At 72.8% G+C, this 57,671-nt stretch carries 44 protein-coding genes and 2 pseudogenes (2 of these 46 cut by a window edge); 28 read left to right on the top strand and 18 right to left on the bottom strand.

All coding sequences use genetic code 11. The features are described 5' to 3' along the window. Window positions 1–974: the 3' portion of an FAD-dependent oxidoreductase gene (locus ACFWXC_RS36140; protein ID WP_384485463.1), read on the top strand. The gene continues 373 nt to the left of window position 1, outside the view; only the last 974 of its 1,347 coding nucleotides appear in the window; its start codon lies off the left edge, out of view; its stop codon occupies window positions 972–974. 126 nt (window positions 975–1,100) lie between these two features. Beyond that, window positions 1,101–2,453: a nucleobase:cation symporter-2 family protein gene (locus tag ACFWXC_RS36145; protein WP_384485465.1), complete on the top strand. Its 1,353-nt coding sequence runs from the start codon at window positions 1,101–1,103 to the stop codon at window positions 2,451–2,453. Between the two features lie 149 nt (window positions 2,454–2,602). On the opposite strand, the gene ACFWXC_RS36150 is transcribed toward ACFWXC_RS36145, so the two are convergent. The 3 genes and pseudogenes from ACFWXC_RS36150 to ACFWXC_RS36160 all read right to left on the bottom strand — a co-directional run bounded on the left by ACFWXC_RS36150 (window position 2,603) and on the right by ACFWXC_RS36160 (window position 4,493). Continuing rightward, complete coding sequence (locus ACFWXC_RS36150; protein ID WP_384485467.1) at window positions 2,603–3,070, bottom strand: MarR family winged helix-turn-helix transcriptional regulator; 468 nt, start codon at window positions 3,068–3,070, stop codon at window positions 2,603–2,605. Between the two features lie 248 nt (window positions 3,071–3,318). Further along, window positions 3,319–3,429 (bottom strand): annotated as a pseudogene (locus ACFWXC_RS36155) (tetratricopeptide repeat protein); the annotation flags it as partial. A gap of 74 nt (window positions 3,430–3,503) precedes the next feature. After that, a complete protein-coding gene (locus ACFWXC_RS36160) occupies window positions 3,504–4,493 on the bottom strand; it encodes a pirin family protein (protein ID WP_384485469.1) in 990 nt (329 codons plus the stop codon). A gap of 236 nt (window positions 4,494–4,729) precedes the next feature. On the opposite strand from ACFWXC_RS36160, the gene ACFWXC_RS36165 reads away from it, so the two are divergent. Continuing rightward, on the top strand, window positions 4,730–5,761 hold the full coding sequence (locus ACFWXC_RS36165; RefSeq protein ID WP_384485471.1) for an LLM class flavin-dependent oxidoreductase: 1,032 nt from the start codon (window positions 4,730–4,732) through the stop codon (window positions 5,759–5,761). 19 nt (window positions 5,762–5,780) lie between these two features. Further along, on the top strand, window positions 5,781–6,497 hold the full coding sequence (locus ACFWXC_RS36170) for an NADPH-dependent F420 reductase (RefSeq protein WP_384485473.1): 717 nt from the start codon (window positions 5,781–5,783) through the stop codon (window positions 6,495–6,497). 94 nt (window positions 6,498–6,591) lie between these two features. On the opposite strand, the gene ACFWXC_RS36175 is transcribed toward ACFWXC_RS36170, so the two are convergent. Both ACFWXC_RS36175 and ACFWXC_RS36180 read right to left on the bottom strand, forming a co-directional pair. Continuing rightward, a complete protein-coding gene (locus ACFWXC_RS36175) occupies window positions 6,592–7,914 on the bottom strand; it encodes an SGNH/GDSL hydrolase family protein (RefSeq protein WP_384485475.1) in 1,323 nt (440 codons plus the stop codon). Window positions 7,915–7,968: 54 nt separating this feature from the next. Further along, window positions 7,969–8,295 (bottom strand): annotated as a pseudogene (locus tag ACFWXC_RS36180) (cellulose binding domain-containing protein); the annotation flags it as partial. Between the two features lie 353 nt (window positions 8,296–8,648). On the opposite strand from ACFWXC_RS36180, the gene ACFWXC_RS36185 reads away from it, so the two are divergent. Together ACFWXC_RS36185 and ACFWXC_RS36190 are read left to right on the top strand one after the other, a co-directional pair. Beyond that, on the top strand, window positions 8,649–9,443 hold the full coding sequence (locus ACFWXC_RS36185) for a pectate lyase (RefSeq protein WP_384485477.1): 795 nt from the start codon (window positions 8,649–8,651) through the stop codon (window positions 9,441–9,443). A gap of 169 nt (window positions 9,444–9,612) precedes the next feature. Then, window positions 9,613–10,398, top strand: a complete 786-nt coding sequence (locus ACFWXC_RS36190) for a DUF5995 family protein (RefSeq protein WP_384485479.1) — start codon at window positions 9,613–9,615, stop codon at window positions 10,396–10,398. 150 nt (window positions 10,399–10,548) lie between these two features. Here ACFWXC_RS36190 and ACFWXC_RS36195 read toward each other — a convergent pair whose 3' ends face one another. Next, the gene (locus tag ACFWXC_RS36195) at window positions 10,549–11,304 is read right to left on the bottom strand and encodes a PaaX family transcriptional regulator C-terminal domain-containing protein (RefSeq protein WP_384485481.1); all 756 of its coding nucleotides are present in this window, start codon (window positions 11,302–11,304) and stop codon (window positions 10,549–10,551) included. A gap of 71 nt (window positions 11,305–11,375) precedes the next feature. On the opposite strand from ACFWXC_RS36195, the gene ACFWXC_RS36200 reads away from it, so the two are divergent. Both ACFWXC_RS36200 and ACFWXC_RS36205 read left to right on the top strand, forming a co-directional pair. Continuing rightward, entirely contained in the window at window positions 11,376–13,037 is a 1,662-nt protein-coding gene (locus ACFWXC_RS36200) for an acyl-CoA dehydrogenase family protein (RefSeq protein WP_384485483.1), read from the top strand. A gap of 128 nt (window positions 13,038–13,165) precedes the next feature. Beyond that, on the top strand, window positions 13,166–15,145 hold the full coding sequence (locus tag ACFWXC_RS36205) for a HEAT repeat domain-containing protein (RefSeq protein WP_384485485.1): 1,980 nt from the start codon (window positions 13,166–13,168) through the stop codon (window positions 15,143–15,145). A 31-nt stretch (window positions 15,146–15,176) separates the two neighbouring features. On the opposite strand, the gene ACFWXC_RS36210 is transcribed toward ACFWXC_RS36205, so the two are convergent. From ACFWXC_RS36210 to ACFWXC_RS36220, 3 genes are all read right to left on the bottom strand, one after another. After that, on the bottom strand, window positions 15,177–15,770 hold the full coding sequence (locus ACFWXC_RS36210) for a hypothetical protein (RefSeq protein ID WP_384485487.1): 594 nt from the start codon (window positions 15,768–15,770) through the stop codon (window positions 15,177–15,179). Between the two features lie 398 nt (window positions 15,771–16,168). Continuing rightward, complete coding sequence (locus ACFWXC_RS36215; protein ID WP_384485489.1) at window positions 16,169–17,638, bottom strand: glycoside hydrolase family 76 protein; 1,470 nt, start codon at window positions 17,636–17,638, stop codon at window positions 16,169–16,171. A 109-nt stretch (window positions 17,639–17,747) separates the two neighbouring features. Next, entirely contained in the window at window positions 17,748–19,259 is a 1,512-nt protein-coding gene (locus tag ACFWXC_RS36220; protein WP_384485491.1) for a glycoside hydrolase family 3 protein, read from the bottom strand. Window positions 19,260–19,541: 282 nt separating this feature from the next. Here ACFWXC_RS36220 and ACFWXC_RS36225 point away from each other — a divergent pair, with 282 nt between their 5' ends. From ACFWXC_RS36225 to ACFWXC_RS36245, 5 genes are read left to right on the top strand one after another with little or no spacing between them, the layout of a single operon-like run. After that, entirely contained in the window at window positions 19,542–20,642 is a 1,101-nt protein-coding gene (locus tag ACFWXC_RS36225) for a phytanoyl-CoA dioxygenase family protein (protein ID WP_384485493.1), read from the top strand. Next, on the top strand, window positions 20,624–21,943 hold the full coding sequence (locus tag ACFWXC_RS36230) for a DUF6271 family protein (RefSeq protein ID WP_384485495.1): 1,320 nt from the start codon (window positions 20,624–20,626) through the stop codon (window positions 21,941–21,943). Before ACFWXC_RS36225 ends, ACFWXC_RS36230 begins: the two co-directional genes overlap by 19 nt. Before the next feature lie 8 nt (window positions 21,944–21,951). Further along, complete coding sequence (locus tag ACFWXC_RS36235) at window positions 21,952–23,109, top strand: type III PLP-dependent enzyme (RefSeq protein WP_384485497.1); 1,158 nt, start codon at window positions 21,952–21,954, stop codon at window positions 23,107–23,109. Next, window positions 23,106–23,642 carry a GNAT family N-acetyltransferase gene (locus tag ACFWXC_RS36240; RefSeq protein ID WP_384485499.1) on the top strand — a complete coding sequence of 179 codons (537 nt, stop codon included), beginning with the start codon at window positions 23,106–23,108 and terminating at the stop codon, window positions 23,640–23,642. Before ACFWXC_RS36235 ends, ACFWXC_RS36240 begins: the two co-directional genes overlap by 4 nt. After that, the gene (locus ACFWXC_RS36245) at window positions 23,642–24,907 is read left to right on the top strand and encodes an MFS transporter (RefSeq protein ID WP_384485501.1); all 1,266 of its coding nucleotides are present in this window, start codon (window positions 23,642–23,644) and stop codon (window positions 24,905–24,907) included. The genes ACFWXC_RS36240 and ACFWXC_RS36245 overlap by 1 nt, the downstream gene beginning before the upstream one ends. Before the next feature lie 195 nt (window positions 24,908–25,102). Here ACFWXC_RS36245 and ACFWXC_RS36250 read toward each other — a convergent pair whose 3' ends face one another. Then, window positions 25,103–25,480, bottom strand: a complete 378-nt coding sequence (locus tag ACFWXC_RS36250) for a MerR family transcriptional regulator (RefSeq protein WP_384485503.1) — start codon at window positions 25,478–25,480, stop codon at window positions 25,103–25,105. Between the two features lie 113 nt (window positions 25,481–25,593). On the opposite strand from ACFWXC_RS36250, the gene ACFWXC_RS36255 reads away from it, so the two are divergent. Further along, complete coding sequence (locus tag ACFWXC_RS36255; protein ID WP_384485505.1) at window positions 25,594–26,667, top strand: alkene reductase; 1,074 nt, start codon at window positions 25,594–25,596, stop codon at window positions 26,665–26,667. A gap of 39 nt (window positions 26,668–26,706) precedes the next feature. Here the strand turns inward: ACFWXC_RS36255 and ACFWXC_RS36260 are convergent, their stop codons facing one another. Further along, a complete protein-coding gene (locus tag ACFWXC_RS36260) occupies window positions 26,707–27,384 on the bottom strand; it encodes a uracil-DNA glycosylase (protein ID WP_384485507.1) in 678 nt (225 codons plus the stop codon). Between the two features lie 346 nt (window positions 27,385–27,730). On the opposite strand from ACFWXC_RS36260, the gene ACFWXC_RS36265 reads away from it, so the two are divergent. Continuing rightward, the gene (locus ACFWXC_RS36265) at window positions 27,731–28,780 is read left to right on the top strand and encodes an N-acetylglucosamine kinase (protein WP_384485509.1); all 1,050 of its coding nucleotides are present in this window, start codon (window positions 27,731–27,733) and stop codon (window positions 28,778–28,780) included. A 142-nt stretch (window positions 28,781–28,922) separates the two neighbouring features. Then, entirely contained in the window at window positions 28,923–29,849 is a 927-nt protein-coding gene (locus tag ACFWXC_RS36270) for a sirohydrochlorin chelatase (RefSeq protein WP_384485511.1), read from the top strand. A 160-nt stretch (window positions 29,850–30,009) separates the two neighbouring features. Here ACFWXC_RS36270 and ACFWXC_RS36275 read toward each other — a convergent pair whose 3' ends face one another. Next, the gene (locus tag ACFWXC_RS36275; RefSeq protein WP_384485513.1) at window positions 30,010–31,041 is read right to left on the bottom strand and encodes a lactonase family protein; all 1,032 of its coding nucleotides are present in this window, start codon (window positions 31,039–31,041) and stop codon (window positions 30,010–30,012) included. Between the two features lie 118 nt (window positions 31,042–31,159). After that, complete coding sequence (locus ACFWXC_RS36280; protein ID WP_384485515.1) at window positions 31,160–32,647, bottom strand: FUSC family protein; 1,488 nt, start codon at window positions 32,645–32,647, stop codon at window positions 31,160–31,162. A gap of 241 nt (window positions 32,648–32,888) precedes the next feature. Here ACFWXC_RS36280 and ACFWXC_RS36285 point away from each other — a divergent pair, with 241 nt between their 5' ends. The 3 genes from ACFWXC_RS36285 to ACFWXC_RS36295 all read left to right on the top strand — a co-directional run bounded on the left by ACFWXC_RS36285 (window position 32,889) and on the right by ACFWXC_RS36295 (window position 37,817). Then, window positions 32,889–33,365: an Lrp/AsnC family transcriptional regulator gene (locus ACFWXC_RS36285; RefSeq protein WP_384485517.1), complete on the top strand. Its 477-nt coding sequence runs from the start codon at window positions 32,889–32,891 to the stop codon at window positions 33,363–33,365. Between the two features lie 134 nt (window positions 33,366–33,499). After that, on the top strand, window positions 33,500–36,292 hold the full coding sequence (locus ACFWXC_RS36290; RefSeq protein WP_384485519.1) for a beta-L-arabinofuranosidase domain-containing protein: 2,793 nt from the start codon (window positions 33,500–33,502) through the stop codon (window positions 36,290–36,292). An 82-nt stretch (window positions 36,293–36,374) separates the two neighbouring features. Next, window positions 36,375–37,817, top strand: a complete 1,443-nt coding sequence (locus ACFWXC_RS36295; RefSeq protein ID WP_384485521.1) for an MFS transporter — start codon at window positions 36,375–36,377, stop codon at window positions 37,815–37,817. 27 nt (window positions 37,818–37,844) lie between these two features. Here ACFWXC_RS36295 and ACFWXC_RS36300 read toward each other — a convergent pair whose 3' ends face one another. Beyond that, window positions 37,845–38,876 carry a methyltransferase gene (locus tag ACFWXC_RS36300; protein WP_384485523.1) on the bottom strand — a complete coding sequence of 344 codons (1,032 nt, stop codon included), beginning with the start codon at window positions 38,874–38,876 and terminating at the stop codon, window positions 37,845–37,847. Between the two features lie 168 nt (window positions 38,877–39,044). Continuing rightward, window positions 39,045–39,818: a LysR family substrate-binding domain-containing protein gene (locus ACFWXC_RS36305; RefSeq protein WP_384485525.1), complete on the bottom strand. Its 774-nt coding sequence runs from the start codon at window positions 39,816–39,818 to the stop codon at window positions 39,045–39,047. Window positions 39,819–39,948: 130 nt separating this feature from the next. Here ACFWXC_RS36305 and ACFWXC_RS36310 point away from each other — a divergent pair, with 130 nt between their 5' ends. The 7 genes from ACFWXC_RS36310 to ACFWXC_RS36340 all read left to right on the top strand — a co-directional run bounded on the left by ACFWXC_RS36310 (window position 39,949) and on the right by ACFWXC_RS36340 (window position 53,928). After that, on the top strand, window positions 39,949–40,341 hold the full coding sequence (locus tag ACFWXC_RS36310; protein WP_384485527.1) for a DUF5997 family protein: 393 nt from the start codon (window positions 39,949–39,951) through the stop codon (window positions 40,339–40,341). Between the two features lie 236 nt (window positions 40,342–40,577). Continuing rightward, complete coding sequence (locus ACFWXC_RS36315) at window positions 40,578–41,432, top strand: DUF4132 domain-containing protein (protein ID WP_384485529.1); 855 nt, start codon at window positions 40,578–40,580, stop codon at window positions 41,430–41,432. Further along, window positions 41,429–46,378: a hypothetical protein gene (locus ACFWXC_RS36320; RefSeq protein WP_384485531.1), complete on the top strand. Its 4,950-nt coding sequence runs from the start codon at window positions 41,429–41,431 to the stop codon at window positions 46,376–46,378. The genes ACFWXC_RS36315 and ACFWXC_RS36320 overlap by 4 nt, the downstream gene beginning before the upstream one ends. A 76-nt stretch (window positions 46,379–46,454) precedes the next feature. After that, on the top strand, window positions 46,455–47,618 hold the full coding sequence (locus tag ACFWXC_RS36325) for an AAA family ATPase (protein WP_384485533.1): 1,164 nt from the start codon (window positions 46,455–46,457) through the stop codon (window positions 47,616–47,618). 4 nt (window positions 47,619–47,622) lie between these two features. Beyond that, on the top strand, window positions 47,623–51,105 hold the full coding sequence (locus ACFWXC_RS36330) for a DUF5682 family protein (RefSeq protein WP_384485535.1): 3,483 nt from the start codon (window positions 47,623–47,625) through the stop codon (window positions 51,103–51,105). Beyond that, complete coding sequence (locus tag ACFWXC_RS36335; RefSeq protein ID WP_384485537.1) at window positions 51,102–52,844, top strand: hypothetical protein; 1,743 nt, start codon at window positions 51,102–51,104, stop codon at window positions 52,842–52,844. The genes ACFWXC_RS36330 and ACFWXC_RS36335 overlap by 4 nt, the downstream gene beginning before the upstream one ends. 160 nt (window positions 52,845–53,004) lie before the next feature. Continuing rightward, window positions 53,005–53,928: a LuxR C-terminal-related transcriptional regulator gene (locus ACFWXC_RS36340; protein ID WP_384485539.1), complete on the top strand. Its 924-nt coding sequence runs from the start codon at window positions 53,005–53,007 to the stop codon at window positions 53,926–53,928. Here the strand turns inward: ACFWXC_RS36340 and ACFWXC_RS36345 are convergent. Continuing rightward, window positions 53,913–55,148 (bottom strand): DUF4241 domain-containing protein, encoded by a 1,236-nt coding sequence (locus ACFWXC_RS36345; RefSeq protein WP_384485541.1) that lies wholly within the window; start codon window positions 55,146–55,148, stop codon window positions 53,913–53,915. The two genes, ACFWXC_RS36340 and ACFWXC_RS36345, sit on opposite strands and share 16 nt — an antisense overlap. A gap of 169 nt (window positions 55,149–55,317) precedes the next feature. Between ACFWXC_RS36345 and ACFWXC_RS36350 the strand changes: the two genes are divergently transcribed. After that, complete coding sequence (locus ACFWXC_RS36350) at window positions 55,318–56,058, top strand: class I SAM-dependent DNA methyltransferase (protein WP_384485543.1); 741 nt, start codon at window positions 55,318–55,320, stop codon at window positions 56,056–56,058. Window positions 56,059–56,116: 58 nt separating this feature from the next. On the opposite strand, the gene ACFWXC_RS36355 is transcribed toward ACFWXC_RS36350, so the two are convergent. Next, window positions 56,117–56,380 (bottom strand): hypothetical protein, encoded by a 264-nt coding sequence (locus ACFWXC_RS36355; protein WP_384485545.1) that lies wholly within the window; start codon window positions 56,378–56,380, stop codon window positions 56,117–56,119. A gap of 44 nt (window positions 56,381–56,424) precedes the next feature. Continuing rightward, complete coding sequence (locus ACFWXC_RS36360; protein WP_384485547.1) at window positions 56,425–56,901, bottom strand: MarR family winged helix-turn-helix transcriptional regulator; 477 nt, start codon at window positions 56,899–56,901, stop codon at window positions 56,425–56,427. Between the two features lie 163 nt (window positions 56,902–57,064). On the opposite strand from ACFWXC_RS36360, the gene ACFWXC_RS36365 reads away from it, so the two are divergent. After that, on the top strand, window positions 57,065–57,671 hold the 5' portion of the coding sequence (locus tag ACFWXC_RS36365; protein ID WP_384485549.1) for an MFS transporter. The gene runs 614 nt beyond the window's last position; 607 of the gene's 1,221 nt are visible here — the first part of the coding sequence; it begins with the start codon at window positions 57,065–57,067; the stop codon falls past the right edge of the window.

A 57,671-nucleotide genomic window follows, 5' to 3' on the forward strand; every position in this document is an offset into this window, starting at 1 on the left:
TGTCCTGGTACAGCGCGCATCCGGACGCCGTCGACACCGGTTTCGTGCGCGACGCCCGCTCGGCGGTGGTCATCGGCGTCGGCAACGTCGCGGTGGACGTGGCCCGGATGCTGGCCCGGGGCGTGGCGGAGCTGAGCCCGACCGACATGCCGCAGGCGGCGCTGACCGCGCTGGCGGCGAGCCGGATAAGAGAGGTCCACGTGGTGGGCCGGCGCGGCCCGTCCCAGGCCCGCTTCACCACCAAGGAACTGCGCGAGCTGGGCGCCCTGCCGGACACCGAAGTCCGCGTGGATCCGGACGAGCTGGCGCTCGACCCGGCCTACGCCGACCCGTCCGCGCTGCCCGCCGCGCAGCGCCGCAACGTGGAGGTGCTGCGCGGCTGGGACGCGGCCGGCGCCCGGGGTGCGGGGCGCCGTATCTGGCTGCGGTTCTTCCTGCGTCCGGTCGAACTGCTCGCGGACGGCGGGCGGGTGGGCGCGGTGCGCTTCGAGCGGACGGAGCCGGACGAGCACGGCGGGGTGCGGGGCACCGGGCGGTACGAGACCGTCGACGCGCAGTTGGTGCTGCGCTCGGTGGGCTATCGCGGAGTACCGCTGGCCGGGCTCCCGTTCGACCCGGGGACCGGCACCGTGCCGCATGCGGCGGGCCGGGTCCTGCACGGTCCGGCCGGAGCGCCGGGCGACTACGTGGCCGGCTGGATCAAACGCGGCCCGACCGGTGTCATCGGCACCAACCGGCCCGACGCCAAGGAGACGGTGACCTCCCTCCTGGCGGACGCGCCCGTGCTGCTCGGCAGGGAGGTACCGGAGGATCCGGTCACGGCGCTGCGCGCGCTGGGCATCGAGCCGGTCGCATGGTCGGGCTGGCAGGCGATCGAGCGGGCCGAGGCGGCGCTCGGCGCCCGGCTCGGCCGCAGCGTGGTCAAACTGGCGGACTGGGACACGCTGCTGACGGCGGCGCGGTCGGGGGCGTAGCGGACTCGACCGCGACCAGGTGGGCAGGACACGTATCGGCAACACCGCGGAAATCAACAAACTGTTCAATCCGCTTACGGTCTGGTCCTGACCGGATGTCGTCCCCGCCGCCGCTCTGGAGTCCCCGTGTCCACCACCGCCGCTCCCGTCCCCTCCCCCGCCCATCCCGTCGACGAGGTCCCACCCGTACGGCAGTTGGCCGCCTTCGGCCTGCAGCATGTGCTCGCGATGTACGCGGGTGCCGTCGCCGTCCCGCTGATCGTGGGCGGTGCGATGAAGCTGTCGCCCGCCGACCTGGCGTATCTGATCACCGCCGACCTGCTGGTGTGCGGGGTCGCGACGCTCATCCAGTGCGTCGGCTTCTGGCGCTTCGGCGTCCGGCTGCCGATCATGCAGGGCTGCACGTTCGCGGCGGTGTCGCCGATGGTCCTCATCGGTACGACGGGCGGCGGACTGCCCGCGATCTACGGCTCGGTGATCGTCGCGGGTCTGGCGATCATGCTGCTGGCCCCGGTCTTCGGAAAGCTGCTGCGCTTCTTCCCGCCGCTGGTCACCGGCACGGTGATCCTGATCATCGGCGTCTCGCTGCTGCCGGTCGCGGGCAACTGGGCGGCGGGCGGCGCCGGTGCGAAGGACTTCGGGGAGCCGAAGAACCTGGCGCTGGCGGCCTTCGTGCTCGCGGTGGTGATAGGCGTGCAGCGGTTCGCCCCCGCCTACCTCGCCCGGATCGCGGTCCTGATCGGCATCGCGGTGGGCCTGGCCGTGGCGGTGCCCTTCGGGTTCACGGACTTCAGCGGGGTCGGCGACGCGGACTGGCTGGGCATCAGCACGCCGTTCCACTTCGGGACGCCGACGTTCAAGGCGTCCGCGATCGTCTCCATGCTGGTGGTGGCCCTGGTCACCATGACGGAGACGACGGGTGACCTGATCGCGGTGGGCGAGATGACCGGCCGCAAGGTCGAGCCGCGCCCCCTCTCCGACGGTCTGCGCGCCGACGGCCTCTCGACCGTCCTGGGCGGTGTCTTCAACACGTTCCCGTACACGGCGTTCGCCCAGAACGTGGGCCTGGTCGGGATGACCCGGGTGCGCAGCCGCTGGGTGGTCGCGGCGGCCGGCGGCATCCTGGTCCTGCTCGGCCTGCTGCCCAAGCTGGGCGCGGTGGTCGCGGCCGTACCGGCTCCGGTGCTCGGCGGCGCGGGCCTGGTGATGTTCGGGACGGTCGCGGCGAGCGGCCTGCGCACGCTCGCGGCCGTCGACTTCAACGGCAACAACAACCTGACCGTGGTGGCCGTCTCGGTGGCGGTCGGGGTACTGCCGGTGGGGGTGCCGACGGTCTACGAGAAGTTCCCCGACTGGTTCCAGACGGTGATGAACAGCGGTATCAGCGCGGGCTGCCTGACGGCGATCGTCCTGAACCTGCTCTTCAACCACCTTCCGGCGAAGGCGGGTGCGGACTCGCAGGCGGTGAAGGCCGCGTAGGAGATCGCCCGGGTCCGGGCCGACCACTCACCGCCGCGCGGACCGCCGGCGGTGATCTTCCTTGCAGTCATTTCGACAGTCCCCCTCCGAGAGGAGAACATTTTCTTGATGCGTCAACGATCCGATTCTGGTCGCCCCCCGGGCCGCGATCAGGTCGGGTCCTCGTCCAGCTTCTCCACCACGCGGTCGGAGAGCTGAGCCAGCATCCGCAGCTCCGCCGGCGTGACATGGTCGAGGAACAGTTCGCGCACCGCCTCCACATGCCGCGGTGCGGCCGCCTCGATCGCCTCGCACCCCTCCTCCGTGATCACCACGAAGGCGCCGCGGCCATCCTCGGCGCACTCGTCCCGAACCACCAGCCCGCGCTTCACCATGCGGGCGACGTGATGGGACATCCGGCTCTTCTCCCATTCCAGAGCCCGGGCGAGATCCAGGATCCTCCGTCGCCCGTCCGGTGCGTCCGTCAGCTCGACCAGCACCCCGAAGTCCGCGGCCGACACATTCGACTCCGTCGACATCAGGCGCGACAACCGGCCCCGCAGCCTGTCGTTCAGCCGGAGGAAGCTCCGCCACGCATGCTGCTCGTCCGCCGTCAACCAACGCACCCTCTCGCCCATGAGCCGAGTGTAAGCGTGGTTGACATTTCATCGAACCCTGCCGCGACGAGCTCGTCCCGTGGCTGACACCCTACATATGGTTGATGTGTCATCTTAATCGCACGGGCTTCCCGCCGCATGGCCGAGGAGGTCCCGTGAACACGTCACCAGCGAGCGGCGGCCCCATCGCACTGATCGACCACCGCCGCTCCCGTACGAGCGCCAAGCCCCCTACTGCCGTGACTGGACGACGCCCCACGGGTCTCCCGTTGTGCCGGGTCGCGCTCGACGATGGCGCGCAACTGGTCCTCGGGGCGCCGTAGTTGGGCGGAGTGGCAGGAGGCACGGGCCAACAGCGGTCGGGGGCCGGTCTGTTCCGGAGGTGATACGTCAGCCATGCCCGTCGTGGGCGCTCGCGCCCGCCCGTATTCCGCTCACCGTCCGCGCCGGGGTTTCAGCGGCGTGGCGGATTCCCGCGCGGGGTGATGACGGCGTTCGGCAAGGCGGGGGCGGGAAGGCGGCGTCCGGGGTAGCCGTCGACGGTCCCGAAGCGGTCGGAGGACGCCTCCCAGTCCGCTCGGGCCCGGACGATGTCGTCATGGCTCCGGCCGATGAAGTTCCACCACATGACGATCTCCTCCTCGAAAGGCGGTCCTCCGAGCAGGATCGTCCGCGCCGGGCCGTCCGACTCGTTCACCAGCGTCAGGGTGTCCGCACCACAGGGGACGTATCCCAGTTCGGCCGGCCGGATCACGGTGTCGACCAGGCGGACGTCCCCGCTGTCCACGAGGAGGCCGTGCTCGAAGTCGGGCGCCACGGTGAGGGTGACCGTCGCACGCGGTTCGAGAACGACCTCTGCTCCGAGGAGGGGGGTGAAGCTTCGTACCGGGGAAGCGCTGCCGGCTAGCGAGCCCAGGAAGACCCTGATCTCCGCCCCGTCGACTCGCGCGGGTTCCGGCACGTAGTGCTGGAAGTCCCGGTCGGCGGCACGGTGCCGCCCGGGCAGTGCCACCCACAGTTGCACCCCGTGGAGGACGGTGGTGCCCGGGGTGGAGACCTCCGAGTGGGCGATGCCGCGACCGCCGGTCATGAGGTTCATCTCTCCGGGACGGATCAGGGCATGGGTGCCGAGGCTGTCACGATGCTCGATCTCGCCGCTGAACAGCCAGCTCACCGTCTGCAGTCCGGTGTGCGGATGCGGGGCGACGTCCATGCCGCCCGCGGCGGCCACATCGACGGGGCCGTAGTGGTCGGCGAAGCACCAGGCCCCGATCAGCGTCCGGGCTCGCTGGGGCAGCGTCCGACGCACGAGCAGCGCACGCGGGCCGCCCAGGGGCACCTCTCGCGCCGACAGCACATCAACCTGGGGCGCTCCGGCCGGCCGGTTCCCGTCGACCGGGGCACCACACCGCAACTCCGCAGGCCGGGTTTCCACATTGCTCATGGGGAGCACCTCCCGCACACTTTGGTTGTCGTATCAACTATCATGCCATGAAGACAGCCCAGACGGCACACGGAGCCGTGATCGAGGCCGGACTCGACCGCGACCACCGGCCGGTGGGACATGCCGTGCACCGTGCCGCAGGCACGACAGCTCCGCTCTGGTCGACATATCAACTACATTCCCCGGGGTGAAAGTCACCCCGCGGGTGAACCGACCACTCACGAAGGGGTCCACCCATGTCTGATCTCGTCTTCGGCCTGGACACGTTCGGCGATGTGCCGGAAGACGACTCCGGCAACCCGGTCTCCGACGCCCGCGCCATCCGGCAGGTCCTCGACGAGGCCGTGCTCGCGGAGGAGACCGGTGTCGACGTCATCGCCCTCGGTGAACACCACCGCCCGGAGTTCGCGATCTCGACCCCGGAGACCGTCCTCGCCGGCATCGCGACCCGCACCAGCCGCATCCGCCTGTCCTCCGGCGTGACCGTGCTGAGTTCCGACGACCCGGTCCGGGTGTTCCAGCGGTTCGCGACCGTGGACGCCCTCTCGAACGGCCGGGCCGAGGTCATCCTGGGCCGCGGCTCCTTCACCGAGTCGTTCCCGCTCTTCGGCTACGACCTCGCCGACTACGACGTGCTGTTCGAGGAGAAGATCGAGCTCTTCGCCAAGCTGCTGGAGGAGAAGCCGGTCACCTGGAGCGGCACCAAGCGGGCATCGCTCAAGGACGCCGACGTCTTCCCCAAGACCGAGTCCGGGCACCTGAGCACCTGGGTCGGTGTCGGAGGTTCGCCCCAGTCGGTCATCCGCACCGCCCGCTACGGTTTCCCGCTGATGATCGCCATCATCGGCGGTGCCCCAGAGCGCTTCACGCCGTACATCGACCTCTACCAGCGCGCCACCGATCAGTTCGGCACGACCGCTCACCCGGTCGGCATGCACTCGCCCGGCTTCATCGCCGACACGGACGAGGAGGCCAAGGAAGCGCACTGGCGGCACTACAAGGTCATCCGGGACCGCATCGGCTCACTGCGGGGCTGGCCGCCGATCCGCAAGGAGGAGTACGAGGCGGAGATCGAGCGCGGCTCCCTCTACATAGGGTCGCCGGAGACGGTCGCCCGCAAGATGGCCCGTGCGATCAAAGCACTCGGTGTCGGCCGTTTCGACCTCATCTACACCACGGGCGCGCAGCCGATCAGCGCTCGCCTGCGCGCGGTCGAGTTGTACGGCACCAAGGTCATCCCGATGGTCCGCGACCTCCTCGCGGACTGACACCAGGAACGGAGAAGAGATGCCCGCCGCCACCGTCCGCACCGTCGGCATCCTGGGGGCCGGAAAGGTCGGCACCGTGCTGGCCCGCCTGGCCCTGGCCGCCGGCTACCGCGTGTTCGTCGCGGGATCGGGCGATCCCGCCGAAATCGCCCTCACCGTCGAAGTCCTCACCCCCGGCGCGGTCCCGGTGACCGCGGCGGAGGCCGCTGCGGGGGCGGATGCCGTCATCCTGGCCCTTCCGCTCGGCAAGTACCGCAGCGTGCCCGCCGACGCCCTGCACGGCAAGCTCGTCATCGACGCGATGAACTACTGGTGGGAGGTCGACGGCAGCCGCGAGGACCTCACCGACCCGCTCACCTCTTCGAGCGAGACCGTGCAGGCGTACCTGGCCCAAGCACGCGTGGTCAAGGCGTTCAACCACATGGGCTACCACGACCTGGAGGACGGGGCTCGGCCCGAGGGAGCACCGGATCGCAGGGCGATCGCGATCGCCGGCGACGATCCGGACGACCTCGCCACGGTGGCCGGCCTCGTCGACGCGTTCGGATTCACTCCCGTCGTCGCAGGCCCGCTCGCCGAAGGGGTACGACTCGAACCGGGCACCGAGCCCTTCGGCGCCGACGTCGGCGCCGAAGAACTGCGCGCGATGCTCGACCGCTTCTCGGCATCGGAGCGAGGACGGGCCGTGATCAGTGCGCGGACCGCGGCTTCGGCACGGGGTGAGGACGCGGCCTGACCACCGGCCGCCGTGGCCAGGAGGGCACCGGCCGTCGGGCCTCGGCGGTCCCTGGTGGCGCGGCCCGGCAGCGGTGCCGGACGTCCGCGAATCGTCAGCCACGGCGGAACAGCTCCGTCGGCACCGCTCCCGCCAGAACTCCGTACCCGGTCGGGTTGAGGTGCAGCCAGTCCCCCACCTGGAGGTCGGCCCGCAGCCGGCTCGGATCGGCCGGATCCCGTACCACCCGGTCGAAGTCGATCACCGCGTCGAAGTGGCCGTGGCCCCGGATCCAGGCGTTGACATGCCGCCGGGCCGTCTCGCGCACGCCCGCGCCGTCGTCGTACGCGTTGCCGCCGAAGGGCAGCAGGGTGGCGCCGTAGACGCGGATGCCCTGGGCGTGGGCGCGGACGACGATCTGCCGGTAGGCGGCGATCAGGTCGTCGGCGACGGCCCGTTGGGCCTCCGGGGTGGCGGCGGCGGTACCGATGTCGTTGATGCCCTCGAAGACGATCAGCCAGGAGACTCCGCTGCGGGAGAGGACGTCCCGGTCGAGGCGGGCCAGGACGTTGGGGCCGAGGCCGTCGTCAAGGACGCGGTTGCCGCCGGCCGCCTGGTTCAGGACGGCCAGGTCCGACCCGGCGGGGCGCGACCGGAGGCGGTCGAAGAACTGGTCGGGCCAGCGGTCGTTGCCGTTGGTGGTGGAACCCCGGCCGTCGGTGAGCGAGTCACCGAGCACGGCCACGGCCCGGGTCGCGGCCGGGGCCAGCACCTCGACGTCGCTCAGCAGATACCAGTGGTCGACCCGGGTGGCGCCCGTGAGGTCGGAGTCCTCGGTGTGGTCGCCGGTCAGGAGGTACGACGTGGTGCGCGACCCCGGGTGCGAGGTGAGCTTCAGATCGGGCTGGCCCTGCGCGGTGTATGCGGTGACGGTGACATTGGCGCCCGGAGTCAGCTCGAAGTCCACGGGATCGGAGACCACCTGGGCGCCGACCGGGACGACTGTGGCGGCCCGTCCGGAGAACGTCACCGGGTGCAGGCTGCCGGGGACGATCGCGCTGACCCCTGCCCGCCCGTCCTGCGGAAGGGCCACGGTCACCGCGGTGAGCGGGAGCGGGGTGTCGCCGTAGGCGTTGGAGAAGCGCAGCCGCAGGCGATGGCCGCCGGTGGTGACGCGCACGCTCTGGCGCAGGGTGGTGTCGGCCAGCACCGACCTCTCCCCCGTGAAGGGTGCGGGTGGCAGGTTGCCGGCCTCGGTGAGCTGGGGCATACCGGTCCAGGTGTTCACCCAGTGGCTGCCCCGGCCCGTGTGCGCGGTGACCTGCCGGGGACTGCGGACCAGGGCGGTGACGGCCGTGGCGGTCACGACCAGGGCGAGGGCGAGGACACAGGTGCTGAGGAGATTGGCGAGCGGCACTCTGCTGGGCTGCGGCTTCACGGGGGCCTTCCTGGCGAGGGGCGGGCGGAGGCGGGGACGGGCATCCCGCCGCCGTCAACTGACCGTGCAGGTGGTGCCGTTGAGCGTGCAGGCGGCGGGGGCCGCACTGTTGCCGGTGTGCGTGGCCTGGTAGCCGCTGCGCACGCCCGTGCCCGGCGCGATCGTGGCGTTGTACGACACGCTGGTCGCCGTCACCGCCCCGGACGCGGGGCTGCAGGTGGCGTTACAGCCGTTGGTGATGGTCCGGCCGGTGGGGAGGGTGAAACCAAGCTGCCAGCCGTCGACCGTCGTCGTACCGGTGTGGGTGACGGCCACGGAGGCGGTCAGGCCGGTGTTCCAGGCGTCGGTGGTGACAGTCACCCGGCAGGCGCCGGCGGGTGGTGCGTCGAGGGTCGCGCCGGGGGTGGGGGGCACGTCGGTCCCTTTCTGATCGCGGCTCGGTGCGGCGTCGTGCGGGATCCCCCGGCATCGTGGCATGGACATGGCCGCCGTGGAAGCGCTCCCACGCGACTTCTGGAGTCGAGGACCGGACAGGAACGGATGTCGCGCGAAGCGTTGACTAGAAAGCGCTTGCATCCTACGTTCCGTTCAGCACCGTGACCGCCGAACCCGCGAACGGGTTCCTTCGGGCAGGTGTCTGCATTTGTCGTTCCGCGATATGGACGTGATTCATGTATACGTCCATTCGCCGAACCCCCAGAAAGACCCCCCACTCGACAGAAGGCATACGGGACATGACTTCACGAGCACGAACCAGTGCGCGGGCACTGGCGGGCGGGCTGGCCGCCTTCGGACTCTCGCTTGGCATGGTCATGACTGACGGAACCCAGGCGAACGCGGCCACCTGGCCGACCGCGAGCGGCAGCCAGGCCGTTACCGCGACCATCAAGCTGTCGGGCACGAAGGACTACGGGATGCTGCGCCTGTACGGCAGCGGCGACCTGGGCAGCGGTGGCCAGAACGAGGACCAGGACCCGATCCTCGACCTGGCGGCCGGCACGGTCCTGAAGAACGTCATCATCGGCGCGCCCGCCGCGGACGGCATCCACTGCGAGGGCGGTTGCACGCTGCAGAACGTGTGGTGGGAGGACGTCGGCGAGGACGCGGCGACCTTCCGCGGCTCCTCCTCGTCCAACGTCTACACCGTCTCCGGCGGCGGCGCGAAGGAAGCCAGCGACAAGGTCTTCCAGTTCAACGGCGCCGGGACGCTCAACGTGTCGGGCTTCGCCGTGCAGAACTTCGGCAAGCTGGTCCGCTCGTGCGGCAACTGCTCCACGCAGTACAAGCGCACGATCAACCTCAACACCATCGAGGCGACCTACAAGGGCAGCGCGCTCGTCGGGATCAACACCAACTACGGCGACAGCGCGACGCTGAAGAACATCACGATCGTCGGGGACAGCAGCAAGAAGATCGTGCCGTGCCAGAAGTACATCGGCAACAACACGGGCGCGGAGCCTCCCACGAACGGAAGCGGGCCGGACGGGACGTACTGCAAGTACGCGAGTTCGGACATCACCTACAAGTGAGCCCGAGCGGTGGGGCCGTCGCCGGGCGGGGACGGCCCCACCGCGAAGGGTTCGCGTTTCCTCCAGGACGGGGACCTTCCCCGGTGTGCGGTGGTAGGACAAGGGCTGTGGTCGGCGCCGCGGACGACAGCCGGTGTCCGAACGAGGCAACCGGGAGAGGGAGTTGGGGATGGCGGCAGAGAACATCGACGACGTCGTGGACGGACTTGCCGGGATCGTGCGGGAGGCCGCCGGCGCCGGTGACCGGGTCGGGTACTTCGCGGCGCTGTACCGGCAGGTGACCGTCGAGATCCGGACGGCCATCCACGGCGGGCTGTTCGACGACGGCCCCCGCATGGACCGTTTCGACACCCACTTCGGCAACCGCTACTTCGAGGCGTACGACGCCTGGCGCCGTGACCGGAGCGGGCCGCGCTGCTGGCGCGAGACGTTCGGGCTGCTCGACGACGCCGACACCATCATCGTCCAGCACCTGGTACTCGGCGTGAACGCGCACATCAACCTCGACCTGGCCGTCGCCGCCGCGCGGACCGGCCCGGGTGCGGCCATCCAGGAGCTGCGGCACGACTTTCTGCTGATCAACGACATCCTTGCGCGGGTGGTGCTGGGGGTGCAGGACTCGGTCGACACCCTGTCGCCGTTCATGTCACTGCTGGACCGGGTCGGCGGCCGCACCGACGAGCGGATCCTCGACTTCAGCGTCCGTCAGTCCCGCGAGGAGGCCTGGTACAACGCCGTCCTGCTGGCCGGCCAGAGCGAAGCCGAGCGCGAGGCCACCATCGAACGGCTCGACGTCCGGGCCGCCGTGCTCGCCCGGCTGATCGCACGGCCGGGCGGCCTCGTCCGGCCGGCCCTGGAGCTGATCCGGCGCACCGAGAGCTCCGATGTCCCGGCCGTCATCACCCACCTGGACAACGCCATGGAGCAGGCCGCCGCCCGGCAGAAGACGGGGTGAGCCCCGGGGTATACGCAGACGGGTCGGTTCCGCGCAGCGGAGCGGCCCGATACACCGCGCGCGCTGCCGGACGAAGCTCCGCAGACCTGTCCCCTGTGCGGTGACGCTCGTCGGTGACGTCCTCCTCCCGAAAGCCGCACTCCGGTGACGTCAGCCGTCCAGGTGCCCCATGGACTCCCCCAGTTCCGTCCGGTAGGCCGCGTAGGCGGTGCGCAGTTCGTCGCCCGGCCAGTCGGCGGGCAGGAGTTCCGGGGGCAGCACAGGGTCGGCCAGCAGGTGGCGTACGGCCGCCGCGAAGAGCGTGAAGCGGTCGGGTGGGCGGGGGGAGTCGGCCGCGTGGGTCAGCAGGGTGCGGGCGGTGGCCGCCCAGGTGGTCAACGGCCAGAGGTGGGCGGCCAGTTCGGGGGCGGGGCGGGACGGGCGGGCCGTGCAGGGCTCGGCGATCTCCAGCACGTCGTCGGGGAGGGGTCTGACGAGGTTCGCCGGGCGCAGCCAGACGCCCTCGCGGAGTTCGGCCAGGCGGAGGGAGGTCAGGCGGGTGCGCAGGTCGGCGCGTTGGGCGGGGCCGCGGCCCGTGGTGGTGATGATCAGCATCTCCCAGTCGCCGTGCCACGCGCGCGTGCGGGGCCGTACCGCCTCGTCCTGGCGGCGCTGGCGGGCCAGGAGCCGGTCGCTGAGGCCGTAGACGGCGTCGTCGGTGCGGCGCAGGTCGCCGGCCGCCGTCATCCGGCTGAGCGCGGCCCGGAGCGCGGAGCCGCCGACCCCGAACGGCTCCACGAGGCGGATCAGGTCCTTCACCGGCAGCCGCGGCGGATGCGTGCCCAGCAGCAGGCTCAGCACGACCGACCGGGCGGACAGCGGCCGCAGGTCGACGCCGGCGGGCTCGGCGGACGCGTTCATGCGCATGGTCACGTACTGTACGTGCGGCTTGATGTTGCATCATTGCTACAGCCGTAGCGAGAGTGCAACATGGAGGCATGGACTCGACCGCCGCGCTTCCGCAGCCGCAGTACGCCACTCACGACGTCACCAATCAGCCGCCGCCGCTCGCCCCGTACGACGCCTCCGACGACCCGGCCCTCCTTGAAGGACTGCGCCGGGAGGGCGCCGAGTGGGCCGAGCAGGGGATCCGGCGGCTCGGGGCGCGGGCCGGCAGCGCGCAGGCGCAGGAGTGGGGCGAGCTGGCCAACCGGCACGAGCCGGAGCTGCGCACCCACGACCGGTACGGCAACCGGGTCGACGAGGTCGACTTCCACCCCAGCTGGCACCACCTGATGCGGACGGCGGTGGCCGAGGGGCTGGCGGGGGCGGCCTGGGCGGACGACCGGCCCGGCGCCCATGTGGCGCGGACGGCCGGCGGGCTGGTGTGGGGACACACCGAGTCCGGCCACGGCTGCCCCACCTCGATGACCTATGCGGCCGTCCCCGCGCTGCGCGCCACACCGGAGCTGGCCAAGGTGTACGAACCGCTGCTGACCAGCCGGGAGTACGACCCGGAGCTGCGGGTGCCGACCGAGAAGCCGGGTCTGCTCGCCGGGATGGGGATGACCGAGAAGCAGGGCGGCTCCGACGTACGGACCAACACCACGGCGGCCACGCCCACCGCCGAGCCGGGCGTCTACACCCTGCGCGGGCACAAGTGGTTCACGTCGGCCCCGATGTGCGACGTCTTCCTGGTGCTGGCGCAGGCGCCGGGCGGTCTTTCGTGCTTCCTCGTGCCGCGCGTGCTGCCGGACGGCAGCCGTAACACGTTCCGCATCCAGCGGCTCAAGGACAAGCTCGGCAACCGGTCGAACGCGTCCTCCGAGCCCGAGTTCGACGGGACGGTGGCCTGGCTCGTCGGGGCCGAGGGGCGGGGCGTGAAGACCATCATCGAGATGGTCAACTGCACCCGGCTGGACTGTGTGATGAACTCGGCGACCCTGATGCGCAAGACGCTCGTGGAGGCCGGTCATCATGTGCGCCACCGCAGCGCGTTCGGCGCGCGGCTCGTCGACCAGCCGCTGATGCGCAACGTTCTGGCCGATCTGGCGCTGGAGTCGGAGGCCGCGACCACGCTCACGCTGCGGCTGGCCGGAGCCGCCGACCGGGCGGTGCGCGGGGACGAACAGGAGCGGGCCTTCCGGCGGATCGCGACCGCCGTCGGCAAGTACTGGGTCACCAAGCGCGGCCCGGCCTTCACGGCCGAGGCCCTGGAGTGCCTGGGCGGCAACGGCTACGTCGAGGACTCCGGCATGCCCCGCCACTACCGCGAGGCGCCCCTGCTGTCGATCTGGGAGGGCTCCGGCAACGTCAACGCGCTCGACGTGCTGCGGGCGCTCGCCCGTGAACCCGGCGCCGCCGACGCCCTGTTCGGGGAACTCGCCCACGCGCGCGGAGCGGACGCCCGGCTGGACGCCACCGTGACCCGGCTGAAGACCGAATTGGCGGAAACCGATCAGGTGGGTGCCCGCCGGCTGGTCGAGCGGATGGCGCTCGCCCTCCAGGCCTCCCTGCTGGTCCGGTACGCCCCGACCGCCGTCGCGGACGCCTTCTGCGCGACCCGGCTCGGCGGCGACTGGGGGTACACGTTCGGCACGCTGCCCGCCACGGCCGGGCTCGACGCGATCCTGGAGCGGGCGCTGCCTGGCGGGAACTGATCCCTCCACGGGGTGTCGTCGGCCGGTGACCGTCGACGGATCGCACACAGTCGTCGTCCGATTCCGCATCGTTGTCAGTGCCGTGGTGCAGACTCCTGAACAGGTGGTACTCGCCTGGGGAGGACAACGTGTTCACGGGGATCGACGAGGTCGACTGGGCCTCGCTGCGGCACGCGTACGGCAGCGCCGAGGACGTGCCCGGTCTGCTGCGCGGACTGGCCTCGCCGGACGCGGCCGAACGGGAGGTCGCGCTCGACGGGATGTACGGCTCGGTGCACCACCAGGGAAACGTGTACGACTCGACGCTCGCCTGCGTCCCGTTCCTCTTCGCGCTCGCTTCCCGCGCGGAGGTGCCGGACCGGGGCGCCATAGTCGAACTGCTGGTCAGCATCGGGGCGGAGAGCGCCGGTCCGCCGGCCCAGGCCGCGGTGCGCGCGGGCGCCGAGGCCTTCGTGTCGCTGGCCGACGACCCGTGTCCCGGGGTGCGGCGGGCGGCCACGGGGGCGCTGGTGCGCTTCCTCGACGAACCCGCGCGGGTGCTGGAGCTGCTGCGCCGGCGGATCACGGTGGAGCGCGACGAGCAGGTGCTGCCGACCCTGGCCGCGGCCCTCGGCCTGTTCGTACGGCGCCATCCCGCCGACGCGGCCGGGGCGGTGGAGCTGCTGGCCGCGCAGAGCGGGCCGCCGTATTCCCCGGGGATGCGGCTCGCCGCGCTCGGCCAGCTGGCCCTCGGCGCGCCGGAGCGGCTGCCCGCCGATCTGGTGCCGACGGCGGTCCGGTTGCTCCGGGAGCGGTCCGAGCGGCGCGCCACGGGTCCCGACCGGGTGGACCCGGACACGCTCGTCGGCCGGATACGGCGGCTGCGGCCGTCGGACGAGGAGGGCTCGTATCTGCTGCGCACCCTCCACCGGGCGCTGGACGACCGGGTGGCCGACCGGATCGCCCTGCTCGTGGGCCAGTTGCGCAGTCCGGACGCGATGGACCGGTGCAACGCGGTACGGATGTCGGCCGGGCTGTTCCGGGAGTGGCGGGCGGACTTCAGCGTGCCCGTCTCGCTGATCGGCGCCCAACTGGAGCGGCTGGAGGACCAGTTGCGCGACGCGGCCGTCTCGGTACTCGCGGAGCTGTTCGGGCTGGCCGCACCCGCCGCCGACGAGCTGCACGCGCTGGTGACCGCGCGGCCCGACCTGTGGGTGCACACCTGGGAGCGCGGCAGACCCTCGCTGGGCGGCCCGCTCAAGGCGCTGGCCAGAAGCGGTGACCGGCGCGCGGTCCCGGTCCTGGGGCAGTTGCTGGCGGGCCCGGTGGTGCCCGCCGGCCTGGGCTTCGAGGTGGTCCATCTGGCCCCGGCGGCGGCTCCGCTCGCCCCCGCGCTGCGGCACCGGCTCGGCCAGGTCCCGCTGGACTCCCCCGAGGCCGCCGAGCTGGCCGCTCCGCTGCTGGCGGCGCTCACCGCCCTGAAGGACCCGGCGGCGGTACCGGAGGTGCTACGGCTGCTGCGCGGTGCACCGGACGGGCTCGGGGCGCGGGAGGCCCTCGTCGGGCAGGCGGTGCGGGCGCTCGACGCCCTGGGTACGGCGGCCCGGGCGGCGGCGCCGGTCCTGCGCGGGCTCCTCGACACCCGGCACGCGGCCCTGGCGGCGGGGGCCCTGTGGTCGGCGGAGGGCGACGCGGATGCCGTACTCCCCACACTGCTGCGGGAGTTGACGCACGGCCGCAGCCGCAGTGCCCGGACGGCGGCCGAGCAGCTGGGGCGGCTCGGGGCCACCGCCCGGGACGCACTGCCCGGGCTGTGCGCCCTGGCCGGATCCGGCCGGGTGTGGGAACGGACCGCGGCGGCGCGGGCGTGGTGGCGGATCGACGGGGATCCGGATCCCGTGCTGCCGGTGCTGCGGGCCGCCTGGTCGGAGAATCCGTACGCCCGCGGCGCGATCGCCGAGTGCCTGGCCGCGATGGGCCCGGCGGGCGCGCCGCTGCGCGACCTGCTGACGGCCGAACTCGCCACCGCCCGACGGCACACGGCACGGCCGGGCGGGTACGGCAGCCACGACATCGCCCAGGACGAGCGGCTGCTCGCCAACTGCCGGAGGGCGCTGGCGAGTCAGTGACGTCGGGAACCCCCAGGGGGCGGGCGAGGGCCTAGCCGGTCGTCCGGCCCCACTGCGGCCCGAGCCGCGACCACTCCGCGTCCCAGCGGTCCATCCGCCGCCGCTCCAGCCGGCCGCGTACCACGAGCCCGGCGATGAAGGGGACGGCGGCGGTGCTCAGCCCGACCAGACCGCCGATCAGCGCGGAGCGGAGATGAGCCTCGGACGCGGTCGGGGGACGGGTGACGAGATGCCCCTGAGGGTCCGTCCAGACGGTGACCGGAGTGCCGACCTTGCTGCCGGCCGCGACCCGGGCCTGGCCGGTGTGCGCGGAGCCGTCGGCGACGGTCCAGCCCACCCTCGCCCAGACCCGTTCGCTGCCGGAGGACTCGGACTTCGGACCGGACCCTCCTGGGGCCTTGTCCATGACATGGGCCACGACCGGGTGCCATTCGGCACGCTCGCGGGCCAGGCCGTCCTCGACCGCCCGGGCCGCCGCGAGCCCGCCGAGCACCCCGGCCAGCAGGGTGAACAGCCAGGCGCCGAGCAGCACCCAGGCCTCCAGTGTGTCGGCGCGACGCTTCAGCGGGTTGCGCCGCCAGCGCCACAACCAGACCTTCGGACCACGGAACGCCTTCAAAGGCATCCTCCTCACGCGCGCACGGACAGCCCGGACCGCCCTCCCATACGGGAGAGGCCGCCCCGTTGCTCACGGCGAACCTCCGAGTCGACGGTCGCACGACTGACCCCGCTCGCGCAGGCGTCTTCCGGAACGAGTCCCGTCGCCCTGTTCGACCGAACCGGCACGACGGCTCTGACCTGCGAACACGCACGGTCCGGCCGCTGTCGGTGGTGGGTGCGGACTGGCCGATATCCCAGGGTCGCTTGCGCCGAAGACGTCGTGGAGGCCAGCGGCAGGACGACCCGGCCGGTCGCCGGGCAGGCGGTGGCCACGTGCAGACAAGACGTGGCCGCCGCTGCCCGGGCGGGTCGGTCAGGTGGTCCAGGGCGTGCCGACCGGATCCGGATAACGTTGTCGGCCGGTCATGACGCGGCGTCGAGCAGGTCGAGGGCGCTCTGCTGACGGGCGGCGTCCACCTGGTCGAGCGGGCCGTACCAGCGCAGCCCGTACTGGTCGAGGGCGTTGCGGTCACTCCCGTGGGCGCGGTCCGCCTGGCGTTCGAGGTAGGCGGTGTACGGGTGGTCCGGGAGCACGGAGTTGAGCTTGGCGAGGCCGCGCACATGGGCGCCCTTGAAGGACGGGCCGTCGCCTCCGCAGTCGCCGCTCTCGCACGGATCGCGCAGGATGCCGTCCGAAGTGTGCAGCAGAGAGGTCGTGGTGGCGGCGGCGGCGATCTGCCGTGCGCTGGTGAGCAGTCCGCCGTCGCCCGTGGCCCGGTACAGCTCGGCCAGGGCACCGAGGAGGACGCCCTGGTTGTACGACCAGACGGCCTGGCCGTTGTTGCCGCAGGTGGACAGGTCGATGCCATCGTTGACCAGGTGCGAGCCGTTGATCATGCCGCTGCCCTGGAACCAGCTCCAGCCGGCCCGGGCCCGGCCGAGGTACGTCGTGTCGCCCGGGACGCGGTTGTGCAGGGCGGCGTTGAGCTGGATGTACAGGGAGTTGGCGATCGCGTTCTTGTAGGTCTTCGCCGTGCTCCACCACACTCCGCCGCCGCAGGTGCCGTCCCAGTAGGCGGCCATGTGGTCGGCGTCCGCGCGGGCCGTGTTCAGATAGCGGCTGTCGCCGGTCAGGTCGTACGCGGCCACCCAGGCGAGGCCCCACCAGCCGGTGTCGTCGATGTAGTCGTTGCGGAACTGCCCGCCCTGCGCGTTGATGTTCAGGTCGTAGGTGCGGGCGACGGCATACCGGTAACTGCCCATGCCCGTCACGCGGATGTTGTCGATGACCGCGGTCAGGGCGTTCGCGGAGTTCCACCAGCCGGTGGTGTCGAACAGGCCGGTTCCGTAGTCGTAGAAGGTCATCAGGCCGGTGGCCGCCGCGGTGCGCGGCTCGCCCGCGTTCCAGGTGGTGCGGGCCCAGGGGGTGCACGCGATCTCGGCGCGGTCCCCGGCCTTGCCGCAGGCGCGCAGGGCGCCGACGCCGAGGTTGTTCCAGTCGTCGACGTTGTACATGAGCGTGCGCCAGCCCCGCTGGCCGGCGGGCACGCTGGTGTCCCCGAGCTTGCTGCCCGAGCTCCAGGTGCGGCCGCCGTCGAAGGAGCGGTCGAGCCACACCTCGTCGCCCGGGTTGCCGTTGTCGATGGACGCCCAGCCCATGGCGTCGGCGTCGTCGAAGTGCAGGACGACGGACCGTGCGTAGATGCTCGCCGTGACCGGTGTGCGGTCGCCCGGGGAGAGGGCGGGGTCACGGCTGTCGCAGTACGTGTTGCAGATGGTGCCGGCGGCGGACGCCGGGGGTGCGAGGGGGACGAGGACGGCGAGCAGCGCCGGGGCGAGTGCGGCCGCGACTCGGTGAAGGCGGCGACTTCTTGGCCTCTGTAGGGGGTTCATGGGACCTGCCTGCTCTGGCGATGGATGTGAGAGCGCTCCCAGAAGGTAGGAAAGAGCCGCGGGTGCGTCAACGTCGCGTGCGGGTAAGGACGTTGGATCGCCCCGGGCGTTAGCGGACCCCGGCCAGGACTTCCGCGGCGGCCACTCCGGAGGCGGCGGTGGCACCGTGGGTGAAGATCTGGGCGGCCGCGGGGACAGGGGCGCCCGGCAGGCCCATCTCCACGACGATCGCGTCGGGACGAGCGGCGACGATCTCGGCGAGGGCGCGCGCCATCCACCCGTGCCGGGAGGCGTCCCTGACGACCACGACCAGGGGGCGTCCCGCGGCGGGTGTCAGGGCATGCGTCTCCAGGGTGGCGGCATGTGACCGCAGGTCCTCGTGGCGCACCCGGACGGACGTCGTTCCGGGCAGCCGCTCGACCAGCGGGGCGGCCACGCCCCAGGGGGTCTCCTTTCCGATGGCCAGGTTGGTGGTGGGCACCAGCTCCACCACGTGCGGTGCGGCGGACAGGGGGACCGTGTCCTGCACGGCGCCGGTCAGCCGGATGGCCCGGCGGGCGGCCGCGAAGCCGATGCGGCTGCCGTTCGTGTCGGCGGGGCCGACCGGGCTCAGGCCCGCCGACCAGGCCGCGAACTCCCGCACGCGACCGCTCGCCTCGGCGAGCCGCGCCTCGGTGAGGTCCCCGGAGGCGACGGCGTCGACCAGGGCGTCGGCGAGCAGGCCGACGGTGGCCTCCTCGGCGTTCTCGCCGCCGACGCAGACGGCGTCGGCACCGGCGGCGACGGCTCGCACCGTGGCCCCGCCGATGCCGTAGCGGTCGGCGACGGCTCCCATCTCGATGGCGTCGGTGACGACCATGCCGTCGAACCCGAGCTCCTGACGGAGCAGTCCGTCCAGGATGCGCCGGCTGAGCGTGGCCGGCAGGTCGGTGTCGTAGGCGGGGACCAGCAGGTGACCGGTCATCACCGCGCGCACGCCGGCCTCCAGGGCGGCGCGGAACGGCGGCAGGGCCTGGGCGGCGATCTGTTCGCGGTCGGCACCGTAGGTGGGCAGGCCGTGGTGGGAGTCGACGGCTACGTCGCCGTGGCCGGGGAAGTGCTTGGCGCAGGCGGCGACCCCGGCCGACTGGAGCCCCCGGATCCATGCGCCGGTGTGCCGGGACACGACCTTCGGGTCGACGCCGAAGGACCTGACGCCGATGATCGGGTTGTCGGGGTTGGAGTTGACGTCGGCGCTGGGCGCGTAGTCGAGGCTGATGCCGGCGGCGCGCAGCTGACGGCCCAGGTCGGCGGCGACGGCCTCGGTGAGGTCGGTGTCGTCGACGGTGCCGAGGGCGAAGTTGCCGGGCCGGGTGGAGCCGGTCGCGGACTCGATCCGGGTGACGTCGCCGGCTTCCTCGTCGATCGCGATGACCAGCTCGGGGTTCTCCGCGCGTAGTCGACCGGTCAGCCGGGCGACCTGGTCGATCGAGACGATGTTCCGGGCGAAGAGCACGACCGAGGCCAGCCCGTCACCGATGTCGCGCAGCACCCAGTCCGGCGCGTCGGTGCCCACGAACCCCGGCTGCAGGACGGAGAGCGCAAGTCGTCGCAAGTCCTTGCCGTGTGTGCTGGAGACCATCGAGCGTGCCCTTCTGTTGGTACAGACCAATGAGTCTCCGCTCAGGCTAACCACCCGTGTCAAGTGGGTTCGATTTCCGCCTTCTTGACGAAAACACGCCCTCAACTGCCATGTTTGACATGACGAGTTGGTCTAGTCCAAGTTAGGGCTGCGCGAGTTCGCACCGGGGCTGGTGTGTCACGTGGTGCAGTGATCCTGCGGGAACGACCACCGCCCTCCCTCCGCGCATCTGGTGACCCGGTCGGGGTCGCCGCCACCTGAGATCGAGGTCTGGAGCACCGCATGCCCACGACTGACCGTTATCTCCATCGAGCCCCGTCGAACCTCCCCTACTTCAGTCCGGACGGCGAGACCTATCTCGCCCAGACACCCCTGCGGGACCTGCAGAAGACCCGCCCCCTCCGAGTCCTCTCCGAGGAGGACTTCGCCTTCTGGCAGACCTACGGATACGTCGTGGTGAAGGAGGCGATCCCCGCCTCGTCGGCCCGTAGGCTGCTGGACTTCGCCTGGGAGTTCCAGGGTCTCGACCCCGATCGTCCGGAGACCTGGTACGAGGACCGCGCCTACCGCTCGGACCTGGACCGGGAACTGCACATCTACGGCTTCGTCGAGGCCTACCACCACCAGCTCCTGTGGGACAGCCGCCAGGCGCAGCGCGTCTACGACGCGTTCGTGGACGTGTGGGACGTCGAAGAGCTGTGGGTCACGCTCGACCGGCTCAACCTGAACCCGCCGAACATCAGGAACCGCGACCGGGCGCTGATCCCGAGCACGCAGGAGGGGTTCGACATCGAGCTCCACTGGGATGTCGACACCACCCTCGGGGTGCTGCCGCAGCGGGTCCAGGGGATCATCGCCCTCACCGACACCCGGCCGGAACTCGGCGGATTCCAGTGCTGCCCCGAACTGTTCAAGCGGTTCGACCAGTGGAAGGCGTTCCAGCCCGACGACCGCGACCCGATCCGGCCCAGGATCGACCGTACGGAGTTCCCCGTGGTCCGGCCGGAACTCGGGGCCGGCGATCTGCTGATCTTCAACGGCCTGCTGGCGCACGGCGTGGCGCCCAACACCTCCGACGGGGCGGTGCGTGCGGCCCAGTACCTCTCGATGATGCCGGCGCTGGAGTCCCACGAGACGCTCAGGCGCTCCCGGGTCGAGTCATGGCACACGCTCGGTACGCCGGACTGGAACGGAACGCTCCTCGGCGACGCCACCCGCCACGAGTCCTTGCGGTACGGCAGGGCCGACCTCACCGACCTGGGGTCGAAGCTGCTGGGCCGCACGTCCTGGAGCGGGGCGGACCCCTATGAGCCGGTCGACTCGGTCGACTCGGTCGCGGGAGAGATACCGGCCGGAGAAGAGACATGCGCCGAATCTGTCTGACCCTGCCCACCAACCGACCGTGCTCCGCGACGATCGCCGCCGTCGCCGAGGAAGCGGCCTACGCGGCCGAGCACTTCGGCACCGAGGTGCACCTGCTGATCCTGGACTCCTGCGCGGCACCGGTCCGTGCGGAACACGCCGAGGCCGTGCGCCGCATCCCGGAGGATCCGCGGATCGTCGTCCACCATCTCGACGAGGACCGGCAGCGGGACTTTCTCCGGCGGGTGATCGACCGGGCCGCGGTCATGAAGCCCGATCTGCTGCTGGACCTGATGCTCCCGGCCGGCGTCTCCTACGGAGCCTGCACCAACCGCGCGTTCCTCATCGCCGCGGCGCTCGGATGCGAGTCCGTCCACCGCAGGGACTCCGACAGCCGCTACCAGACGGTGAACGGAGACAACGTTTTCCCCGTCCATCACGAACTCCTGTCGCTCGGCAGGCGCGCGGCCGACGCCGCGGCCGAAGTCACCGAGAACGCACTGGCCTCCGACCACATGAGCAAGCGGGTCGCGATGGTGGGCAGCTCGTTCGTGGGCGAACTGTCCGTGGACATCGGCGAGATACTCCGGATCGACCCCGCCGTCTACCACGACGTGGTCGGTCTGTGGGCGCCCGCCCACTGGTCCGACGAGCAGCGGAGACAGCTCGTCGACGAGTCGTTCCGAGGCGCGGGCTCGGACGCGTTCACCACGGATCACTCCACGCTGGCCCTGGTCGATCCCATGCGTGTGGACATGTGCAACATCAGCTTCCACGGAGTACACGAGCGCGTGCCGTTGCCGCCCGCGACCGACACGATCGGCAGCGACTACTTCCTGATCCACCTGGTCCACGACGCCGCACTGCCGGGCGTCCTGCACAACCGGAACATCGTCAACTTCTACACCGGTGAACGCAGGACCGACTCCGGCCTGATCGCGTACCAGCTGCGCTTCGTCAAGTTCCTGCTGTCCATGCTCTACTTCAACTACGTCTACGACGAGATGGCCGGCGCGGGCGGGCAACTGCTCGACGACCAGGGGCAGGTGCGCGCGTCCGCCGTGGCCCGGCTGGCGCGGGAGAGCGCCCGGCTCGACCCGGGCGAGAACGTCCGGAGGCTGGACGTCCTCGACTCGGCCTACCGCAAACTGGGCGGCAGGTACGCCGAGTTCGCCGACCTCCTGTGGCAGCGTCGCGAACGGCTCCTCGACGAAGCCCGCGGCGACATCGAGGACTTCGCCCTGCTGACGGAGGCGTGGGAGCCGCTGGTGCGTGCGGCCAGGCTCACCTCCGTACCTGCGACGCCCGGGCAGCAGCGGTGAGATCACCCATGATCACCGTACTGGAAGGCGCCACCGAGGACCGGATCGTCTTCGACCTGACCGGAATCGAGGACGGCTACGACCGGCTGCGGCGTGAACTGCCCGGCGTCGACATCCGTTTCGCCATGAAGGCCTGCCCGGTGGACGAGGTGCTCGGGTGCCTCGCGGGGAAGGGCGCCGGAGTCGACGCGGCGAGCCCCCGCGAACTGGAGCAGGCGCTGCGGGTGGGCGTGCCGGTCGACCGGATGCACTACGGCAACACCGTCAAGTCGGACCGGGACATCGCCGACGCCCACCGGCTCGGGGTCCGGGACTTCGCCACCGACAGCCTGGAGGACATGGCGGCGATCGCGGTCCACGCTCCGGGAGCCCGGGTGTTCGTCAGGCTCGCGACCGGCGGCGAGGGGGCGCTGTGGGGGCTCAGCGACAAGTTCGGCTGCGCGCCCGCGGACGCGGTGCGGATCCTCACGGCGGCGCGGGAGAAGGGGCTGACCCCCTCCGGGCTGTCCGTGCACGTCGGCTCCCAGCAGATGACGGCCGACGCCTGGCACAGTGCCGTCGAGAGCCTCGCGGACGTCCTGAGCGCCCTGGGCCGGCGCGGGATCCTGCTGGACCATGTCAACCTCGGCGGCGGTCTGCCGGCCCTCGGATACCTCGACCGGTACGGCACGCCGCTGGACCCGCCGATGGACAAGATCTTCGCGGTGATCCGCGAGGGCATGCGCCACCTCAGGGAAGTCCACGGCGAACACCTCGCGTTCGTCATGGAGCCGGGCCGCCACCTCGTCGCCGACCACGGGGTCATCCGGGCCCATGTGGCCAGGCTGTCGAAGCGGCGGCGCCCCGACGGCGAGCCCCAGTACTGGCTCTACCTGAGCTGCGGCAAGTTCAACGGCCTGTACGAGATGGACGCGTTGCAGTACCGGCTCGTCTTCCCCACGCATCGTGACGCCGAGTCCGTCCCGGCCGTCGTCGCGGGTCCCACCTGCGACAGCGATGACGCCTACCCCCATGAGCACGGTCTCGTGCAGGTCCCCGCGGATCTGTCGTCGGGCGATCCGGTCTGGGTGCTGTCCAGCGGCGCCTACGCGATCAGCTACACGACCCAGGGGTTCAACGGCTTCGACCCGCTCCCCTACGTCTGCACGGGCGGGGGACGGCCATGAGCGGCGACGACGTGCACATACGGCACATCACCGACGCCGACTGGGACACCATCGTCGCCCTGGAGTCGGGCGCCTACACGGCACTCGGCCTGTCGGAGGGGCGCGCGGCGCTGCGGTCCCGGGCGGACGCCTCGCCGGACACCTGTTTCGTCCTGGACGTCGGCTCACGGCCGGCCGGATACCTGCTGGCACTGCCGTATCCGTCCTTCGGATATCCCGACCTCGCACGGACGGAGGCGCCCGCGCTCCTCGCGCGCTCCCCGCGCAATCTGCACCTGCACGACATCGTGGTCACGGAGCGTCTGCGCGGCAGGGGACTGGGCCGGCGACTCCTGGACCACCTGACCCTGACCGCCCGTTCGCGCGGGTTCGAGCGGATCTCGCTGATCGCCGTCGGCCACAGCGAGCCGTTCTGGTCGGCGCACGGATTCACCCCGTACCCGGGGATCTCCCCGGGCGGTTACGGCGCGAACGCCGTCTACATGTCCCGTCTCCATGCCCGAGGCGACGGCCGAGTCGACCAAGCGAGTTGATGTGCGTGTTCCGTGTCCATGATCCCTTCCACCGCGCCCAGTTGGCCATCGCCGCGCTGTTCTGTTCGCTCGGATTCCAGTACGCGACCTGGGCCTCGCGGATTCCCGCCCTCAAGGCGGACCTCGGTCTGACCGCGGCCGAGGTGGGGGTGCTGCTGATGGCCGCGGGCATCGGTGCCGTGGCGTCGTTCCCGCTGGTGCCGGTGCTCACGAGGAGGCTGGGTTCGGCGCGGCTGGCGCTGCTGTCAGCCCTGTGTCTGACCGTGCTGCTCGTCGCCCTGGCCGCGGCGCCGGACTATCCCGTCGCCCTGCTGGTGATGGTGGCCGACGGGGTGTTCGTGGGCTGCCTGAACGTGGCCATGAACGCGCAGGGAGCGGCCCTGGAGACCCGGTACGAGCGCAACGCCATGGCCAGACTGCACGCGACGTTCAGCGCCGGCTCCCTGCTCGCGGCCCTCCTCGCCTCCGGTATGAACGCGGTGACCTCGTCGGTGGCGGTGCACTTCGGTGTGGCCGCCGTGCTGCTCGTGCTGCTGGCCGCCGTGGCGCGCCCCGGCCTGCTCGACGAAGACGCGTCCGCCGCGTCCGCTTCCGCCGCCGCCTCCGACTCCGACGCCTCCGCCTCCGCCTCCGCCGCCGGCGAGAAGCCCGCCAAGGAGAGGAAGAGCGGCGGCTGGAGCCTGCCGTCCCGCATGACGCTCTGGATGTGCTGCGCCATGGCGTTCGGCACCGTGACCGAGGGCGCCATGAACGACTGGTCCGCCCTCTACCTCAGGGAAGTCGCCAACGCCTCCGCGGAGTTGGCGCCGGCGGGCATCGCCGTGGTGTCGGGCATGATGGTGGTGGCCCGCCTCTTCGCCGACGGCTGGCGCACCCGCTGGGGCGACGGGCGGGTCGTCCTGTCGGGCAGCGCGCTGGCCGCCGCCGGGCTGGCCTTCGCGCTGGTGAGCGGGGGCGTGACGGCGGCCCTCATCGGGTTCGCCTGCGTCGGGCTGGGCTGTGCGGCCGTGACCCCGTGCGTCTATGTGGCCGCGGCGAAACAGGGCTCGGAGGCGCTGGCCCTGGTCGCCGCGACAGGCACGACGGGCCTGCTGGCCGGGCCGCCGCTCATCGGGTTCGTGGCGAACTCGAGCAGTCTGGTGTGGGGGCTGGCGGTCGTCGCGGCGGCGGCGCTCGTGGTCACGCTGGCCAGCACGCAGATCCGCTGGACGCCGGCCGCCGGCCTACCGGCAGCGGCCGACCAGCAGCTGGCCGGCGGCAGCTGACGGCGGCCGCGTCATCGGACACCGCCTTCGGGGCCTGCTCGGCTGCACCGTCCACGGGCACCATGAGCAGGCCGCCCGCGTGGCGAAGTTCGGCATGCACGCGCACCGGCAGAGGGGGGCGACATCGACGGCCGGGGCGGCCCCGAAGACCGTCGGCATCAGCCGAGGGCGGGGCTTCGCCCCCCCCCTGCTCGGTCACTCGGCCACTGCGGGCCGCAGGCCCTCCCGGTGCTTTCGGGCCACGCTCATCAGCATGTCGAGTGTGTCCCGGGTACGTACGAGGTCGGTGATGTGCTCGGAGAGCCGGTCCCGTTCCCGTGCCATCCGCTCCAGCGCGGCATCGGAGTTCTCCTCGCTGGGCGCGTCCACGCACGGCAGCAGGTCGGCGATGGTGCGGCTGGACAGACCCGCGGCGTACAACCGCTGGATGAACGCCACCCGCTCGACCTCCTCCTCCCGGTAGTGCCGCTGCCCACTGGCACTGCGGGAACTGGTGAGCAGCCCCTGGTCCTCGTAGTAACGCAGGGATCTGACGCTGACTCCCGTGCGCGACGCGAGTTCCCCGATGCGCATACCGCCCCCTCTGTGACCTGCGGCACAGGCCTTGCCTCTGACATCGATGTGAGGTTTTAGCGTAACTGCCGTGCCCGAGAGCCGGGCACGGCGGATCGCGATGGAGTCCTGACGTGACGACCCTTTTCGACAGCTATCGGCTCGGCGAGACGACGCTGCCCAACCGGGTGGTGATGGCCCCGATGACGCGGGGCCGGGCCGCCGCCGGTGGACTGGCCACGCCGTCGATGGCGACGTACTACGCCCAGCGGGCGACGGCCGGGCTGATCGTGACCGAAGGGGTGCAGCCGAGTGTGGTCGGGCAGTCGAATCCGGGTACGCCAGGGCTGCACAGCGAGGCGCACGTCGCCTCGTGGCGTCCCGTGACCGCCGCCGTACACGCCAACGGCGGCCGGATCTTCGCCCAGATCATGCACAGTGGCCGGGTCTCGCACCCCGACACGACCGGAACGCGGCCGGTCGGTCCCTCGGCGGTCCCCGCCGTCGGCGAGGTGTTCACCCCGACGGGACCCCGGCCCGCGCCGACGCCCCGCGCCTTGGACACCGCCGAAGTGCCCGCGCACGCCCGGTCGTACGCCGAGGCGGCCCGGTACGCCGTCGACGCCGGATTCGACGGCGTGGAACTGCACGGCGCCAACGGCTACCTGATCTCGCAGTTCCTCTCCTCCAACGCCAACCTCCGCACGGACCGCTACGGCGGCTCGGTGACCAACCGGGTCCGGTTCGCCGTCGAGGCGGTGGCCGCCACCGTCGAGGCGGTCGGCGGGGCCAGGACCGGCATCCGTCTCTCCCCGGGCGGAACCTTCTGGGGCGTGGCGGAAGCCGATGTCCCCGAGCTCTACACCGCGCTCCTGACCGAGCTGGCCCGCCTCGACGTGGCCTACGTCCACCTGACGGCCACCGCCCCCGAAGACGTACTCGTCGGCCTGCGCCGTACCTGGCCGGGCACGCTCGTCATGAACCCGGTGCTTCCCATGGGTCCCAAGCAAGCCGGCCGGGCCGACGCCGACCACTGGCTCGGGCTGGGCGCCGAACTCATCAGCCTCGGCCGCGGCTTCATCGCCAACCCCGACCTGGTCGAGCGCCTGCGCACCGGTGTCCCGATCGCTCCCGTCGACGAGACCACGTACTACCAGGGAGGTGACGCCGGATATCTGACCTACCCGGCCTATCAGTTCACGGCCTGACGTCTCCGGCTCGCCGACGGGCGACGCACCCGTCGCGGATCACGGCAGACGCCAGTCCACGGGCTGGCCCCCTTGCCGTACCAGCAGGTCGTTGGCCCGGCTGAACGGGCGCGAGCCGAAGAACCCACGGTCCGCCGACATCGGCGAGGGATGAGCGGACTCGATCGCCGGCAGGTCCCCGAGCAACGGCCGCAGATTACGGGCGTCACGTCCCCAGAGGATGGACACCAGCGGCTTGCCACGCGCCGCCAGCGCCCGGATGGCCTGCTCGGTGACCTCCTCCCAGCCCTTGCCCCGGTGCGCCGCCGGACTGCGCGGAGCGGTGGTGAGTGCCCTGTTCAGCAGGAGCACTCCTTGCTGGGTCCAAGGGGTGAGGTCGCCGTTGGACGGCCTGGGCAGCTCCAGGTCGGTGTTCAGCTCCCGGAAGATGTTCTCCAGGCTGCCCGGCAGGGAACGTACCTCGGGCGAGACCGCGAAACTCAGCCCGATGGCCATTCCCGGCGTGGGGTAGGGATCCTGACCGACGATCAGGACACGAACGTCGTCGAAGGGCTGCTGGAAGGCCCGCAGGACATTCGCTCCGGACGGAAGGTAGGTCCGGCCGGCCGCTATCTCGGCCCGCAGGAAGTTCCCCATCGCGGCGATACGTTCGGCCGCAGGTTCAAGAGCCTTCGCCCAGCCTGCTTCAACAAGTTCATGCAAGGGTCGTGGTGCCACAGCGCGTCACCCTACTGGCACACACCGGGGTTCCGCACAGCCAGGGAAGCCTCCACGCACGGATGCCGCCCTCGGCGCTACTCTTCCTCCTCATCGAGGTCATCGAGCCGGTCCAGCGGATCGTGCCGTCGGTCACCGGGGAGGAGGGGAGCCCGTTGCGTCCAGCGATCGAGCCACTCCGCCGTGGTCGGCGCGCCTTACCGGCCCCCCGCCGCCGATACCCGGAACCCGAGACTCCCGTACCCGACATCCTCCGGGAGCCGAACACCGGCCTGGGCCTGCCCCAGCCCTCCGACGGCGACCTCACCCAGGCCGGCGGACCGGCGTCCGTCATGAGGCGTCCGCGATGAGCGGAGCGGGCGGCCAGGCGCAGGGCCCGGAGGATCTCGCCGCCGGCCCCGACGCCTCCGGGGGCTCCGGGAGCCTCGGACCCGGGTTTCTCGCCGTCGACTCCGGGGGCTCCGGGCTGCGGGCCGTCGTAGGCGTGCCGGGGCGGGAGCCGTCGGTGCCGCGGGAGTCCCGGGAGCCGGTGCGTACGGGGGCGCGGGGCATCGACCCCGGGCATCTGCTGGAGCAACTCCTGCCCATGGCACGGGCGTTGATCGGCGCATACGGGCTGGACGGGGTGACGACGGTCGTCGTCGGCGCCACCGGGCTGGCCAGCCTCGGCGACGCCCTGCGGGCCGAACTGCCGGACGCGCTGGCCCGCGAGCTCGGTGTGCGGACGGTCGCCCTGGCCGCCGACGCCGTGACGGCGTACGTCGGCGCCCTGGGCCCGCGCCCGGGCGCGGTGATCGCCGCCGGTACGGGACTGATCGCGATCGGCACCGACCTGACCGGGTGGCGGCGGGCGGACGGCTGGGGGCATCTGCTGGGCGACTGCGGCGGTGGCGCCTGGATCGGCCGGGCGGGCCTGGAGGCGGCACTGCGCGCCTACGACGGGCGCGACGGCGGCTCGGCCGCGCTGCTGGCGTGCGCCGAGGAACGCTTCGGGCCGCCGGCCGGGCTGCCCGGTCAGCTCTACCCGCGCGCCGACCGGCCCGCCGTACTGGCCTCCTTCGCCCCGCAGGTCGCGGACCGCGCCGCACACGACCCGGTCGCGGCCGGGATCCTGCGCGCGGCGGCCCGGCACATGGCCGAGTCGGCCGTCGCCGTCTGCCCTACGGCAGGTGAGCCCCGAATCGCCCTCACCGGCGGCCTGTCCAAGCTGGGCGACCCGCTTCTGGTACCGCTGGCCGAGGAGTTGTCCGCTCTGCTGCCGCGGGCCCGGCAGGTTCCGGCGGAGGGCGATCCGCTGCACGGAGCGGTACGCGTCGCGAGTGACCTGATCACCGGTCGGCTCACTCTGCCGGGTGATAAAAAATTGCTCTCCGTAGTACATACAAAAGGCGATTGATCCCAATGGGACACGAAGTATCCGACAGGTGATGGGATCACCTCCGAATCATGCGTAACTCATCAGACAAAACCGGACGGATACCGCTCACCTGCACCCTCCCCGAACAGGGGAGCCCAATAAGCCAGTAACATGCGTCGCCATGAGCTCCCCCACTGGGCCCGCGTCCGGCCTGCCAGTACGAATGCCGCGACCTCGCCAGCCCGGGCGGCACCGCCGACCCGAGCCGCTGGTGGCTCCCGAGGACGCGCCCGCGCTCGTCCTCGCGGTGCCGGGTACGCCCAGCGCGGCCACGCGTGGCCTCGCCGAGGAGGTCGTGAGCATCGCCCGCTCCGAGCTGCCCGGCCTGGACGCCCGGATCGGGTACCTCGACGGGGACGACGCGGAGTTCCCCACCCTCCAGTCGGTCCTCGCCCGTGCCGCCGAGGAGCGCGCGGCCCGCTACGAGCAGGCCGTCGCCGCCGGCACCGAGGGCGTCAAGATGCCCGACGGCCCGGTCGCGGTCGTCGTGCCGCTGCTGGCCGGCCCGGACAGCGCGCTGCTGCGCCAGGTCCGCCAGGCCGTCATGGAGAGCCGGGTCGCCGCCGACCTGACCGACGTCCTCGGCCCGCACCCGCTGCTCGCCGAGGCGCTGCACGTGCGTCTCTCGGAGGCCGGTCTGGCCCGCGCCGACCGTGCCCGGCTGTTCACCGTGGCGACCGCGGCCGACGGCATCATCCTCGCCTCTGTGGGCGGCGAGGAAGCCGTGCAGGCCGCCGGGATCACCGGAATGCTGCTCGCCGCGCGCCTGGCCGTGCCGGTGATGGCGGCGGCGCTGGACCAGGAGGGTTCGATCTCCTCCGTCGCGGAGCAGCTGCGGGGCTCGGGGTCGCAGCAGCTGGCGCTGGCGCCGTATCTGATCGGTCCCGAGATCGACGGGGGCCTGCTGGCAGCGGCCGCCGAGGAGGCGGGGTGCGCCACGGCCGAGCCGCTGGGACCGTATCCGGCGATCGGCAAGCTGGCGCTGGCCAAGTACACGACGGCGCTGGGGATCGCCCCCCAGCAGGCGCAGGGTGCGCCGGTGCGCTGACGTTGGCGTGTGTGCCTTGACGGGTCCCTTCTCGGAAGGGGCCCGTCGGCCGTTTTCGGGGTGGTGCGGAGGCTCTTCGACCGGCCGCCCGGTGGAGGCTGAGCGCGCCCACGCGGCGAAGCCGCACACCGGCACAGCCCCGCGCCCCTTACGGGGCGGCTCAGTCGAAGACGATGCAGGACGCTGCCGGGATCTCCACCGAGCCGTCGTAGCGCGGTACGCCCGTCTCCTGGTCGATGGTGAACCAGGTGATGTCCCCGGAGCGTTCGTTCGCCGAGTACAGGAAGCCCTCGGACTCCGTGAGGGCCCGGGGCCAGTGGCCTCCGCACGGGACCGTCGCCGTCAGGTGCAGCTGGTCCTCGTCGACCGCGAACGTGGTCAGGACGTCCTCGCCCCGGGTCGCCGTCCAGACGAAGCGGCCGTCGGGTGACACGACGATGCCGGACGGGTAGGCGTCGCCGGCCGGGGCGCCGGGCAGTACCGGGGTCTCGGCCAGTGGCTTCAGGGCGCCGGTGTCGGCGTCCCAGCGGCAGACCGTGACGGTCGGGGTGAGTTCGTTGACCACGTAGGCGTACCGGCCGCCGGGATGGAAGGCCAGGTGGCGGGGGCCGGAGCCGGGGCGCAGGGCGAACTCGCGGCGGACGGCGAGGGTGCCGCCGTTGAGCGTGCAGACCCGTACCGAGTCGGTGCCGAGGTCGACGCTGACCGCCCAGCGGCCGGTGGGGTCCGGCTGCACCTGGTGGGCGTGCGGGCCGCGCTGACGGCGCTCGTGCGGGCCCGAGCCGCTGTGCCGCAGCACCCCGGAGGCGGCGCCGGCGAGGGTGCCGTCGGGGCGGACGGGGACGGCGCTGACGCTGCCGGAGCCGTAGTTGGCGGTCAGGACGTGACCGTCGAAGACGCTGAGGTGGGTGGGGCCGCTGGCGTCGACCGGGACCGGGGGTCCGGCGAGGCGTGGCTTGTCGTCGTGGACGTGGTACGCGGCCACCGCGCCGTCGGCGGTCTCGCTGACCGCGTACAGGGTGTGCCCGCCGGGGGCGAGCGTGAGGTACGACGGGTCTGGGACGCCGTCGACGCTCTCCAGAAGGGCCAGGGCGCCGGTGCGCGGCTGGACCGCCGCCGTGACGACCCCGGGTCCGCCCGCCGCCGTGAACGACCCGATGAACGCCCTCCGCCGCCTGCCGCCGTCTGCCACCGGTGTCCCCTCTCGATACGAGCCGGTACGAGTCAGGCCGGTACGAGTCAGTCCGAGCCGGTCCGGGGCCGACGGTAGCAGTTTGCGGTCTAGACCAAGGCGTCCGGGGCGGCGCGTCTCAGGCGCCGACCAGGGGGGAGCCCGAGGGGGTGCGCAACGGCTCGGCGAGTTCGGCGAGGGCGCGCTCCAGCCCGTGCAGATGGGCGAGGGCGGGTTCGGCGGGCGGTTCGGCGGGGCCGGTGACGTGTGCGGAGCCCCGGGTGAGCGCCTCCACGGCCGCCTCGACGCGCCAGCAGGCGGCGGCCAGCCGGGCGTCGTGGGAGGCCTCGGGATCGGCGGCGACGGCGACCAGGCCGCGGATCTCCCGGGCGCAGTCGTCCAGCAGGGCGAGGACCCGGCGGGCGCGTCGCTTGCGGCCGGGCATCGGGGTGAGCGGGTGGACGAGGGGGGCGACCGAGAGCCGTACCCGGCCGAGCAGCTGCTCCAGTTCGGCCACCCGGGGTGCCGGGTCGGCGGTGGCGGATCCGGCGAGCCGGGCGGCGGCCTCGGCCGTGCAGGCGTGGACGCAGCGCAGGGCGCGCTGGATCCAGGCGTCGGTGGTGAGGTGGGTGGTGACCGGCAGGACGAACAGCACGGCCAGTCCGGCGCCGAGCGCGCCCACCGCGGTCTCGGTGAGCCGGAGCGCCAGCAGGCCGGGGGTGAGGACGCCGAGGAGGCCGTAGAGCAGTTCGGCGAGCAGGGTCACCCAGAGCATCATCCAGGTGTAGGAGACGGCTGCCGAGTAGAAGATGCCGAAGACGGCGGCCGCGACCAGGACGGCGGTGGGGACGGGGGCGCCGTGCACGGGGACGGCGACGAGCAGGCCGAGCGCGATACCGATGACCGTGCCGAGGACCCGGCGGAAGCCCCGGACCAGGGTCTCGCCGCGCGAGGCGGTGTTGACGAAGATCCACCAGGTGGCGCCGACCGCCCAGTACCAGCGCTGGCCCGACACCGCCTGGCCGACGACGAGTGCGAAACCCGCGCCCGCAGTCGCCTGGACCGCCTGCCGGGTGGTCACCCGGGCCAGGCCGGTGCCGGCGGGTGGGGCGGGCGCCGGCGCCGGGGGCAGACGGCGCTCGTAGCACCACAGGCCGAAGCGGACGGTGGCCGCGCCGAGCACGGAGAGCAGTACGGCGGCGTACAGCTCGGGCAGCTGTCCGGGCGTGGCGTGCAGGAACTGGGCGACGAAGTAGGTCATGAAGGCGAACACGCCGAGGCTGTGCCCGCGCGGCCCCCAGCGGCGCGCGTAGACGCCCGCGCCGACCACGGCCAGGAAGACCAGGTCCCGTGCGACGGGTATGTCGTGCAGCTCGGCCGCGGCGGCCAGCACGGGGAGGCCCACGGCGGGCAGCAGCGCGGTGGTGACGGCCTGCCCGCGCACGGTGGCGTCGGCGACCGTGAACAGGGCGAGCAGCGCGGTGAGCCCGCCGGTGACGGCGCCCGTCAGGGAGTGCCCGGCCAGCCCGCAGAGCACGACGGCGAGGCCGATGCCCAGCACGGCCCGCGCGGCGAAGCGCAGCCGCACCCGCCCCGGGTCCGGAGCCGTGAACACCCTCTTCAGCACTGCTTCCCCTCCCATGGGACGACACAGACGGACCGTCCGGACGGACGGCACAGAAATGGCGCCGCGGGGATCCGCAGCGCCATCGACACCCCCATGAGAGCATCGCCGGGGCGACTGGCTCAAGTGTTCGCGATTTCACTGGACCGTTGGCCCACTTTTGACGCCTGGCGCTGTCCGCCGGGAACACCAATGGCCCAGCTCGGCGCGGAGCGGCCCTGAGCCATTGGTACAGTCGCACACCATGACCGTGGACGAACTCGACACCCGCATCCTGCGGCTGCTGCTGGAGCAGCCGCGCACCAGCGTGCGGGAGTACGCCCGGATCCTCGGTGTCGCCCGGGGCACCCTGCAGGCCCGCCTGGACCGGCTGGAGCGGGACGGCGTGATCACCGGCGGCGGCCCCTCCCTCTCCCCCGCCGCACTCGGCCACCCGGTGCTGGCCTTCGTGCACATCGAGGTCACCCAGGGCCATCTCGACGACGTGGGGGACGCCCTGGCCGCCGTGCCGGAGATCGTGGAGGCGTTCTCGATCACGGGCGGCGGGGATCTGCTGACCCGGGTGGTGGCGCGGGACAACGCGCACCTGGAGGACGTGATCCAGAAGCTGATCAGCCTGCCGGGCGTGGTACGCACCCGCACGGAGGTGGCCCTGCGCGAACGCGTCCCGTACCGGCTGCTGCCGCTGGTGGAGTCGATCGGCCGGACGGCACGCGCGTAACGGCGTCCGCGGCCCGAACTCCTCATACCTGTCAGTACCGTTGACGCTCCCGCACCTCCTCTCTATCTTCTGGAATCTTCCGGACGCATTCCCGAACGACGTCCGAAATATCAAACACTGCAGATGAGGTGCACATGGCGCAGCCCCTCTCCCGAAGGACCCTCCTCCAGGTGACGGCTCTGGTCACCGCCGCCGGCGGGACCGGTGTCGCGGCCGGTGGGCAGGCGGCCGCGGCGCAGGCGACCTGGACGGTACGGCCGTTCGGGCTGGGGGATGTGGCGCTGGAGCCCGGACTGTTCGCGGAGAAGCGGGCGTTGATGCTCGATCACGCGCGGGGCTATGACGTGAACCGGTTGTTGCAGGCATTCCGGGCCAACGCGGGGCTGGACACGGGCGGTGCGGTCGCCCCCGGCGGCTGGGAGGGGCTGGACGGAGAGGCCAACGGGAATCTGCGCGGGCACTACACCGGCCATTTCCTGACCATGCTGGCGCAGGCGTACGCGAGCACCGGTGAGGAGGTGTTCGGGACGAAGATCCGCACCATGGTGGAGGCGCTGGGCGAGGTGCGCGAGGCCCTGCGGCACGAGCCCTCCGTGCTGAGCGTGGCCGGGGTGCTCGGCGGGACCGCCGTGGCGAACGAGCGAGGGTCCTACCAGTACGTCGAGTTGCCGGCCGGTGTGCTCGGGAGCGCCTCCGCCGTCACCCTGTCCGCCTGGGTGAGACCCGCCCATGCGGAGCCCTGGGCCCGGGTGCTGGACTTCGGCGACGACACCACCCGGTACCTCTACCTCGCCGCCCGCAACGCGAACGGGGTGCCCCGGTTCGCGATCACCACCGGCGGGGCGGGCGCCGAGCAGGGGATCGACGGCACCGCCGCACTGCCTCTCGACCGGTGGAGCCACCTCGCGGTGACGATAGCCGACGGCACCGGCACGCTGTACGTCAACGGCACGGCCGCGGCCCGCAACACGGCCATGTCCCTCACCCCGGCCGCCCTCGGCACCCTCGCCGACCACTGGCTCGGCCGCTCCCACTACCCCGCCGACCCCGTCTTCGCGGGCGCCTTCGGCGGCTTCGACGCGTGGTCACGGGCGTTGAGCGCCAACGAGATAGCCGGATTGCAGAGCGCACGGCCGAGCGGTGACCTGGTCTCGTACGCCTTCGGCGAGACGTCGGGGTCGGCGTTCGCGGACGCCTCGGGACGGGGTCTCGACGCCGCCCTGCGCCGCACCTGGGGCGGGCCCGGCCACCCCGGGTTCCTCGCGGCCTACCCGGAGACCCAGTTCATCGCGCTGGAGTCGATGACCGGCAGCGACTACACGAAGGTGTGGGCGCCGTACTACACCGCGCACAAGATCCTGCGGGGCCTGCTGGAGGCGTACACCGCCACCGGTGACGACCAGGCGCTCGATCTCGCGTCCGGCATGGGCGACTGGATGTACGCACGGCTGTCCGTGCTGCCCGCCGCCACGCTCCAGCGGATGTGGGGGATCTTCTCCAGCGGTGAGTTCGGCGGGATCGTCGAGGCGATCTGCGACCTGCACGAGCTCACCGGCAGGGCCGAACACCTCGCGCTGGCCCGGCTGTTCGACCTGGACAGCCTCATCGACGCCTGCGCCGCGAACACCGACACCCTGAACGGCCTGCACGCCAACCAGCACATCCCGATCTTCACCGGCCTGGTCCGGCTGTACGACGCCACCGGTGAGGAACGTTACCTGACCGCCGCGAAGAACTTCTGGGGCATGGTCGTACCGCACCGCATGTACGGCATCGGCGGTACCAGTACGGCCGAGTTCTGGAAGGCGCGGGACGTGATCGCGGGGACCCTCGGCGCGACCACCGCGGAGAGCTGCTGCGCCTACAACATGCTGAAGCTCAGCCGGGCGCTGTTCTTCCACGAGCAGGATCCGGCGTACCTGGACTACTACGAACGGGCCCTGTACAACCAGGTGCTCGGCTCGAAGCAGGACCGGGCCGACGCCGAGAAACCGCTGGTCACGTACTTCATCGGGCTGACGCCCGGACAGGTGCGGGACTACACGCCCAAGCAGGGCACCACCTGCTGCGAGGGCACCGGCATGGAGTCCGCCACCAAGTACCAGGACTCGGTGTACTTCGCGGCGGCCGACGGCAGCGCCCTGTACGTCAACCTCTACAGCCCGTCGACACTGACCTGGGCCGAGAAGGGGATCACCGTCGGCCAGAGCACCGGCTACCCGCGGGAGCAGGGCAGCACGCTCACCGTCGGCGGGAGCGGGCGGGCCTCCTTCGCACTGCGGCTGCGGGTGCCGGCGTGGGCGACGGCCGGGTTCCGGGTGACGGTCAACGGGCGTGCGGTGCCGGGCACTCCGGTACCGGGCAGCTACTTCGCCGTGCCCCGGCGGACCTGGCGGGCCGGGGACACCGTGCGGGTGTCGGTCCCGTTCCGGCTGCGGGTGGAGAAGGCCCTCGACGACCCGTCGTTGCAGACCCTGTTCTACGGTCCCGTCCATCTGGTCGGCCGCAACTCGGCCTCCGAGTACCTGGAGTTGGAGCTGTACCGGAACGCGGGGCTTTCCGGGGACCTGCTGCCGTCCCTGACCCCCGTGCCCGGCGCTCCGCTCCACTTCACCCTGGAGGGGACCGCCGGGACCGAGTTCGCCCCCTTCCACGAGGGGACCGAGGACCCCACCCACGCCTACTTCCGGCGCTCGGAGCCCACGGTGGCGTTCGGCGGCCTCGACTCGGGGGTCGCCAACCCGGCGCGGCCGGACGGCGGCTCGCTGCTGGACGAGGTCTGGGCCGGGGCGCCGTTCCACGACAAGGAGGCGCTGGTGACGCGGGTGCGGTCGGTCGTGGCCGCGTGGGTGGCGGCCGGGCTGCTGGCCGGGGCGGACGGGGACCGGATCGTGGCTACGGCACGGGAGGCGTCGTACGCCCGCTGAACCTCACCCGGAAGGACCCGTACTGCCAGCCGTTCGCTCCGCCGGTCGTGCGACATCTGTGATGACTGCATAGCGTGGCGGCATGACCACGACCTGGGCAAAGCCGCAGCAACCGGCCACCGAGGACCGGCGGTGGCGGGCGCTCGGGGTGTGTCTGGCAGCCGGATTCATCTCACTGCTCGACACCTCCATCGTGAACGTGGCACTGCCCTCGATCGAGCACGGGCTCGGCGCGACGGAGGCGGCCCAGTCCTGGGTGGTCTCCGGCTACGCCCTGACCTTCGGACTGGCGCTCGTGCCGGCCGGCCGGCTCGGTGACATGCGCGGCCGGCGTCAGGCCTTCCTCTTCGGGCTGGCCGTGTTCACGGTGGCGTCGGCGGCCTGCGGGCTCGCCGCGAGCCCCGACTGGCTGGTGGTGTTCCGGCTGATCCAGGGCGCGGCGGCAGGCCTGGTGGCCCCGCAGACCTCGGGCCTGATCCAGCAGATGTTCCAGGGCGCCGAGCGGGCCAAGGCCTTCGGTCTGCTCGGCAGTGTCATCGGTGTCTCGACGGCGGTGGGCCCGCTGGCGGGCGGTCTGATCATCGACGCGGTCGGCACCGGCGACGGCTGGCGCTGGGTGTTCTTCGTCAACCTGCCCATCGGGGTGGCCGCGTTCGCCGCGGGGCTGCGGCTGCTGCCCCGGTTCCCCGTGCCGCCGGGCCGGCGGGAGGAGTTCGACCCCGTGGGAGTGGTGCTCCTCGGTGCCGGGGTGCTCGCGCTGATGCTGCCGCTGGTGCAGGAGCAGCAGTGGACCGGGCGGCTGAAGTGGGCGCTGGTGCCGGTGGGCGGAGTGCTGCTGGGCCTGTTCTGGGCGTGGGAGCGGCGGCAGGGACGGCTCGGACGAGCACCCCTGGTCGATCTGGACCTGTTCTCGCTGCGGTCCTTCACCCTCGGCGCGCTGATCAGCCTGAGCTACTTCGCGGGCTTCACCACGGTCTTCTTCGTCCTCGCCCTGTTCCTGCAGAACGCGGCCGGATACAGCGCGCTGGCCTCCGGTCTCACGGTGCTGCCGTTCGCGATCGCGTCGGCGGTCGGTGCCGCCCTCGGGGGCCGGCTGGTGGTGCGCCACGGGCGCAAGCTGGTCGTCATCGGCCTCAGCGGGGTGGCGCTGGGGCTGCTCGGGATCGCCGCGGTGGTGCGGCTGGTGCCGTTGGAGAGCCTGGGGTGGGCCGTGGTGGTGCCGATGATCATCGGTGGGATCGGCTCCGGTCTCGCGGTCTCCCCCAACACGACGCTCACTCTGACCCGCGTCCCGGTGAAGCGGGCCGGCGCGGCCGGCGGGGTGCTGCAGACCGGCCAGCGGGTCGGTTCGGCGGCCGGGATCGCCGTGGTGGGCTTCGTGTACTTCGCCCACCTCGCGCACCGCGGCCCGGCCACCGAGGCGCTCCAGCTGGGCCTGCTCACGTCCGTCGGGTTCATCCTGGTGGCGCTGTGCCTGGCGGTCGCCGACCTGCGCGAGCGGTCGAAGGCACCGGAGAGCGACTGAGCCCAGGACCCCCCGGGCCAGGATCTCCTAGGCGGCCACCACCTCCATCACCGAGAGCACGGTCGAGGTGGGCACGACCCTCGACAGCTTCAGACCGGCGGACTCGAACAGCGTGGCGAACTCCGGCTCGGTGCGTTCCCGGCCCACCAGCGCCGCCATCAGCAGCAGGTCGAGCGCCTTGGCCTGGTGGGGTGCGTTGCCCGGCGGGACCACCGCGTCGACGGCCAGGATCCGCCCGCCCGGCGCCAGGGCGGTGCGGCAGCGCTCGAGGAGGGCCACGCACTGTTCGTCCTCCCAGTCGTGCAGGATCCGCTTGAGGACGACGACGTCGCCCTTCGGCACGGCGGCGAAGAAGTCGCCGGCCTCGGCGCTCCAGCGTCCCGCGGTCCCGGGCGTGTCCAGCCGGTGCCCGGCCAGGACGTGCGGCCGGTCGTACAGGACGCCGTGCAGACCGGGGTGGCGGTCGAGGACCGTCAGCAGGAAGCCGCCGTGACCGCCGCCCACGTCCACGACCGTCCCGCTGGGCGGGAAGTCGCAGGCGCCGGCGATGGGCTCGTTCTCGGCGTCGGACATCGCGGCCATACCGCAGTGGAAGACGTCCGCGGTGTCCTCGTCCTGCGCGAAGTAGTCCCAGAACGGCAGCCCGAAGAGGTGCTCGAACGCGGAGGTGCCCTCGCTGACACACCGGCTCAGGTCGGCGGTCGGCAGCCACATGCTGCGGTCGGTGTTCATCAGGACGGCCGAGCGCGCCGAGCAGGGGGCGTCGCTGCGCAGGGCGTCACCGGCGGAGGTGAGCCGGAAGCGGCCGCTCGCGTCCTCCTCGAAGACTCCGCGCGTGGCCAGCAGCCGGAGCACCCGGTAGAGGCTCCGTGCGTCGGTGCGGGTGGCCGCGGCCAGTTCGGCCGCCGTGCGGGGGCCGTCGGCCAGATGATCGGCCACACCGACGACCGCGGCGGCACGCAGGGCCGCCGGGAACAGGTAGCCGAGCGATTCGTTGACGAGGAACGCGGACGAGGTACGGGGGTCGACGGCTTCGTCCGGGGCTACTTCGGGGCTCACGGGCGCCTCCAGCGCTGATCTCCGGGATGTCCGCAGGCATCGTGACATCGCGAGGGCCCAGGTTCGGGGAGGGTGATCGGGGCGCGCGGAAGCAGACCGGGAGCGGGCACGGGGCCCGGCCTCGGCCGATCCCTTACGGCGTACGACGCGAGCCCGGTGACCCGCGGCTCATGACCGGCGGCGGGGCTTTCCGCGCTTCGCGGGCTTGGCGGACTGGGTGCGTTTGGCGCCGCCCGCCCGGCCCTGTGCGCCACGGCCCGCCGCGGTCGCCTTCTGCGGCCGTTTCGGCTCCGCCCGCACCCCCTGGGAGCCCTGGGGCGTCTGTTCGGCCTGGCGGCCGCGTGTGCTGTTGACCGTGCGGCCGCGGACGATGCCGATGAAGTCCTCGACCAGGTCCGTGGTGGCCTCCTCGGGCCAGGACAGGGCGACGGTCGACTGGGGGGCGTCGGTGAGCGGCCGGTAGGTGAGGTCCCGGCGGTGGTGGAGACGGGCCAGCGACTGCGGGACGACGAGGAGGCCGACACCGGCGGCGACGAGTTCGACGGCGTCCTCGGTGGTGGCCGGGCGCTCGAAGGCGGGCTCGCCGGGCGGCGCGTCCCAGTCGAAGACGTCGTCCAGGGGGTGGACGAGGACCTCGTCGGCGAGGTCGGCGAGGGTGACCTCCTCGGCCGCCGTGATCACGTGGTCCTTGGGTACGACGACCACCGTGGCCTCGGTGTAGAGGGGGATCGCGCTGAAGAACGTACGGTCCACCGGGAGCCGTACGAAACCGGCGTCCGCGTCACCCGCGCGCAGCATGTCGGACGCTTCGGCGCCCGTGGCCTGGTGGAGGCTGAGGGGGATGCCGGGCAGGCGTTCGTTCCAGATGCGTACCCATTTGGCGGGCGTCACGCCGGGGACGTACGCGAGCCGGAACGACGGTGTTTCCTCCGAGCCTGTCACCTGGCCAGGTTAACCGGCCGGGAGCCGTGGCCCGCCATCGGCCGGGAGCGGCGGCCCCCCTCGGCCGGGGACGGCGGCCTCGCATCGGCCCTGGTCGGCGCTTTCGTGCCCGGCCGATACCCTTGGTCTCATGAGTTCGCACCAGACCGCCCAGACGATGAAGCCCGCGACCGCGGCGAAGAAGCTGGGTGTGTACCTGCCCGCCACGCCCGCCGCCTTCCAGGAGGGTGCCGTCTCGCGCGCCGAGCTGACCGGGCTCCAGGCCGACCCGCCCGAGTGGCTGCGCGAACTGCGGGCCAACGGGCCGCACCCGCGTCCGGTGGTCGCGGAGCGGCTGGGCGTGTCCATCGCGGGGCTGGCGCGCGGCGGAGTGACCGAGCCGCTCACCACCGAGCAGATCGAGGAGCTCAAGCGCGAGCGGCCCGAGTGGCTGGAGAAGGAGCGGGCCACGCAGGCCGAGGTCCGCAAGGAGGGCGCACGGCTGAAGAACCTGAAGCGGGAGAAGGAGGCCGGGCAGGGCTGACGTCCTCGCCCACGTCGCTTTCCCACGGCCCCGGTCCAGGCGTCTCCGCCTGCGGACCGGGGCCGTTCCCGTACCTTCCCGTACACCTCTTGTCCGCCCTGCACACCCCTGATGAACTGCGGTTCTCCTCCGTCGTCACCGCGGTTCCCCTCCGTCGTCGTGGACCGCGGAGGGCGTTGTCAGTGGTCTCCCCTACAGTCGCCATCACTTGATCACTGCGGTGCGGGGAGGCACGCATGGGGTGGGTGACGGCCGGGGACTACGAAGTGGCCCTGGACGACGGGAAGGTGGTCTGCCGCAACGCGGCGGGACGGCGGCTGAAGTCCGTGCCCCCGAAGCTGGCGGACGATCCGGCGGTGGTGGGACTACGGCAGCTCGCCGAGTGGCTGGAGCGGCACGAACGGCATTGCCTGGCGGATGTGGAGCGGTGGTTGACCCGTTCGCTGCCGGTGCCGCTGGAGGTCCTCGCCCGCGTCTGGCCGGACCCCGCCTGGCAGGCGGCGCTGCGCGACCTGGTGGTCACCGGCGCCGACGGCGAGGTCGCCGGGTTCCTGCGGGACGCCGACGCCGAGCGCGGGCTCGGCCTGGTCGACCTCGACGGCGACACCGTGCGCATCACCCCCGACCTGGTCCGGCTGCCGCACCCGGTGCTCCTCGAAGACCTGGAGGAGCTGCGGGAGTTCGCTGTCGAGCTGGGCGTCGAGCAGAAGGCCCAGCAGCTCTTCCGCGAGGTCTGGCACCGCCCTGCCGCCCTGGACGCGGAGGCCGCGCAGGTCGAGGAGTACGCCGGCGGGGTGTTCAAGGAACTGCGCTTCCTGCACGGCAGGGCCACGCAGTTGGGGTACCGGGTGCGCGGCGGCCACGCGGTGTGCTCCGTGCTGGAGGAGGGCCGCGGGGTCGAGGCCCGGGTCTGGGTCGGCGACTTCGACGCCTACTACGAGACCGAGACCGGCCCGCTCGTGTGGACCGATCCGGCGGGCCGGACGCTGAAGCTGGGTCAGGTCGGCCCGGTCGCCTGGTCGGAGGGCATGCGGATGGCGGCTGCGCTGTACGCCGGGCGGGACATCGAGGACGAGGAGCGGGCGGCATGAGCACGTACGACGACACCACCACGGCCGCGCTGCTGGACGCCGGCGCGATCCTGCCGTCGGGCACGACCCGGCGCGAGGACGCCGACGTCCTGACCGCCCGCACCTACACCCACCCCGCCCTGGACGACCGCCCGGTGGTGCGCCTGGTGCCGGGCACCCTCGGCGAGGCCGAGGACCTGGCCCTGGAGTTCCTCGGCCTCGCCCGGGAGCCCGAGGCGCCCGAGGTCGGTCAGGTGCGCCGGGAGACCCTGGGCTTCCCCGCCTGGGCGCTGGTCCACGACCCGGCCAACGGCCATCACGCGCTCGCCCTGGTCAAGGACGTCGAGCGGCTGGCCCGGCAGGCCAAGTCCAAGCCGGGCAACGCGAAGGAGGGCTTCGAGGCGCTCGGCGAGCGGCTGGGCCGCGCGGTCCCGCACTTCCTGCCGACCTTCTACGAGCAGGCCGCGCGGGTCTTCCTCCAGCACGAGAACACCACCTACGCGGCCGCTTTCTTCGGCAAGGCCCGTGAGGCCGAGCGGGTGCACGCCCTGGCCGTGGACGAGGAGCGGCAGCGTGCGGTGTTCCTGGAGTTCGCCTTCGCCGGGGCGCTCACGGTCAAGGCGCTCAAGGAGTATGTGAAGGACCTCGCCCGGCGGCTCGAACCGGCCACCGCCTGGGCGCAGTTCCGGCAGCTGACGGTGGAGCGCTGCGCGGCCGGGATGCCGCCGTACGCCTCGCTGCCGCAGGACGCGCGCGGGCTGATCAAGGCGGCGGGTCTCGACCGGGTCGCCGAGGAGTGCGCCCTGGTCGCCGACCTGCTCGCCTCCCCGGCCGCCGTACGGGCACCGGGGTCCTTCTGGAACGCCTACCGCAGCGTGCTGCCGGTCCTCGCCGAGGAGCGGCCCGAGATCCGGGTGCGGCTACTGGAGATCATGCCGGCCGGGCTGGGCCGGGAAGTGGCGGACGACGAGTTCTGGCTGGCGCTGCTGGCCGGTTGCGGGGCGGATCTGCTGCTCACCGGCGACGGCGGGGACGTGGACGCGGCGGACTGGCTGAGCCGCTGGGCCCAGCATCGCAAGCACGGGTCGGCGCACTCGCACCGCTCCCCCGCGACACTGGCACTGGTGGAGCGGATGGCGTCCCGGCTGCGGGCGGCCGGACGGCCCGTGGACCTCTTCACCGGGCGCTGGCATGCGGGGGCCGACCTCGATCTGCTGGACCTGTGCGTGGCGGAGGGCGTCGCGCTGGCCGTTCCGGACGCGGACACGCGTGTCCATCTGCCGCTGGACAGCTGGCTGCGCGACGAGCGGCCCGGGCAGCGGGATCTGAAGGCCCTCGCGGCCGAATCCCGTTACCGAACCCTGCTGTTCGAGGCCGTCGAAGAGCTGGGCCGGGGTCAGGGGCCCGCGGTTCTGCCCCAGGTGGCCGCGCATCCCGTCCTCGGCGACGTCCTGCGCGAGTGGCTGCAGGAGGCGACCGCGGAGTTCGCCGCCGCGACCGGACTGCCCGGCGTCGGCGCGAAGCTGGAGCGGCTGCGCCCCTTCCGGGCCGTGGTGCAGGACAGCCCGCTCGCCGTCCGGCGGCTCACCGGGTACGACGTCGTCCCGGTTCTCGGCCGTACGCTCCGCGCCGGAATCCTGGACGAACTGGGCTGGCCCGCGCTGGAGGAGGCGCTGGAGCTGCTCGACTCCGAGGTGCGCAAGGACCAGGACAACGGGCTGTCGGTGACCGAGGCCTGGCCGGCGCTGATCCTGGTGCGCGGCCACAAGGCGATCGTGGTCGGCCCCGAGGGGGTGCTGCTCACGCACGACCTGCGGCTGCCGGCGGACCTGGACCGCTGGCGGCGACCCCGGTTCCGTTACGCCGACGGCGAGTTGCTGGTGCTGTGGCGGGACGGCTCGAAGCAGCACGGCTACTGGTCGAACCGCCCGTCCGAGGTGTTCCCGCTCGGCGGTGAGCAGGTACCCGGCTGGTGGTCCGGCATGGACGCGGCCAACGCCTCGGTCCCGCTGCCCGGTGGCGGCCGGGCCACGGGCGGCCGCACCCTGCACGCCGGGGACACGGTCCTGCCGCCGAGCCGCCCGGTGCTGGGCGACGGCACCACGTACTGGCGTCAGGGCAGGCAGGGGCGGCAGTCGGTGTGGCTGGAGTACGACCCTGCGACCGGCGAGCACGGACGGGCCTCGCTGCCGGCGCTGCTGGCCTCGGCCGTCCGCGAGGACGCCGCGCTGCTGCCCGACTCCTGCGAGGTGCTGCCGCTGCAGCCCGGTCTTGAGCACAGCCCGTTCGGCACCGACGGCACCGTCCTCGGCCGGTGGGTGCGCACGGAGGGCGAGGGCGCTGAGGCGCGGACCGTCGCCGGTACGCCGGACGGGCGGACGGCGACCCTGCGGGCGGCCCGCAACGGCCGGGTTCCGGGGGTGCCGTTGGGCGCGCTGCGGCTGCCGGGCGGGGCCGAGCCGATCGCCGTGCAGATGTACCAGAGCATGGCCCTGCACGCGGGCGACGGCACCGAGCTCGGGCGGATGTCCTTCGGCGAGTCCGGCGGGGCGTACGCGGCCGGTACCCGGCTCGTACCGCCGGTCGCGTTCTGGCACGCGCTGCGCCCCCGCGACGAGCAGGGCTCGGACGTGCTGCGCGTCCTGACCGACGAGGCGGCCGGTGCGCTGATGCGGGCGACGGCGACGGCACTGGACGAGCGCCGGCAGGCGCTGGCCCGGGCCGGGCAGGACGACACGGCGAGGGCCGCGGTGCCGGCCGCCGACGACGTCGCCCTGGCCGCGGTGGCACAGTCGCTGCCCGGACTCACCGACCGGCGGCTGCTGACCGGTGTCACCTCCCTCGTCCGGGCGGCGCTGCGGGTCGCCGAGTCGGCCGCGTCCCTGGCCACGCCCCCGAAGGAGCGGCCGCGACAGCCCCGGCAGCGGACCGAGGGCATGTTCGCGGACTACTCCCCGGAGCACGGCGGGGACCGGACGCTGCACGACGCCGTCGCCGGGGTCGTGCCCCTGCAGAACGCATGGCAGAGCGGCTGGGCCGCGCTGCGCCAGATCCGCTCGGTGAACCACGTGCTGTCCGGCGGGCCCGCCGACGGCAAGCCGCTGCCGGAACCCGAGCGGCTCGCCGCCGTCGGCGACGGCTGGCTGAGCGACGAGCACACCGTCCCCGGCATCGGCGCGATCTGGCCGGCCGTCCTCGGCGCCCTGCGGCCGCTCGCCTACCGCGCCGCCTCCCCGGCCCTCGCCGACGTCCAGCGCGAGCCGCTGCTCCTGCTGTTCGAGGCGCTGGCCGAGGGGCCGCTCCCCGGGCTCGGGACCACGCTGCGCGAGGTGGTGCTGAGCGAGCCGCACGACAAGCAGCAGCGGACGGGCCAGGTGCTGCGCCGGGACGGCCGTACGGTGGTGGTCCTCGGCTGCCAGAGCGTGGACGTCCGACAGGGCCAGGTCGAGTGGCTGGCCCTGGACCACGATCCGTCCGGGGCGTTCGGTGCCGTCGGGCACTTCACGCTGGTCCGGGAGACCAGGCATGCCACCGGGATTCCGGCGGACCGGCTCGCGGCCCTGACCCGGCTGGTCCGGGAGAAGGGCGCCGCGCCCTGGCGGCCCGGAGCTCCCGAGGCGCTGGTGGCCGCGACTAACGGCGGGCTCGGTCCGCTCCAGGCCACCGTGCTGCTGGCCGGCCATCCGCAGGCACCCGGTGCCGAGGGCCTTGCCACCATCGGTCTCAAGCCTCGTCAGCGCGGCTTCGGTGCCGAGCTGTTGAACTCGCTGGGCCCGGACGAGCAGCGGGCGCTCCTCGGCGCGCTGCTGCCGGACGACCCGGCCGAGCTGTGGACGACCGGCCCCGACACAGCGTCCGCGGCGCGGCTCTGGACCGAGCGCCTCGGCACCCTGGTGCGTCTTCCGGAGGACCTCAGCACCGATCTGGCCGGCATGGGCGTCGGTCATGCCGAGGCCGTGCTCAACCCCACGCGCACCCCCTGGCTCACCCGTACCACGGTGTTCCGGCCCGACAAGGACGGCGACCTGACGGCCGCCGACCCGTCGGCGGTGCCCAGTTCGTATGCGCTGGCCGGGGCGGTGGAGAGCCTGGCGGCGCTCGCGTACCTGCTGCCGTACGGGCATCCGCTGCGGGCCGGGCTGACGGACGGGCTCACCGCGCTGCGCCGTCGCCTGGCCGACCCCGAGCTGCTGCTCGAACTGGGCCTGGACTGGACGGAGAAGGGCGGCCCGACCTCCGTCCAGCTGCGCAAGGTCTACGGCCTGCCCGAGTCCGGCGGCGCCGACTCCGACGGAGTGACCCGGGCCGGTGACTCGCTGGTGCTGCGCCCCTGGTACTCGGAGACGGAGCACGTAATGGTCCGGCCGGCCACGCTGAGCGGACCGGACGACTCCGTCTTCGGGCTCCTGGAAGGGCTGCTCGGCGAGGGGCGTAGGCCCTGGCTGCGCGCCGTCCGGACGATCCTCGGCGACGACCTCGCCCGCGCCCTCGCGGCCGAGGGGCCAGCGGGGTACGCCCAGGACCCCACGGTCAGCGTGCCCGCGCTGGTCGCCGAGGTCGCCTCGGCCCACGGTCTCGGCGAGGACGCGGCGGCGCTCTACCTCCAGGTGCTGGCCCTGCCCGACCCCACCGACCGCAACTGCGCGCGCTGGACCGGCTGGAAGCCCGCCCGGACGAAGAAGGCGCGCGCCGAACTGGCGGCGAGCGGACTGGTCGTCGAGGCCAAGCGCCCGCGCGCCGGCCGCACCCTCTTCCTGCCCGGCGGCTGGCGCGACCTCAAGGCCCCGGCCCTGCCGGTGGAGACCTGGAAGGAAGCGCTCTACCCGGTCTCCGACGGCGACCGCACCCTGCCGCTGGTCCCGGTGCCGGAGCTGTTCGCCCGCGCCTGGGAGCGCGTGCGGGCCGGGGACACGCCCGCGTACGAGCAGCTGACCACGCGGGCGACCCGCGGCGGCCGCCGCCGATGACCCCGCTCCGCGCCGCCACCCGCACCCAGACCGCCGCCGGCACCACCACCCGTACCACCACGAAGGACGATCACCGATGACCGCCAGTGCCGCTCCGCCCCGCCAGATCGTGCCGCCCGAGGACCGGTACGCCACCGAACTGGCCTTCCTCGCCGCGTACGACGCCGGGCCGCGCCCGCCGGCCTGGCGGCTCACGCCCCGGGCCGTCGTCACCTTCGTCATGGGCAGCGGCGGCCAGGCGCTGCGGCTGCCCGACGGCGCCGAGGCGCCGGCCGGAGTGCCGCGCCGACTGGTCGTGGAGGGCAAGTTCGTCGGCGACCGGGCCCTGGTCGAGCGCTGTGTGGTGACGCTCGCGGGTGAGCGGGGTCTGCTGCTGGTCGGTGAGCCCGGTACCGCCAAGTCGATGCTGTCCGAACTGCTGTCGGCCGCCGTGTGCGGCACCAGCGGACTGGTCGTGCAGGGCACGGCGGGCACGACCGAGGACCAGCTCAAGTACGGCTGGAACTACGCCCTGTTGCTCTCTCAGGGTCCCAGCCGGCAGGCGCTCGTCCCCTCCCCGGTGCTCACCGCGATGTCCCGGGGCGCCGTCGCCCGCGTGGAGGAGGTGACCCGCTGTCTGCCCGAGGTCCAGGACTCCCTGGTGTCGCTGCTGTCCGAGCGGCGCATCGCGGTGCCCGAACTGGCGGGCACGGACGACGCGTTGGCGCACGCCGCGCCCGGCTTCACCCTCATCGCCACGGCCAACCTGCGGGACAGGGGCGTCTCGGAGATGTCCGCCGCGCTCAAGCGCCGCTTCAACTTCGAGACCGTGGGCCCGATTCCGGACCTGGACGCCGAGACCGCGCTGGTACGCGGCCAGGCGCGGGCGTCCGTGGAGCGGGCCGGAGCGCCTTTCCAGGTCGACGACGCGGTGCTCGAGGCGCTGGTCACCGCGTTCCGGGATCTGCGCGAGGGACGGTCGGCGGAGGGCTGGGAGGTGGAGCGTCCGTCCACGGTGATGAGCACGGCGGAGGCGGTGTCGGTGGCGGGTGCGCTGGCCCTGGCCGCGGCCTACTTCCCCGGGGACCGGGACGTCCTCGGCCTGCTCCCGGGTCACCTCCTGGGCGTCGTGCGCAAGGACGATCCCGCCGACGCGGCCCGGCTGCGCGGCTACTGGGACGGTCCGGTACGACGGCGCGCCGAACAGGGCTCGGCGACCTGGCGCACCCTGTGGGACCTGCGCACGGTTCTGGAGGCGTGACGTCGTGACCGACTCCCCCGAGGCGGCCCTCGCGGCCCTCACCGACCCTGCCGCGCCGTACCTGATCGGCGTACGGCACCACGCGCCCTCCCTGGCGGCGGCGATGCCGGCGCTGCTGGACGCGGCGAAGCCCGACGTGCTGCTCGTCGAACTGCCGGCCGAACTGCAGGAGTGGCTGCCGTGGCTGGCCCACGAGGAGACCCGCGCTCCGGTGGCCCTCGCGGCGGCGCCGGCCGACGGCAGCGCCGGCCCGGCGTTCTATCCGTTCGCCGACTTCTCCCCGGAGCTGGCGGCGGTGCGGTGGGCCGCGCGGGAAGGGGTGCCGGTCGTGGCCTGCGATCTGCCGCTGGCGGACCGGGGGTGGCGGGAGACGGAGGCTGCGGCGCAGGGTCCGGGCCGGCTTTCGGGAGCCTTGCGTTCCCGGCTGACGGGCCGCCCGGGGGACGACCTCTGGGACCGGCTGGTGGAGGCGGCGGCGCCCGGTTCGACACCGGAGGCACTGCGCCGGGCGGCGCTGCTGACGGGGTGGGCGCTGCGGGAGGAGTCGGACGTGTCGGGGGTGGATCTGCGGCGGGAGGAGTGGATGCGTTCCAGGCTGGCAGAGGCCACGAAGGGGGGTGAGCGAGCGGCCGTAGTGGTCGGCGCCTTCCACACTCCGGCACTGGTGCGCCCCTTCAGGGGCGCGGGGCAGCATTCGATGGGCGGCTACCGCCGCGTGGGCGCGACCAGCCCCCACCCAGCCGCACCCGAATGGACAACCTCCCTCATCCCCTACACTTACGCCCTCCTGGACGAGCGCTCCGGCTACCCCGCCGGCATCCGCGACCCCGAATGGCAGCACATGGTCCTTGGGGCGGCCGGCGAACCATCCGCCCTGGAAGACATGCTGACCCGCACGGCCGTCCGCATCTGCGCCGCACTCCGGCAACAGGGTCATCCCTCGGGCCCCGCCGACGCCAGGGAGATCACCCGTCTGGCCGGAGATCTCGCCCGCCTGCGCGGTCTGCCCGCAGCGGGCCGCGGTGAACTGGTCGAGGCGACACAGACCGTGCTGGCCCAGGGCGAGCCCTACGGCCGGGGCCGAGCCGTCGCCCGGGCGATGGAGGCCGTACTGGTCGGCACCCGCGTCGGCCGTCCCGCGCCGCAGGCGCCCCGCAGCGGTCTCACTCCGGCCGTCGAGGCCGACCTCGCGGCACTCGGCCTGCCCGGCCCGGCGGACCGCGGCCCCGCCCGGGACCTCCGGCTCGACCCCCTGCGCTCGGACCTCGACCGCCGCCGTGAACTGCTGCTGCGCCGACTGGCGTTGTGCTCGGTGCCCTACGCCGAGCACCGGCCGGTGACCGGCACCGGCGGCGCCGACGCCCTCACCTCGCGCTGGGAGGTGCGCTGGACTCCGGCCACCGCCGCGATGCTGACGGCGGCCGGGGTCCGCGGGGTCACCCTTGTCCAGGCGGCCGAGGGCCTGCTGCGCGAGCGGACCCGCAAGGAGCGGGAGGCAGGCGGTCCCACGGCGGCGCAGGTGCTCGACGGCCTGGCGCAGGCGGCCCACTGCGGTCTGCCCGGCCTGGTGGACGAGCGGCTCGGCGACACCGCCGCCGTGCTCCCGGACGCCGGCACCCTGCCCGAACTGCTCAGCGGGCTGGCCCTGCTGGACCGGCTGCGGGCCGGTCATGTCGCCGGTCTCGACGCGGACGAGGACCGTACGGCGAGGGCAATCGCCGTGGCCGAGCTGCTGACCGCCGCCGCGGTGCGCCAGGTGGACGGCCTCACCGGTTCCGAGGACCCGGCCGACGCCCACGCCCTGCTCGAACTCGCCCATCGTGCCGACCTGCTGGGCGGCATCCGGCTCGCCGACGCGCTGGCCCGGCTGGCCGCCGACGGCTCACCGTTGATGCGGGGTGCCGCCGGAGCCGTGCGCGTCCTGCTCGGCCAGGAGGACCCGGGGGCCTTCGGGGGCAGGGTCGCCTCCTGGGTGGACGGGGCCGTCGACGCCGAGTCACGGACCGCGCTCACCGCCCGGCTGACGGGGCTGCTGACGGCCGCCGGGCGGCTGCTGGAGGCAGCCGCGCCCGCGTTGGAGCCCCTGGTCGGCCGGGTGTCGGAGCTGTCCGACCGGGACTTCCTCGACCGGCTGCCGGCCCTGCGCGGCGGTTTCGACGCGCTGAGCCCGGCCGACCGCGGCCGTCTGCTGGCCGGTGTCGAGGAGCGTCTCGGCGCCGACCGGGTGGCCGACACCGGCACCGTCGACCCGGCCGCGCTGGCCACCTGGACCCGCGCGGATCTCGCCGCCCGCGAAACCCTGCGCACGCTGGGCCTGTTGCCGCCGCCCCGGGAACAGGCGGAGCCCGAGCCGGCCACCGCCGCGGCGCTCCCGGAGGACCACCGGCTGGCCCCCGCCGACCGCTGGCGCCTGCTGCTCGGCCGCCGCGCCGATCAACTCCCCGAGCAGGCACGCGCCTTGGCCACCGCACTGGACGAGTTGTACGGCAGCGGGCGCGGCGAGGGCAGCCGGGGCGATCTCGGGGGCGGGGGCGGGGGCGGGCGTGAGGCGCCGTACCCCGGAGTGCGGGAGTGGTCGGAGGAACTGGCGGCGCTGTTCGGGCCGGGTGTCCGGGAGGAGGTGCTGGCGGCGGCCGCCGCGACGGGCCGTCAGGACGTGCTCGCCGAGCTGGATCCGGACAGGGTCCGTCCCTCCGTGGACCTGCTGCGCTCGGTGCTGCGGCACGCGGGCGGGCTGCCGGAGGCACGGCTGGCCGCGCTGCGCCCGCTGGTACGGCGTCTGGTCGACGCGCTGACCCGGGAGCTGGCGACACGGCTGCGCCCCGCGCTGCACGGCACGGCGCTGCCACGCCCCAGCAGGCGTCCGGGCGGCGGCCTCGACCTGCCCCGTACGCTGCGGGCCAACCTGGCCACCGCCCGCCGGGCGGCCGACGGCAGGGTCCAGGTGATCCCGGAGCGCCCGGTCTTCCGGACCCGGGCCCGGCGCGCCGCCGACTGGCGGCTGGTCCTGGTCACCGATGTGTCGGGGTCCATGGAGGCGTCGACCGTCTGGGCGGCGCTCACGGCCTCGGTGCTGGCCGGGGTGCCCACCCTGTCCACGCATTTCCTGGCGTTCTCCACCAAGGTCATCGACCTCACCGACCATGTCGAGGACCCGCTGTCGCTGCTGCTGGAGGTAAGTGTGGGCGGCGGCACCCATATCGCGGCCGGGCTGCGGCATGCGCGTGAGCTGGTGACGGTGCCGTCCCGGACGCTCGTCGTCGTGATCAGCGACTTCGAGGAGGGCTATCCGGTCGGCGGGCTGCTCGCCGAGGTCAGAGCGCTGGTCGGCGCGGGCTGTCAGGTGCTGGGCTGCGCCAGCCTCGACGACTCGGGGCGCCCCCGGTACTCCACCGGGATCGCCGGACAGCTGGTGGCCGCCGGGATGCCGGTCGCCGCCCTCAGCCCCCTCGAACTCGCCCGCTGGGTAGGGGAGAAGATCGCATGAGCGTCGAACTGCCCGCGGTCGCCCCGGCGGCGACCGCAGAACTGGTCGCGGCCCTCTCCCCCCGGCTGCGCAAACGGCTGGACGCGGGCATCGCCAAGCTTGCGGACCGCCCGGTCGTCCGGGACGGCGACACCGTGCGCATCACCGTCGACGACGAGGGCTCGGTGCTCGAACTGCACGCCCCCGAGGGCGTCGTGACCGACGCGACGGCCATCCGCTGCGGCTGCCTGCTGGCACCGGACTGCCTGCATCGCGCGGCAGCGGCTTCGGCGGCGCCGGTGGCCGATGTCTCCGAGACCACCGGGAAGCCGGCGCCCGGGTCAAGCGCCCCCGAAGCCCCCGCCGGCGCTGCCGCTGCCGCTGCCGCTGCCGCAGTCGCTACCGAGGAATCGGCGGCGGCCCCTCAGCACGTCGCGGCCCAGGCGGTGTTCGCCGCCGCGGCCGCCGTGCTCGACGCGGGTACGGACGGTTCCGGCGCCGTGCTCCAGGCGGAGCTGCTGCGGGCCGCGCACGCAGCGCGCCTCGCGGGGCTCCCCCGGGCGGGCACGGCGGCGGTCTCCGTGGTCACCGCGTTGCGCGCGGCCCGTGCGGCCGACCCGGCGTTCCGGCTCCCCGACCTCGTCGCCGCCCTGTCGGAGACCCTGTACGTGGGTCACCGCGTTCCGTTCGCGACGGGTCCGGATCTGACGGGGCTGCGCGGTACCGTACGGCAGCCGTACGCCCCGGACGGTTCGCTGCGGCTGTACGGACTGTTCTCCGAGCCCGTCCTGACCGCGAGCGGCTACGCGGGTGCCGTCACCTGGACCGCCGACGCCGACGGCCGTCTGTACACGGTCTCGGACGTGGCCCCGGGCGGCGCGGGCCGGGCGGCGGGCGCCGCCGACCGCGCCGTACGCATCGGTGACACGGCGCTGACGCATCGCGAGTTGTCGCGGGCGGGCCTCGCGGTGTCCGGGGCGACGGTGTCCCCGACCGGACGGCTAGGGGCGGGCGCGGGGGTACGGGCCGTGCGCGCGTCCGGTGCGGACTGGCGGGCCGAACCGCTGGACCGGCTGTGGGCGGTGCCGGTGGCCGAGCAGGTCGGGCGCGCCCTGGGCGGCGGTCACGATCTGCTGTTCCTGGAAGTCACGCCGGCCGGCGTGGTGCGTGAGGCGGCGGGCGACTGCCTGCTGGCCGACTGGGGCGGCGTGCCGCTGCGGCTGACGGCGGCGCACGACCATCCGGCGCTCCCGCACCGCGACAACCTGCGGCTGCTGTCCGCCGCCCGGGGCAGTCGGCTGCGCGTGATCGCGCGTCTCGTGCCGGCCCCGCACGCCCGCGCGCAGCTCCTCGCGGCCGAGCACCCGACGATCGCCGGGACCCGTGTCGACCTGGGACTGGACCGGCTCCAGCACGCCGATCTGCCGGCTCCGGCGCCGCCCACCGCCGTGCCCACGCCGGAGGAGGCGCCTCTGCACCTGTTGCGCCGCCGGGTCGAGCAGGCGGCTTCGGGCGGTCGGCGTGTGCTGGCCTTCCCGGGCAACAGGGCCGTGGACACCCGCCGTCTGCACGGGCACGGTCTCGCCACGGCCGGCGATATCCTCGACGAGTTGCTCGCCGCGGCGGCGGACCGCTCACGCGACGTCTTCGGCCGCCTGCTTCCGGCGGATCCGGGCCGCTTCGCGCGGGCCTGGCTGACCGCGGCGCGCTACGCGGACGAGGTCGACCGTGCGCTGTGCGCCGCGGCCTGGGACGGGTGACCGGGGCGACGACCGGATGCGGGCCGCCACTCCCCCGTGCCGGCGGCCCGCACGACCGGGCTCGTCGAATCCGATCTCGGTGCCCGGTTGAAGCATGCGACAGCGCGCTGTCGCATGGGTATGCGTATAACTGCGTAGGGGCAGGGGCAGAGAGGAACACGTGTTACACAGGCTGGACAGGGCCTACGAACGCCTCACCGGGCTGGCCGTGGCCGCGTTGAACGAGCGCGAGCCCGAACGGCTGTGGCCGCTGCTCGCCGACGCGCTGACCGACCTGTGCGGCGGCGAGACACTGATCTACAAGCTGGACGACTGGAACGAGGGCAACGGCACGCTCGGTATGTCGGCCGCTGCCGCCGCCGAGTTGGACCGGCTCGGCGGCGAGGCGCTGGGCGTGCTGCGCTCGGGCTACCCGTTCGCCCACCACTACGCGGCCGGCCCCGGGCGGGCGCCCGTCACGGCCCGGCGGCTCGCGGGCGAGGCCTGGGTGGCGAGCGAGACCGCGTGGGTGCTCGGCCGGGCCCTGGACCTGGACCAGGTCCTGGCGCTTCCGCTGCCGGGGACGGTCGCGCCGATCACCGGCTGCCTGGTCTACCGCTCCGGCGCGGACTTCACCGAGGACCACCTACGGACCGCCCAGCGCGCCCAGCCGCTGCTGGCCGCCGTCGAGCAGCAGCGCCAGCTGCTGGAGCAGTGGCGCCGGTTGGCCGCACCGGCCGGTGAGCCGGAGGAGCGGGCGGCGGACTGCGCGCTGACGCCCCGTGAACTCACCGTCCTGCTCCTGCTCACCGACGCCCTGACGGCGGACGCGATCGGCCGGCGCCTGGGCATCTCGGCCCGCACGGTGCACAAACACATCGAGAACATCTACCGCAAGCTCGGCACCCGTGACCGCCTCAGCACGGTCCTGCACGCTCAGCGCCTGGGCCTGGTGCCCGCGCCCGACCGGTCGGCGGGCAGAAGGCATGCGCCGGACCGCGGGCGTGCGCCGGGCCAGGTGCGTCTGCCGGTCCGCGGGCAGTCACCGGGCGGTGGGCGCCCGCAGGGCAGCGGCAGGCCGCCGGAGGGTCACAACGGCCGGTAGTCCGAGAGCCATCCGGTGACCACCACGGCGGAGACCACGTCGCCGGAGGCGGCCCGGCCCAGCCACACCGACCAGGTTCCGTCGCCATCGGTGCAGAAGGTGACCAGGTCGCCGCCGGTCTTCTCGTCGGCGACCCGCAGGGTGCCGTTCCTGACCTCCTCGACGCCGTCGTCGCCGTCCCCGTCGAAGTGGCGGCGGTAGGCCGCGGACAGCGTGTCCCAGCCGGAGGCGTCGGCGAAGGAGCCCTGTGCCGCGTCGGTGCCGAATCCGTAGGCGTGGCCGTCCAGCAGCAGCCGGGGGTCCTCTCCCTCCCCGAGTCCCAGCTCCCAGGTGACCGCCGGTTCGTCGGAGATCAGCAGTCGTATCAGGGGCTCTTCCGTCACGGGGAAGGGTTCGCCGTAGTAGTCGCCCTCACCGACGAGCACGGCCGTCTGCAGGGGATATTCGCCGGGCGGGATGCGCTCGGTGAGTTCCCTGGGGGTGCCCGTCAGGGGGTCGGCGACCACGAGCCGACCGCTGGGCACCCGGAGCGTGGTGATCTCCTCGACCCGGTCGACGGTCACCTCGCCGTCGCTCTCGGTGACGAAGGTGTCGCAGGCGAACCGGTTGCCCGGCCGGAGGAGTTCCTGCACATCGAACTCCGGTCGATAGGGCCGGGGCGCTCTCCACAGGGATGCCGGCGACTCCTGTCCCTGGCCGGGCTCGTCCGGAGCGGATGCCGGGGACTCGTCCTGGCCGTCGGCCGTACCGACCCCGAAGGCCTCCCGGGGAATCCACCACTGCGCTTCCGGCAGATCCTGCCGGCCGTGCCGGGACGAGCCGGTATCGCCCTGCTCCTCGACAATGCACTCGGCCTTCTCGCCGGGAGTCAGATTCAGCGTGGTCCGCCAGGCGTCGCGGGCCCGGTCGGGCTGGTCCGGTGTGGCGTAGCGCCGCTCCACGACCTGCCGCAGGAACAGCCGGCCCGGCTCCAGCAGCCGCAGGTCGAACTCGCGGGTACGGCGCCCCGACTCGTCGTACATCCAGTGCCCGACATGGTGGTCGGACCAGGCCACGAGGTACACCTCCACGGGCTCGGCCCGTCCCGGCTCCCGGTGGATCACCACATACGGCTCGCCCGCCTCGTCCCGCCGCCGTGCCTCTGCCGCCGAGAGCGACCGGTACGGGCGGCGGGTCCCGGCGTCCCAGCCCTCCGCGTACGAGATGTCCACCGTGGTCATGTCCCCCACCCGATCTGCCCTGATCCGTCCGTACGACCGCTGTGGTCCGTCCGTACGACCGCTGTGGGAAAACCGTACCGACCGCCACTGACAACGCCGGGTCAAAGGGCCCCGGGGGCAGCGATATTGCGTGGACGACGGCTCCGGCAACCCGGCAGAGTGGGCGCCCATGACGAGCAGTGAGCTGTGGAGCCGCGCCGAGGCCGCCCGCTACGACGCGGAGGAGACCGTGATGACCTCGGCCGCCGTACTCGGTCCGACCGTGGACTTCCTCGCCGCACTCGCCGGAGACGGGCGGGCGTTGGAGTTCGCCATCGGAACGGGCCGGGTCGGTGTTCCGCTCCGGGAGCGCGGGGTGCCCGTGGTGGGCATCGAGTTCTCCGAGCACATGGCGGCCGTGCTGCGCCGCAAGGCCGACGCCGAGACGCTGCCGGTGGTGGTCGGGGACATGGCGACGACCACCGTGCCCGGCGAGTTCTCCCTGGTCTATCTCGTCTACAACACGATCTCGAACCTGCTCACGCAGGACGAGCAGGTCGAGTGCTTCCGCAACGCGGCGCGGCATCTGGCGCCCGGCGGCCGGTTCGTGATCGAACTGGGCGTGCCGCCGCTGCGGCTGCTGCCGCCCGGGCAGGTCGCGGTTCCGTTCGACGTCTCCGCGGGGCACATCGGTTTCGACACCTTCGACCTGGTCGGGCAGATCCTCGTCTCGCACCACCTCACCCGCGACGGCGAGGACGGCCGCTACCGCCGTGGCGACTCCCGGCACCGGTACGCGTGGCCGGCCGAGCTGGATCTGATGGCCAGGATCGCGGGGCTCGAACTGGAGCGACGCGTCGCGGACTGGGACGGTTCCGCGTTCACCCAGGAGTCGTCGAAGCACATCTCCGTGTGGCGCAGGCCGGCGTAGCCGGTGCAGCGCGGGGTCCGGCCGGCCCTGGGCTCGGCCGTGAGCGTGGTGCGCGCCTTCACGACAGGTCGATCGGAGCGGGGTTCCACCTGTACCGCGCGTCGGCCTCGTCCTTGAGGAGGACTCCGGCCTGGGCCATCCGGTCGAGCAGGTCCACCAGCAGGTCGCCCAGCGGATATCCGTCCATCCAGAACATCCGCTTCACTTCGGAGAACTTCTGGTCGCGCGGAAAGACACCGAGGAACACCCCGAGCCGAAACGCCGCGACGTCGTAGTCCAGCCAATCGGCCAGCACGTCCCTGAGTTCCACGCTGTCTCCCACCGCGTTCTCCTCGTCCGTTCATCGAGCACGACGCGCCCAGGATCTCAGCAGCGGAAGTTCGCCTCGTTCTCCGTGTCCGGTCGCCGGACGACCCGTACGAGCGGGGCCAGGTCGGGCTCCGACGCGGCGGCGTCGAGCGCCTCGCGCAGCGCCTCGTTGTTGGTCGGTCGAGCCGCTTCCAGCAGGGCGAGGCCCGCATCGGAGACGTTGGTGTAGATGCCCCGCCGATCGGTCGGGCACAGGTAGCGGGAGAGCAGGCCCCGGTCCTCCAGGCGCGTGACGAGCCGGGTGGTGGCGCTCTGACTGAGGACGACGGCATCGGCGACCTGCTTCATCTGCAGGTGGCCGCCGTCCCCGTCGTGCTGGCGGCTGAGGACGTCGAGCAGGGAGTACTCGCGCACGCTGAGGCCGTGCCCCGCCTGCAGGGCCCGCTCGACGTGCGCCTCGATCCTGCCGTGCAGCAGGGACAGCGCGCACCAGCCCTGAGCGAGGGCGGTGAGCGCGGGGTCGGTGGCGGTCATGTGGCACCTGTCCTTCCGTGAGGGCCCTCGGAGCCCTGTCAGAGCCTTCCGAGAGCCCGGCGATGCGTACACCACTATACCGCGTTTGCAATTAACCCGCGCATGCAATTATTGTGGTCGCTCGTAAGGCGCTACCGCAACGTCCCCTCGGAAGGTTACTTCCATGCCTCTCGCGCTCCTGGCCCTCGCCATCGGGGCCTTCGGCATCGGCACCACCGAATTCGTCATCATGGGTCTGCTGCCCGACGTCGCCGCCGACTTCGGTGTCTCGGTGCCCACCGCCGGATTCCTCGTCACCGGATACGCCCTCGGCGTCATGTTCGGCGCCCCGCTCATGACGGTCCTCGGCACCAAGATCTCCCGCAAGAACATGCTCATGCTGCTCATGGGCCTGTTCATCGTGGGCAACGTCATCTCGGCCGTCGCCCCCGTCTTCGCCGTCATGCTCCTCGGCCGTGTGGTCGCCTCGATGGCCCACGGCGCGTTCTTCGGCATCGGCTCCGTCGTCGCCGCCGAACTGGTCGCCCCCGAGAAGAAGGCCGGCGCCATCTCGATGATGTTCACCGGCCTGACCGTCGCCAATGTCGTCGGCGTACCGCTCGGCACCTTCGTGGGGCAGAGCGCCGGCTGGCGCACCACCTTCTTCATCGTCGCCGCGCTCGGCGTCGTCGGCCTCGCCGGCATAGCCAGGCTCGTCCCCGACATGCCGAAGCCGGAGGGCGTACGTCTGCGCCACGAGGTGGCCGCGTTCAAGAACGTCCAGGTGCTGC

Source organism: Streptomyces sp. NPDC058683 (assembly GCF_042716195.1).
In the GTDB taxonomy this organism is placed as follows: Bacteria; Actinomycetota; Actinomycetes; order Streptomycetales; family Streptomycetaceae; genus Streptomyces.

What these genes read in the sequence shown, in the direction of transcription:
- ACFWXC_RS36195 (WP_384485481.1), bottom strand. Translation starts at nt 11,304, where the DNA reads ATGCGCATGAACGCGTCCGCCGAGCCCGCCGGCGTCGACCTGCGGCCG.
- ACFWXC_RS36270 (WP_384485511.1), top strand. Translation starts at nt 28,923, where the DNA reads ATGAGCTCCCCCACTGGGCCCGCGTCCGGCCTGCCAGTACGAATGCCG.
- ACFWXC_RS36185 (WP_384485477.1), top strand. Translation starts at nt 8,649, where the DNA reads ATGACTTCACGAGCACGAACCAGTGCGCGGGCACTGGCGGGCGGGCTG.
- ACFWXC_RS36285 (WP_384485517.1), top strand. Translation starts at nt 32,889, where the DNA reads ATGACCGTGGACGAACTCGACACCCGCATCCTGCGGCTGCTGCTGGAG.
- ACFWXC_RS36220 (WP_384485491.1), bottom strand. Translation starts at nt 19,259, where the DNA reads ATGGTCTCCAGCACACACGGCAAGGACTTGCGACGACTTGCGCTCTCC.
- ACFWXC_RS36190 (WP_384485479.1), top strand. Translation starts at nt 9,613, where the DNA reads ATGGCGGCAGAGAACATCGACGACGTCGTGGACGGACTTGCCGGGATC.
- ACFWXC_RS36215 (WP_384485489.1), bottom strand. Translation starts at nt 17,638, where the DNA reads ATGAACCCCCTACAGAGGCCAAGAAGTCGCCGCCTTCACCGAGTCGCG.
- ACFWXC_RS36335 (WP_384485537.1), top strand. Translation starts at nt 51,102, where the DNA reads ATGAGCGTCGAACTGCCCGCGGTCGCCCCGGCGGCGACCGCAGAACTG.
- ACFWXC_RS36295 (WP_384485521.1), top strand. Translation starts at nt 36,375, where the DNA reads ATGACCACGACCTGGGCAAAGCCGCAGCAACCGGCCACCGAGGACCGG.
- ACFWXC_RS36160 (WP_384485469.1), bottom strand. Translation starts at nt 4,493, where the DNA reads ATGAGCAATGTGGAAACCCGGCCTGCGGAGTTGCGGTGTGGTGCCCCG.
- ACFWXC_RS36360 (WP_384485547.1), bottom strand. Translation starts at nt 56,901, where the DNA reads ATGACCGCCACCGACCCCGCGCTCACCGCCCTCGCTCAGGGCTGGTGC.
- ACFWXC_RS36170 (WP_384485473.1), top strand. Translation starts at nt 5,781, where the DNA reads ATGCCCGCCGCCACCGTCCGCACCGTCGGCATCCTGGGGGCCGGAAAG.
- ACFWXC_RS36230 (WP_384485495.1), top strand. Translation starts at nt 20,624, where the DNA reads ATGCGCCGAATCTGTCTGACCCTGCCCACCAACCGACCGTGCTCCGCG.
- ACFWXC_RS36350 (WP_384485543.1), top strand. Translation starts at nt 55,318, where the DNA reads ATGACGAGCAGTGAGCTGTGGAGCCGCGCCGAGGCCGCCCGCTACGAC.
- ACFWXC_RS36165 (WP_384485471.1), top strand. Translation starts at nt 4,730, where the DNA reads ATGTCTGATCTCGTCTTCGGCCTGGACACGTTCGGCGATGTGCCGGAA.
- ACFWXC_RS36235 (WP_384485497.1), top strand. Translation starts at nt 21,952, where the DNA reads ATGATCACCGTACTGGAAGGCGCCACCGAGGACCGGATCGTCTTCGAC.
- ACFWXC_RS36250 (WP_384485503.1), bottom strand. Translation starts at nt 25,480, where the DNA reads ATGCGCATCGGGGAACTCGCGTCGCGCACGGGAGTCAGCGTCAGATCC.
- ACFWXC_RS36210 (WP_384485487.1), bottom strand. Translation starts at nt 15,770, where the DNA reads ATGCCTTTGAAGGCGTTCCGTGGTCCGAAGGTCTGGTTGTGGCGCTGG.
- ACFWXC_RS36225 (WP_384485493.1), top strand. Translation starts at nt 19,542, where the DNA reads ATGCCCACGACTGACCGTTATCTCCATCGAGCCCCGTCGAACCTCCCC.
- ACFWXC_RS36320 (WP_384485531.1), top strand. Translation starts at nt 41,429, where the DNA reads ATGAGCACGTACGACGACACCACCACGGCCGCGCTGCTGGACGCCGGC.
- ACFWXC_RS36290 (WP_384485519.1), top strand. Translation starts at nt 33,500, where the DNA reads ATGGCGCAGCCCCTCTCCCGAAGGACCCTCCTCCAGGTGACGGCTCTG.
- ACFWXC_RS36245 (WP_384485501.1), top strand. Translation starts at nt 23,642, where the DNA reads ATGTGCGTGTTCCGTGTCCATGATCCCTTCCACCGCGCCCAGTTGGCC.
- ACFWXC_RS36265 (WP_384485509.1), top strand. Translation starts at nt 27,731, where the DNA reads ATGAGCGGAGCGGGCGGCCAGGCGCAGGGCCCGGAGGATCTCGCCGCC.
- ACFWXC_RS36150 (WP_384485467.1), bottom strand. Translation starts at nt 3,070, where the DNA reads ATGGGCGAGAGGGTGCGTTGGTTGACGGCGGACGAGCAGCATGCGTGG.
- ACFWXC_RS36325 (WP_384485533.1), top strand. Translation starts at nt 46,455, where the DNA reads ATGACCGCCAGTGCCGCTCCGCCCCGCCAGATCGTGCCGCCCGAGGAC.
- ACFWXC_RS36240 (WP_384485499.1), top strand. Translation starts at nt 23,106, where the DNA reads ATGAGCGGCGACGACGTGCACATACGGCACATCACCGACGCCGACTGG.
- ACFWXC_RS36200 (WP_384485483.1), top strand. Translation starts at nt 11,376, where the DNA reads ATGGACTCGACCGCCGCGCTTCCGCAGCCGCAGTACGCCACTCACGAC.
- ACFWXC_RS36310 (WP_384485527.1), top strand. Translation starts at nt 39,949, where the DNA reads ATGAGTTCGCACCAGACCGCCCAGACGATGAAGCCCGCGACCGCGGCG.
- ACFWXC_RS36345 (WP_384485541.1), bottom strand. Translation starts at nt 55,148, where the DNA reads ATGACCACGGTGGACATCTCGTACGCGGAGGGCTGGGACGCCGGGACC.
- ACFWXC_RS36315 (WP_384485529.1), top strand. Translation starts at nt 40,578, where the DNA reads ATGGGGTGGGTGACGGCCGGGGACTACGAAGTGGCCCTGGACGACGGG.